Source organism: Faecalispora jeddahensis, assembly GCF_000577335.1.
Classification (GTDB): Bacteria; Bacillota; Clostridia; order Oscillospirales; family Acutalibacteraceae; genus Faecalispora; species Faecalispora jeddahensis.
Window position 1 is genome coordinate 1 of the sequence record NZ_CBYL010000020.1, and the last position, 57,671, is coordinate 57,671.

Sequence of the window (57,671 nt, forward strand, 5' to 3'; positions counted from 1 at the left end):
CGCAGCTTGCCCGCCGATGCAGACCGTGCTCCTCGTGTCGGGGCGGGCACTTGCTTTCGTAAAAGAGCGACGTTAGGCAAACAGCTTTCGAGGGCAGAGCCTTGCACATGCGAGACGAATCGAGTACGAAGCGAAAACCTTTCTCCCCGCTGTTCCGCGATGTACCCTCAAACTCAGTCTGCCCCAACCTGGAAAACAAGATACTCCCCCAGTTGAAATTCCCTCTATGGTGAAACCACAGAAAGACGATTATAAAATGAAAGCACCCAAAATCTTTCGCAAACACAGTAAAAGGACGGAGCAAATGCTCCGTCCTTTTACTGTGGAAAATAAATAAGGGAATGGGGAAATTCCTTGTAAGCTGAATTGATTTAGGCTGGCCTGCGCTTATTCGCGACTGCCTGTTCCTTTGGGATGCGCACCACATACTCAATAAATTCTTCTGTTTCGCGGTTCTGTTCTACCGCGTCGATCCCAGATTGACGCATGGTGTCTACCGCGTGCCGGATCGTATTGAGGAACAGCCGTACATCCTTAATCACAAACGTGCGTTTATTTTTTACGACCTGTGGCTGCGTGGCCCGTTCTATTTCTTCATTCACGAGTTCCTCTGTCTGACGAACATTCAGATTCTCATTGATTATTTTGTTTAATAGCCGAGTGCGAACTTCTTCGCTTTCGATTCTCAGCAGCGCACGCGCGTGGCGCTCGGTCAAACCCGCGTGAGAGATCATGGTGCGCTCAGTTTCTGAAAGACGGAGCAGCCGAAGCTTGTTCGCAATTGCGGATTGGCTCTTCCCCAGCCGGGAAGCTGCTTCCTCCTGCGTGACGCCCCACTCTTCGATCAACCGGCGGATTCCTTCGGCCTCTTCAAAGATTTGCAGATCCTGCCGTTGAAGATTCTCTAGGATTGCGTAAATCGCAGACTGCTGTTCATCACAGTCTACCAGAATGCACGGCGCGGTTTTCATCCCGGCCATAAAACAGGCGCGCAGCCGGCGTTCCCCGGCAATCAGCTCATACCCGCCCGCTACCCTGCGTACCGTCAGCGGCTGCAGCAGACCGTTGGCCCGGATGCTGTCGGAAAGCTCCTGCAGCTCTCGCGGCGCGAAGATGCGGCGCGGCTGTGACGGATTGGGCCGGATTTGATTGAGCGGGATATCATTCACCCGCTTCTTTTCCTGAAAGAATAACAAAGCGCCGCCCCCCTGCTTGTCTGTTTTTTTCAGAATAGCACAGGAGACGGCGAATGTTCTGTTGAATTATGACTTGTACAAATAATTTTTTGCTTAGATTTATGGCTGTTAAAGGGGAGATTTCGCAATTTTTGAGCCGTGGCGCGGATATTTGTCGGACATGGCCGCTGTTTTGCGACAGATGATCACATTCCGTTCGCTGCCGTCCGGTAGAGTAAAGGACTGCGTGCTTTCTGTGCGCGCACCCAAAATTGAAATCGCTTTCTTTGCAGCAACCGACTCTTCTGCCGCACCCGGACCCTTCATTGCCGCAAAGGCACCGCCGCGGCGCACAAACGGCAGACAGTATTCACACAGAATCGGCAGCGGCGCAACGGCGCGCGCACACGCTAAATCAAACTGTTCGCGCAGCTTCGGCTGACGGCCACCCTCTTCTGCTCTCGCATGGATCAGCTCAGCGGAAAGCCCCAGTGCATCACACACAGCCTGTAAGAAATTCAGTCGCTTCTGCAGGCTGTCGAGCAGGGTCAGACGGATATCCGTCCGGTACAATAATAAAGGGATTCCCGGAAAACCGGCGCCGGTTCCAACGTCGATCACTTTTGCATTCTCAGGAATCTCAACGGCCTTTAGGAGCAGCAGGCTGTCTAGAAAATGTTTTTCCACTACCTGCTGCGGTTCCGTGATGGCAGTCAGATTCATTTTTTCATTCCATTCCAGCAGCAGTTCCATATAGGTTTGAAAGGCCGCCGCCTGCTGTGCGCTAATAGAAAGGCCATACCGTGCAGAAAGCTCGATCAGCTGCTGTTCCATATTCATCACAGAGCAGCTTCCTCCTTCCCTTCCTGCCGGGCCAGCCAAATCAGAAGCACCGAAATATCTGCCGGACTCACCCCAGAAATACGGGAAGCCTGCCCGATACTCGCCGGGCGAATCTTCTGCAGTTTTTCCTGTGCTTCGAGCCGAAGGCCAGTGATCCCGGTATAGTCAAGGCCCTTCGGGAGCAGGCGCTGCTCCAGGCGGCGCATCTCTGCAATATCCGCTTTTTGGCGGCGAATATATCCTTCATACATGATTTCGATTTCTACATTTTCCAGCACGGCAGCCGGAAGCTGGGGTCGTCCAGAATCTACCGGGGCCAGTACCTCATAATTCAGTTCCGGGCGGCGCAGCAGGTCGATCAGGTGTACGCCGGTAGAAACCGGTGATGTTCCACGTGAAACAAGAATCTGATTCAGCTCCTCTGTGGGAGAAAGCACCGTCTGTTCGGCGCGTTTCCGCTCCTGCTCCTTTAGTGTCTGCTTTTCCTGAAAGCGCGCAAAGCGCTCATCGCTGATCAAACCGAGTTCATGTCCCAGCGGAGTCATACGCTCGTCCGCGTTGTCCTGCCGCAGTACCAGGCGATATTCCGAACGCGAGGTCATCATACGGTAAGGGTCGCTGACGCCCTTGGTGACAAGGTCATCTACCAACGTGCCGATATACGAGCCCGCACGGTCGAGAATGATCTGTTCTTTTTCCTGTGCACGCCGCGCGGCGTTGATTCCCGCCAAAAGCCCCTGTGCGGCAGCCTCTTCATAGCCGGAGCTGCCGTTGAACTGGCCTGCGCCATACAGGCCGGGTAAATCCTGAAATTCGAGTGTGGGATCAAGCTGCAAAGGGTCGACGCAATCATACTCAATGGCATAGGCGCAGCGCATGATTTCCACGTGCTCTAGGCCCGCAATCGTGCGGTAAAAAGCAAGCTGCACTTCCTCCGGCAAAGAGGATGACATCCCCTGCAAATACAGCTCTTCGGTATCCATGCCGCAGGGCTCAATGAACAGCTGGTGACGCTTCTTATCGGTAAAACGCATGATTTTATCTTCAAAACTGGGGCAGTAGCGCGGTCCCACGCCCTCGATCTTCCCCGCATACAGCGGCGAGCGGTGAATATTCTTCAGAATAATTTCTTTGGTGGCGTCGTTTGTCCAGGCAATATGACACACCGCCCGATTCTTTGGGAGTTCGGCGGTATCGTAAGAGAACGGCACAACCGGTTCGTCCCCCTCCTGCACCTCCAGGCCGGAAAGATCGATACTCGAGCGCAGCACGCGTGCGGGGGTTCCCGTTTTAAAGCGGCGCAGGCTCACCCCCAGCTTTCGCAGCGGCTCCGATAAAAACGATGCCGGGAACAGGCCGTCCGGCCCGCTCTCATAGGCAACATCGCCCACGTAGATTTTACCGCTGAGATAGGTTCCCGTGGCAAGCACAACGCATTTTGCGGTATAGCCCGCACCCATGCGCGTCACTGCCTGCCAGGAACCGTCTTCATTGAGGAACAAGTCCACAATCTCACCCTGCTTAAGCTGCAGGTTCGGCTGCAGCTCAAGCTTGTGTTTCATGATCTTCGAATATTCGCGCCGGTCGATCTGCGCACGCAGGGAATGCACCGCCGGACCCTTGCCCAGATTCAGCATTCGGCTTTGGATTGTGCAGGCGTCCGCCGTCCTGCCCATTTCACCGCCAAGCGCGTCGATCTCACGCACAAGATGGCCCTTTGCCGTTCCCCCAATGGAAGGATTGCAAGGACAGTTGCCTACCGCGTCGAGATTGATGGTAAAGACCACCGTACGGCAGCCCAGCCGCGCAGAGGCCAAGGCCGCTTCAATTCCGGCGTGGCCCGCGCCGATCACAATTACATCATATTGATCTGCCTGATACATCGTTATTTCGCACCTGATTCCTTTCCGCCCCACAGGCGGTTTCCTGAAAATTTCCACATCGTTTTTACGAGCCTGTTCTGCTCATGGCAGGTTCATTATCATAACATCTTTATTTACCGACACAGAAATGTGCAAACACCGTGTCAACAATCTCATTGGTCGCGCGCTCCCCTGTCAGCTCCAGCAGAGCAGAAACAGCGCTCTCTACAGAAACAGTCACCGCATCCAGCGTCATGCCCCCGATTAAAGCATCCATCGCTTCTTCCAGGCGTTCCTTGGCGCGGCGGGCAGTATCACGCTGGCGTTCGGTGAACAGGATCCCCTCGGAGGGATTCAAATCCGCCGTATGGAGAAGCTGTTCCACCGCCCGCTGCAGCTCAGCAAGACCGTCGCCGCTTCTTGCAGAAATATATACGTATTGTTGAAATTTATTTTGAATATACTCAATGTCAATTTTTTGTTCCAAATCACTTTTATTGATCACCGCAACCGCCGGCGTTCCAGATAAACGAGAGATCAGCTCCTGATCCTCCTCCGTCAGCGGTGAAGAGGAGTCAAACACCGCCAGCACCAGCTGCGCAGTACTTAGGCGATCTTTGGCGCGGTCAACCCCAATGCTCTCCACCGGGTCATCTGTTTCACGCAGGCCCGCCGTATCGGCCAGACGCAGAGGAACGCCGCCAAGCAGCACTGTTTCCTCCACAATATCGCGTGTGGTGCCGGCATACTCCGTCACGATGGAACGCTCACACCCCGCCAGCAGATTCATCAGAGTCGATTTGCCGACGTTGGGCCGGCCGACGATCACCGTATCGACCCCCTCCCGCAGCACTCTCCCGGCATCGAACTGGTCAAGCAGCCGGGTCAGGTCATCCTGTACGCTCTGCAGGGTAGCCTTGAGAGAGGACTCATCCAATTGGGGAATATCCTCCTCCGGGTAATCCGCCCACGCGGAAAGATGGGCTGCGACGGTGAGCAGCTGTTCCCGGCTTCCCTGAATCCGGCGATAAAGAGCGCCCTCCCGGCCCGCACGCGCGGTGCGAAGCGCCTGGCTGCCCTGTGCGCCGATCAGCTGCATCACCGATTCAGCCTGGGTCAGATCCATTTTTCCGTTCAGAAACGCGCGGCGGGTAAATTCACCCGGCCCGGCCGGGGAAGCGCCCGCAGCCAGAACGGAATCGAGCACACGGCGCAAAAGGTACAGCCCGCCGTGACACGAAAGCTCCACGACGTCTTCACCGGTGTAGCTGTGGGGCGCAACAAACACGGTGGCCACCGCTTCATCGATCCGCTCTTTCGACTGGCTGCCAAAGCGGCAAACCCATCCATATAAAGCGGTATAGCCGGGTATTTCTTCTATTTTCTGTCCCCTGGCCGAAACAAACACGCGGCCCGCGATCTGCCGCGCACCGGGGCCGGAAATCCGGATAACACCAATTCCGCCGGGAGCCTGCGCAGTCGAAATCGCCGCAATGGCGGAAGCTTTCTGTTCCATGATTCTCTCCTTTTGTACCACAAAAAGCGGCTCGTTTTACGAACCGCTTTTCTTTCGTTCTTATCCTTGCGAAAAAGTCAATTTTCCTTTTTCGTTTCAATCTTGCTGTACAGAGGGCTATTGCCCTTTTTCACCGGACGGCTGTCTGCAGACTGCGAATAAGAGTCTCTTTGATCATGCTGCGCAGGCCGTCTGTCTCTGGAATCGCGCGAAGGAGAACGTCCGCCAAAGTTCTTATTGCCGCCCTGCGGCCGTCCGCCGCGGTCTTTATGGAAGTCCCTGCCGCTGCGTGAAGAACGATCATTCGGCCGGCGGAATGCGGGGCGCTCGCCGCCTTCGGGGCCAATTACCACATGGCGCGCCAGGTCCTCTCCCTCACTCCAGGATTTGACACCCTCAACCTCCTGCACCGCCGTGTGAATGATGCGGCGCTCGTAAGGGTTCATGGGCTCAAGGGAGCAGTTGCGCTGAGTTTTGAGTGCTTTTGCAGCCATCTTCTTGCCGAGCGCTTCGAGCGTTTCTTTCCGCTTCTCGCGGTAATTTCCAATGTCGAGCGTGATTCTGTAATAAGAATCCTCCACATGATTTGCCACCAGGCCAGAAAGATACTGAAGAGAATCGAGCGTTTCTCCTCTGTGGCCGATGATAAAGCCGATGTCGTCGCCGGTGAGGGTCAAAAGGGCACCATTCTCCTGCTCGGCGATCGTAATCTCTACCGAGGGAATGCCCATCTGCCCCAGAACCTGTTTGAGGTAATCTGCGGCCGCCTCTGCGGGACCGGATTTGATGAATGCGCGTACTTTCGCGGGTGCGCCGCCAAAAAGGCCGAATTTCTTTTTCTCAGGGAGCTCCAAAATTTCAAATTCCGCTTCATGTGATTCTACTCCGAGCAGCTTGCAGGCCTCTTCAAACGCCTGCTCTACGGAATCTCCCGTTGCAATCGCTTCTTTAACCACCTTCGCACCTCCAAATATTGAATCAGAAAACCGCTATTTTTTCTTCCCAAGGTAGCTGTCTTGGCCACCTGTGGATTTTCCGCTCTTCTTTTTCTGGCCGGATTCTTTTTTCACCGCAGACTGCTCGTCCTTCTGATTCTCCTGAGGAACGAATTTTTCCGCGGGATACTGGCGAAGATGCGATGGCAGCGGCTCCAGTGCCGCTTCTTCCAGCTCCAGCAGCGCAACACGCTGTGCCTCCGCCTTTGCAGTCAGGGACGCCGGGCTGAAAAACGCATGAACCAAAAGCACCTGAATCAGGCTGGTGAGGGTAGAAATAATCCAGTAAAAACCTACCGCCGCGGGAACGGACATGGCAAATACGGCAGAAATCGCCGGCAGGCCATACAGCATCCACTTCATGCAGCCCTGCTGCTGCTGCTGCATTGCAGGCTGCAGACGAGTCGTAATTATCTGAGTAATGATAGAAGAAACAAGGCACAAAACGGGAATCAGCCACAGATTCGTCTGGAACATGGATACGAGCTTTCCAAAAAAGCTGGTAACCGAGGTGTCCGTGGGGGTACCCAAGAGGTTCAGCCCCAAGAAGTTAAAGCCGGAGCTGAGCGACTGTATTTTCGAAAGCTCGTCATCTGTGAACATCGTCAAATAAGGACGAAGTACAGAGAAATGACGAACAATTTCCATTTCATTGTAAAAACCGTTCTGGTAAGTAAACGAGCCGCTGATGCCGGGAACAGTCTGCAAAATCGAAACTGCCTGGGTTACGGCCTCTTTCCCAAGGTGCAATGCATTCGAAAGAGGATTGATCACGGTGTAGTACAAACCGATCATGATCGGGAAAGGGATCAGCATGGGCAGGCAGCCGCTGGCGGGGTTGTACCCCTCTTTTTCATACAGCTTCTGCATTTCGTCGTTCATCTTTACACGGTCGTTGCCGTATTTTTTCTGCAGCTCTTTTTGCTTTGCAGAAAGCTTCGAGTTGGCCGCCATCGATTTTTGCTGATTGATGGAGAACGGGAACATCACGATTTTAAGAACAATGGTAAATAAGATGATCGCTACGCCATAATTCTTAAAAAGCTGATAAAAAATCCACAGCAGATACCCCAGAAAGCTGCCGAAAAAATTGCCTATCCCAACCATATAAAAACCTCTCTGTATCAAATTTCAATCTGCACTCCCCGTGCGGGAGCGCCACGTGATGGAGCTATACGAAAGGCAAACAGCAAAATCGCACGAAGCACTATTGCAGTACGCCGTTATTTTCTTTTGCTGAAAAGTCTGCCGAGCAGACTTTCTCCCCGCTCCGGAACGGGATCGTATCCCCCGGGGTGAAACGGATTACAGCGAAGAATACGCCAAATGGCCAGCAGAGTTCCCCGAATCGCACCAAACCGTTCAATCGCCTGAATCGCGTAGGCGCTGCAGGTGGGAACAAAGCGACAGCTTGGCTGCCTTTTCATTGGGGAAATCCATTTCTGGTACCCCCGTATCATTGCAATAAAAATGCGCTTCATTTTAAAACACCGGACTGAGACAAATGCTTTCGCATATCACAGAGGATGTCCGTACTTTTGACAAACGGTGTTTTCGCCCGCGCCACAAAAATCAGATCATACCCACCCGAAAGCTCCGGCATCAGCTGCCGGGCTGCTTCGCGGATGATGCGGCGGGAACGGTTGCGTTTGACCGCGTTTCCCGTTTTTTTGCTGGTGGTAATGCCCACCCGAATACAGTGCGCGCGATTTTTCAGAACATAAGTGACCAGAATCGGCGACACAAAAGACTTGCCCTTCGCGTAAGCGCGGCGAAAGCTGCTGTTTTCACAAATCGGGACTATTTCGCTCATTGTGAAACCTCAACCTCCCCATATCCGGCCTTTCTGAAAAATAAAACAAAGAAAGGCCACACTGCGGTGGCCCTTTCAAAGCTTCAGTAAGACAAACGCGCTCTTCCCTTGGCCCTGCGGCGCGCCAAAACTTTGCGGCCGTTTCTATCGGACATTCTCTTTCTGAACCCATGCTCTTTTTTTCTGTGGAGCTTCTTAGGCTGATAAGTTCTCAGCATGAAAAACCCTCCTTTCGGGTACAAACCTTGCAATTTAGCATTATAGCCTAATCACAGGCAAACTGTCAATAAAAAAATACAAATCCGCCCGATTCCGCTTTTGCATCATCATACCATACAACAGCCCAAAAAGAAAGCGATTTTGCTATAAATTTTAATGGTATTTTTTTTCTAACCAATCCACTTCATCTATTATGGCTGCTGCCATCAAAGCATCAACAAAATTATAGGTCATCCTCGTAGCAGTATTGGGATCAGTTAATCAGGCAGATCTAAAGATCAATACAAGAAAATAGTAGAAAAAAAGAAAGAACATATTTCATTTAGCGGCTTTCCCCTTGATAGAAATCTTATCTTATCCATTCTGGATGAAATTTACTATGGTTTTAAAAAACAAAAATATCCACAGTACCCCAACATGTTGTGAAAAGTCAGAGTCAGCGCCAATATTTTCGCAAAGTTTTTCACAATCCTGTTGATAAGGTGTTTAAAATGATTTGAAAATTTTTGATCTTTATGCTATTATTATGTTAATTATCCGTGTATAACCGAGTTTGCATTTCGCACGTTGTGTTTGTCTGATCTGTTCAGGCGGCAGCTCGGTTTTTCTTTATTTTTTTATCTCACCGAAAGGTATGATTGTTTTTATGGAATCCTTTACCGAAGCCTGGGGCCTTGTCTGCGATTTCTGCAAAGCCCGCATCACAGAGGTGGCCTACACCACCTGGATCCACCGGATCCGCCCTGTCAGCCTGGATTTTAACAAGGGAATTGCCGTGCTGGAGGTTCCGAACGAATTTCACCTTCAAACTCTGACCCGGTGCTACACTTCTCTTCTTCAGGAAGCATTCAACGAAATCTTCGGCGAAGGCATTCAGATCCAGCTCTGCACCCCCGAACAGCTGGTGCAGAACAAAAAGCCGGACGCCGTACCGCTCTCGAAAGACGACTATGAATACACCTTCGATACCTTTATCGTAGGGCCGTCCAACAAATTCGCGCACGCGGCCTCGATGGCGGTGGCGACGAAGCCTGCGGTGTTGTACAACCCCCTGTTCATTTACGGAAACTCGGGCCTTGGCAAAACGCACCTTCTGTACGCCATCTGCAACGAAATTTCGAAGAATTACCCCCAGATGAACATTATCTATATTAAAGGGGACGAATTTACCAACGAGCTGATCGAAGCGATCCGCCGCGGTACCACCGTCGAGTTCCACCAACGCTACCGCAAAGCGGACATCCTCCTCGTGGATGATATTCAGTTCATCGCGGGCAAGGATTCAACGCAGGAGGAATTTTTCCATACCTTTAATACGCTGTATGAAGCGAAAAAACAGATCGTGCTGACGTCCGACCGGCCGCCGAAGGATATCGCAACGCTGGAGGAACGGCTGCTGACCCGTTTTGAGTGGGGCCTAACCGCCGATGTGCAGCCGCCGGATTTTGAAACGCGTATCGCGATCATTAAAAGAAAAGCAGAGCTGCTCGAAATTGATTTGCCCGACAACGTGGCCGAGTATATTGCGAACCGCCTGAAAAACAACATTCGTCAGCTTGAGGGCGCCGTCAAGAAGATGAAGGCGTACTATCTGCTGGCCGGCGAAGCGCTGAGCATCTCCACCGCGCAGGCGGCAATCAGCGATATCATCAACAATCACCAGCCCGCGCCGATGACGATCGAAAAAATCATCGAAGAGGTGGCCCGCACGTTCGGCACCTCCCCCGAGGACATTCGTTCACCGAAGCGTTCGGCCAACATCTCCTCCGCGCGGCAGATTGCCATGTATGTGGTGCGCGAGATCACCCAGCTGCCCATGACCTCTATCGGCGAGGCGTTCGGCGGCCGCGATCACTCCACTGTGGTCTACGCGATTCAGCAGGTCGAAAAGAATATCGGCCGCGATCCGAAAACGCGTGACACCGTTCAGGACATCATCAAAAACATCCGCGACCGATAACAGTGTGATTACTCACTGTATTATTACAAATAGTATAATCTAAAAAGTGGAGAACACCTCCACTTTTCCACAAATCAGGGGAAAACTCGATTTTTCTCTGTGAAATCTTTTAAACTTCTTTTCAACATTCCCCACAGAGTTTTCAACAGCCTGTTAAAACTCAAAAATTCTCTCAATACTCTCAACAAATACTCCACAATGGATTCTGGAAAACAAAATGGTCTTTACTCCTTGGTACTTCTGACTTCTCACAGCTTTTCCACTTTTCAGAATCCCCTACTACTACCGCTAAATCATATCTATCATTTCTACTCTAAATAACGTAAGGTGGTAAGAACGATGAAGATAATATGCGACCGCAAGGAATTGGTGGAAGCAGTGTTGAATATTCAGCGGGCTGTTTCCTCTAAATCCTCCATTCCAGCTCTGGAAGGAATCCTTTTGCAGACAAAAGGGTCCGATTTATTTCTGTGCGGTTATGATTTAGAGCTGGGCATGACGACAACCCTGCCGGCTCAGATTGAGCAGGCAGGCAGCGTAGTGCTTTCCGCCCGTCTGTTCGGCGACATTGTGCGTCGCTTACCGGGCGACGATGTTTCGCTTTCAGTCGATGAAAAGAACGTCGCCTCCATTATCAGCGGAGCCAGCGAATTCTCCATTGCGGGCATTCCGGCGGAAGAATACCCTGAGCTGCCCTCTGTTTCGAGTGAAACCTCGATCGAGGTGCCGAATGGAATTCTGAAAAGCATGATCCGCCAGACTTTGTTCGCTGTTTCTGAAAGCGATATGAAGCCGGTACATACCGGAACCCTGTTCGAGTTGAGTGAAAATCAAATCCGCCTGATTTCTGTAGACGGCTACCGTCTTGCGGTTCGCGAGGAGCCGATTGCGTGCGATCAGGACACCAGCTTCGTTGTTCCGGGAAAAACTCTTTCCGAGGTATTAAAGCTTCTTCCTGAAAATGAGGAAAATCTGGCGTTGTCGATCGGCCGCAGGCATATCCTGTTTCAGATTGGCAGCTATACGCTGATTTCCCGCCTGCTCGAGGGTGAATTCCTCGATTATCGGGCGGCGATCCCGGCTTCCCACACAACAGAGATCCTGGTGAAAACCAGAACCTTTATCGACAGCGTAGAGCGCGTCTCGCTCCTGATTACAGACCGCCTGAAAAGCCCGCTGCGCTGCGTGTTCGACGAAAGCCGGATCCAGCTCTCCTGCTCTACGGCGATCGGCCGCGCCAGTGATGAACTGGAAGCGCAGAGCACCGGCGGAACACTCGAAATGGGCTTTAACAACCGGTATCTTCTGGATGCGCTGCGCAATACCGAATGCGACGAGGTGAAAATTCAGCTCAGCGGAGCGCTCAGCCCCATGAAGGTCGTCCCGAAGGACGGCAACAGCTTTTTGTTCCTGGTTTTGCCGGTTCGATTGAAGAGCGGCGTTTGAGTGCTTAGGAGGAATTATGGAAATTATTTCAATTGATACGGAGTTTATCCGTCTGGATGCGCTGTTAAAGCTGGCGGGCGCGGTGGAAACCGGCGGCCATGCCAAGCTGGCTGTTCAGAACGGAGAGGTTCTGGTCAATGGCGAGGTTTGCACCATGCGCGGTAAAAAAATGCGCGGGGGCGACCGGGCGGAATATCAGGGAAATATCTACGAGGTGAAGACCCTGTGATCGTCAGCCGGCTTTCGTTTTTACACTACCGCAATCTGCGTGAGGGGGAGTTTCTCCCTGACCCGCGCATGAATGTGATTTTTGGGCAAAACGCACAGGGAAAAACCAATTTGCTCGAAGCGCTGTGGCTGTTTACGGGCGGCCGGTCGTTCCGCGGCTCGCGCGACAGCGAGCTGATTGCCTTTGGGCAGGACGCCGCGCGTCTGCAGATCGATTTTTTTAGTGAAGAGCGCGACCAGAGCGCGGTTCTGACGATTCAGAACAAAAAACGCTCCGCCGCCATCAACGGTGTACAATATGGCGGTGTCATGGAGCTGGTGGGAAAATTTCGGGCAGTGATTTTTTCGCCGGAGCATCTTTCGCTGGTAAAAGACGGCCCCGCTTTGCGCCGCTCTTTTCTGGACGGCGCGCTGTGCCAGCTTCGCCCGGTGTATGCAAAGCTTTTGTTCCAGTATAACCGGGTGCTTCAACAGAGAAACGCGCTGCTGAAAGATATTCCCCGCCACGCCGAGCTGCTCGATACGCTTGAAATCTGGGATGAAAAGCTTGCCCAGCGCGGCGCGCGGCTGATTATGGAGCGAAGCAAATATGTCTGCCTGCTTTCCGAACCGGCCCGGCGGGTTTATGAAGGGATTTCGGGCGCGCGAGAGCAATTTTCCATCTGTTACCGCACGGTTTCCGGCGAAGAGCCGCAGACAGAGGAGCAGTGGCGTCAGTATTTGTTCGACCTGCTTGGTCGCTCCCGCAGGGAAGATCTTTCCGCGGGCTTTACGACGGTTGGCCCGCACCGGGACGACCTGGAGATCCGGGTGGATGAACGGCAGGCAAGAAGTTTCGGCTCGCAGGGCCAGCAGCGCTCTTGTGTGCTGGCGTTAAAGCTGGCGGAGGCGGAGCTTCTGCAGACTCTTTCCGGGGAAGCGCCGGTGATCCTGCTTGACGATGTGATGAGCGAGCTTGATTCCGGCCGGCAGGATTTTCTTTTGCATCAGCTTGGGGAAAAGCAGGTGTTTTTAACGTGCTGCGACCCCGAAACGGCAGCCCGCTATTCCGGCGGCGGAAGATTTGAGATGGAGCAGGGACGGCTGACCGTCCGGCAGTAAGGATGTGTTTTATGTATCTCCACCTGGGGCAGGACACCGTCATTCAAACGAAAGACATCATCGGGATTTTCGATCTTGAAAATTCCACGATTTCAAAATATACCCGCGAGTACCTCGCAAAGGCGGAAAAGGAAGGCAAAGTGGTCAACGTCAGTATGGAAATGCCGAAATCCTTTGTGCTTTGCTGTGACAGAGCGGAACAAATAACGGTCTATATTTCGCAGATTTCTTCCACCACGCTGCTCAAGCGAAGCAGGTTTATGGAAAACCTTTCGAATGTGTAGCAAAATGCCGGAGGGCGGAAGAAAACAGGAAAGGAATGGCGAAGGCCTATGAAGCTGCAATTGCCGGTTTGCCCCCACTGCGGGCAGAAGGTCGGTTATGTCAGAGCTTGGTTTTTAAAGCAGGAGGGAGAATACCGCTGCCCGAACTGCGGCGGATTTTCCGGTGTGTTTTTGAGTACCGCGGCGCCGATGTTCGGCTCTATCGCAGTGGTCATCTCGGTTGTGGTATTTCTGGTGCTCCGCCTGGTCACCGGCGGTCTGCCGTTTTACGGGGTGCTGCTCATGGCGCTCCCCTATGCTCTGTTCTTTCTCGCCGCCCCGTTCCTTGTCCGGCTGAGAAAGCCGGGAATGCGCAAGCGGCCCCCGGCTCCGCCGCGGCCCGGTACACCGCCGTCGTATCCTCCGGGCAATCGTCCCGGTCAGGGTCCCGATGAAAATCATTCTTTCAGACGCTTTTAATTGATTACAATCTGTTGATATATAGGAGGGTTCTACTTGGAGTTTAGCGAAATCACTCAAACTGACCAAAATTACGACGAAAATCAAATACAGGTTCTCGAAGGCCTCGAAGCAGTCCGGAAACGCCCCGGTATGTACATTGGTTCCACCGGGCCGCGCGGTCTGCACCATTTGGTGTACGAAATTGTGGACAACGCCATCGATGAGGCGCTGGCCGGTTTCTGCGATCGCATCATCGTCAAGATTCTGCCGGGCAACATCATCAGCGTAGAGGACAACGGCCGCGGTATTCCTGTGGGAATCGAGCATAAAACGGGTATCTCTGCGGTTACGGTCGTATTTACCATCCTGCATGCCGGCGGCAAATTCGGCGGCGGCGGATACAAGGTATCCGGCGGTCTGCATGGCGTCGGCGCGTCGGTAGTCAATGCGCTTTCCCAATGGCTGGAGGTTGAAGTCTTCACTGAAGATGGCGTTTACAGCCAGCGTTTTGAGCGCGGCGTGGCCGTAACAGAGCTAGTGCGAACGGGCGACAGCGATCACACCGGCACGGTGGTGCGTTTTCAGCCGGATCCGGAAATTTTTCAGGAAAGTATCGAATTCGAATACGATATTCTGCAGAATCGTCTGCGTGAACAGGCCTTTTTGAATGCCGGCATTCACATTGAGCTGGACGACGACCGTAACCCGGAGCACCTGGTTCACAATGTGTACCAGTACGAAGGCGGTATCCGCAGCTTTGTCGAGTACCTGAATAAAAAGCGTTCTCTTGAGGTCATTCACGAGGACGTGATCTACTTTGACGCCGTCGCGGCCGACGACAATGCCACTGCCGAAGTGGCGATGCAGTACAACAACAGCTACAATGAGCTGATGCTGTCGTTCGCGAACAATATTCACACCACAGACGGCGGTACGCATGAGGACGGATTTAAGCGTGCTTTAACCAGAATCATGAACGACTACGCCCGCAAATATAATATCCTAAAGGAAAACGATAAAAACCTTTCCGGCGAGGATGTGCGCGAGGGCCTGACGGTCATCATCAGCGTCAAGCTGAAAGAAGCGCAGTTCGAAGGCCAGACGAAGGCGCGTCTTGGCAATACGGAAATTGCCGGTCTTGTTTCGCAGATGATGAGCGATAAGCTGACGACCTATCTTGAGGAGAACCCCTCCGTTGCGCGCGCGATTTTTGAGAAGGCGTTATCCGCCGCCAGAGCGCGTGAGGCTGCCAAAAAGGCAAGGGAGCTGGTTCGCCGCAAATCGGCGCTCGAATCCGCCGCACTCCCCGGTAAGCTTGCGGACTGTCAATCCCGCAACCCGGAAGAAACCGAAATCTACATCGTTGAGGGAGACTCCGCGGGCGGCTCCGCCAAGGGCGGACGCGACCGCAAATTCCAGGCGATTCTTCCCCTTTGGGGCAAGATGCTCAACGTAGAGAAGGCCCGCCTTGACAAGGTGTACGGCAACGAAAAGCTGATGCCCGTTGTCACCGCGCTCGGCTGCGGCCTCGGCGAGGAATTTGATCTGAGCAAGCTTCGGTACGGCAAGATCATCGTCATGGCCGATGCCGATGTCGACGGCTCGCATATCCGTACGCTGCTGCTCACCTTTTTCTTCCGCTTTATGCGGCCGCTGGTAGAGCAGGGCCACATCTATCTGGCACAGCCGCCGTTGTACCGTATTACCCGGGGAAAAAACCACCGGTATGCGTACTCCGATAAGCAGCGCGACGCCATTATGGCAGAGCTTGGCGGCACCAACTACGATATTCAGCGCTATAAAGGTCTTGGTGAAATGGACGCCCAGCAGCTGTGGGAGACCACCATGGACCCGGAAACCCGTACCATGCTCAAGGTAGAGATGGAGGATGCCGCGGCAGCGGACGAAACCTTCACCATTCTGATGGGCGACAAGGTGGAGCCCCGCAGACTGTTTATTGAGCAGAACGCCAGATTTGTTTCGAATCTGGATATTTAACCTGCTGGCGCCCGGCTTGGGTACCGGCCAAACAAAAATCGGGAGGAAAATCAGAGATGGACGACAATCATCGAACACAGCCAAATGAGATCGATCAGGCGGAACAGGAAGAAGCTCCGGAGTCTTCGCAGCCGGGCAATTCTCAAACGCTGAATCTGGTGGCGGATGAAGATGCCGCTGAGTATGAGGAGCAGCAGACAGGTGTACGCTTTTCATTTGTTCTTCGGCGCGAGGAATTTTACGAGGCGCTCAGACGACAGGAGAGTCATAGCCCTGCTTACAAAAAGAAGATCCGCTGGCTGATGCTGGTCGGCGCTGTGGTTGTGATTTGCCTGATTCTGGGAATCGCTATGCCGGAGGAAGGCGGACGGCTGCTCCGGGTTGCGCTTCTGGGCGCACTGGCAGGTTTTTTCGTCTGGATTTCGCCGCGTTTGCGCATGAACGGGATGGCAAAACAGCTGACAACGGGAGAAGAGGTCAATGTGGCTGTTTATCCGGATGAGGTTGCGATTGCGGTTGGAACCAACCACTGGAACATACCGCTGGACGATACGGCAAAGATGGATTTGACTCCGCAGCTGATCCTGCTGCACAGTGAAGGGCGCAGTCTGGTAATTCCCCAGCGCAGCATTGACCCGGCGATCCGTGCGGATGTGCTTGCGATCCTCACAGCCGGCACGCAGAAATATGAATGAACAAAATCATCTGGTTAAAGATTTGATTTTTGGAAAAGGAGGCGGCGAAAATGGCGGAGCTTTCACGCGAGGTCCCGGTTTTGGTTCTGGAGCAGCAGCTCAGTGCGGAAGATTACGCGCAGGCGGCTTTGCTGTATGAAAATACTCTGTTCCCTTTTCGCCGCTACTGGGTGCGGGCGGGCATCTGTATTTGCGTCGCCGTGCTGGTAGCGTCGGCGATCCCGTGGTATTTGTCACAGTTCGCCACGGCGGTTGTTCCGATTTGTGCGATTGTTTTCTTTTTAGCGCTCGCACTGTATTTCTGGCGGGAGCAGCCACGCCGACGCCTTCACGGTTCGGTGCTGCAGTTTTGCAGCAGCAGGCTGCTGCGCCTTCCCGGCAAGATTTCGGTTTATCAGAACGGAATTGTGCTGGAAAACGATGCGGAAACGCTGAGTGAATTCTGGACCGATTTTTCCGGCTGTGTGGAAGGACACGCGTATTATGTGCTTTGGGGCGGCATCTCCCGTCCGCTGCTGATTCTGAAAAAAAGTGTGCTTTCCCCCGAGCAGGCTGAGCGCTTGAGCGCACACCTGAGGAGTACGTTTGCCGGGCGCTGCCGCCTGGAAAACGGCGGGAGATTCCGATGACCCGGCGGGAGCAGGGCGGCCACCAGGTGGTGGTCAGCTTTCTGATGACCCGGGAGGATTATGTAAACAGCAAGCAGGCTGCGGCGCGTGCGGCCTGCCGTTCGGCAGAAATTCATTTTCTTCGCTGGGCCGGATTTCTGTTGGTGGTTACCGGCATTGTCCTGCGTGTCTTTTTCGCGGTGAACGGGTACAGCCGGATCCTTTCCACCCTGATGGTGCTGCTGGGCACGGCGATCGGCTTTGCCATCGACAGCTGGCAGCCCGCGCTGATTCGGCATCAGGCGCAGCGGTACTACGATACGCACGGGGAGCGCATGCTGGCCCAGACAATGATATTTGACGAAGAAACCATGTCCATCCAGACAGACCGGTACCGGGTTCAGCTGCCCTATTCGTACCTGTACCAGGTGTATGAGGATGGAAAGATGTTTTTACTATATACAGGACAAAACGAGCTTTGGGTTCTGCCCAAGCGGGCGCTGCCCCCCTGGGATCTGGTGAAGGTTCGGGAGCTTTTGAAACGGAACGAAAATTACAAGCGGGAAGGTGTCCGATAAATGGAGGAAATGCAAACAAACCGGGTGATTAACGTTGACCTGGAAAAAGAGATGAAACAATCCTTTCTGGATTATTCCATGTCGGTAATTATATCGCGTGCGCTGCCCGATGTGCGCGACGGCCTCAAGCCGGTGCACAGAAGAATTCTGTACACCATGTTTGAAAACGGCCTGATGCCGGAAAAGGGCTACCGCAAATGCGCGGATACGGTCGGCGCCGTGCTGGCTAGGTATCATCCGCACGGTGATGCGTCGGTTTACGACGCTCTGGTGCGTCTGGCACAGGATTTCTCGATGCGCTACATGCTGGTAGACGGTCACGGAAACTTCGGTTCTGTGGACGGTGACCCGCCTGCTGCCTACCGTTATACCGAGGCGCGTCTCGGCAAACCCGCCGTGCGTATGCTCACCGATATTGAAAAAGACACGGTCGATTTCCGTCCGAACTACGACGACCGTTTGAAAGAGCCTGTCGTTTTGCCGGTTCGGTTCCCGAATATTCTGATCAACGGCTCTACCGGTATCGCCGTCGGCATGGCGACGAACATTCCACCCCATAACATGTGCGAGGTGATCGACGGCCTGTGTGCGCTGATCGATAATCCCAACGCGACGATGGAAGAGCTCATGGAGCACATCAAGGGGCCGGACTTCCCCACCGGCGGCATCATCATGGGCCGCAGCGGAATCCGCGCGGCATATGGTACCGGCCGCGGCCGCATCATCGTGCGCGCCCGCGCCGAGATCGAAGAGGAAAAGAACGGCCGCTTCAAGATCGTTATTTCCGAGCTGCCGTATCAGGTCAATAAGGCCCGGCTGATTGAAACCATCGCCGATCTGGTGAAGGACAAGCGGATCGAGGGCATCTCAAATATTGAAGACCACTCCGACCGCAACGGCATGCACGTCGTGATCGACGTTAAGCGCGACGCGTCGCCGCAGATCGTGCTGAACCACCTGTATACCTACACCCAGATGCAGACTACCTTCGGCGTCATCATGCTCGCGATCGTGGACGGCGAGCCCAAAACCCTGACGCTCAAGGAAATCCTGCAGGAATATGTCCGTTTTCAGGAGAGCGTCATCGTCCGCCGCACGCAGTTCGAGCTGCGCAAGGCGCAGGAGCGGGCCCATATTCTGCGCGGTCTGCAGATTGCCATCGATAATATTGATGAGGTCATTTCCATCATCCGCAGCTCCAAGTCCATCCCGATGGCGAAAGAGCGCCTGACGGAACGCTTTGAGCTGGACGACATCCAGACCCAGGCCATCGTACAGATGCCGCTGGGCCGCCTGACCGGCCTCGAGCGCCAGAAGCTGGAGGACGAGCTTGCCGCGCTGATGGTCAAGATTGCCGATCTGGAGGATATTCTGGCAAATGTACCGCGTCAGCTCGCCATCATCAAGGAAGAGGCTTTGGCAGTCAAAGCCGAATTCGGCGACGAACGCCGCACCGAAATTGCGACGATCAGCGGCGAGGTCGATATTGAAGACCTGATTCCGCAGGAAGAGTGCGTTCTGACTATGACCAACTTCGGCTACGTCAAGCGCCAGAAGGTGGATACGTATCACATTCAGCGCCGCGGCGGCCGCGGTGTTTCGGGCATGACCCGCCGCGAGGAGGATGTGGCGACCGAAATGTTCATCATCAACAGCCACGACTACGTGCTGTTCTTCTCGAATCTGGGCCGTGTGTACCGCCTGAAGTGCTACGAGGTTCCGGAGGGTTCCCGCACCAGCAAGGGAATCAATATTGCGAACCTGCTGCCGCTTTCCTCCGGTGAAAGCGTCACCTCGATGGTTCGTGTGCCGGAGTTTGACGAGGAAAGCTACCTTGTCATGGTCACGAAAAACGGCATCATCAAGCGCACTGTGCTCAGTGCTTACAATACAGCCCGCAAGGGCGGCGTGATCGCCATCGATCTCGACGAGGGCGATTCGCTGAGCTGGGTTCGCCGTACCGACGGCAACCGCGAAATGCTTGTTGCAACGAAAAAGGGCATGTCCATCCGCTTCCGCGAAACGGATGTCCGCGCTATGGGCCGTACAGCCCGCGGCGTGAAGGCCATTACGCTGAAGGAAGGCGACTGCGTTACCGGGCTTTCCACCATCCGCGAGGGTGGATTGGTGCTCACTGTTTCCGAAACCGGCTATGGGCGTCTTTCCCCCATCACCGATTACCGCACGCAGTCCCGAGGCGGTAAAGGTCTGCTGAACTATCACGTGGAGAAATACGGCGACGTGGCTTCCATCAAGGTAGTTGACCCCGACGATGATGTGATCATCATTTCTTCCGACGGCGTCATCATCCGCATCCATGCGGCGTCGATCCGCGTCTGTGCCCGCCCGAGCAAGGGTGTGCGTGTCATGCGTGTGAACGGCGTGGAGAACCGTGTGGTCACTCTGGCCAGAGCACCCCACGACGATGAGGAAGAAACCGACGATTCCCTGATTGAGGACGACGGTTCCGCCGAAAGCGCTGAAGACCTGGTGGAAGAAGAGGTTCTCGACGAGGCGGCTCCCGAGGACGAGGATGCTCCTGAGGAAGAAAAAGTAAAAAGCGCCCCCAAATAAAAACCGGGGCGCACAAAAAGAAGCGCCTGTTCCAACTTTTCTGCTGGAACAGGCGCTTTATGCTTTTCCCTCCCGAAGAAGAGAGAAAAAGCTGTACTGTGATGGAAGCTAACAAAAACGATCATGAAATACCAGCGATAGATAAAGCACTTGAAATTGGATAAAATAGGAGCTGTGCAAAGGAAATCTGAAATTGTAAGAGCAAAATTTTTTATAATATGATCAAAATGTTTGCTTATGGCTGCAAGGCCCGGCAAACATTGAGGAAGGAAAGAAAAATGATTGGGAAAATAAAGAGAGGCAAAAAAATACCTGTCGTAGGGGGATTTTTCACGATTGCTGCGGCTGGCCTAGGTGTGAGCAGATATTTTCACAATAATCTTCATTATGATGAAGGGCTTATGAAAAAAGTATGGCAAGCGGGCTTTGAAGAAAAGCAGGTTACGCTCCCGGATGGCTCTGCAATCAATTACGGCGAAGGCCCTAAAAACGGCCCGGCACTGCTTTTGATTCACGGGCAATCGGTTGCGTGGGAAAATTATGATACCGTACTGCCGGAGCTTTCAAAATCGTTTCATGTTTTTGCAGCGGATTGTTACGGCCATGGGCAGTCGAGCCACAACGCGAATTTGTATTCCTGCCGGGTAAACGCAGAAGCGCTCCTTTGGTTTATAGAGAATGTCGTGAAAGAGAGCTGTTATCTTTCCGGCCACTCTTCCGGCGGGATTCTTGCGGCCTGGATTGCGGCAAACGCGCCTGAATGGGTCAAAGGGCTTATACTGGAAGATCCTCCGTTTTTCCATGTTACGCCGGAGGAGATACAGGAGGGAAAGGGCGCATTTGCCTGGCATGACGGATATGTTATCACGCACAGCTTTTTACGTCAGGATGACATCACGGATTATCCCCTCTATTATCTGAAAAACAGCTATCTTCTTTCCCTGTTTGGGGGTCTGCAGGGGAAAATCGTTCGATCTGCAGTAAAATACAGGCAGCAGAATCCCGACCAGCCGATTAAAATTTCCTGGGTTCCGCACACATGGCTGCGTATGCTGCTGTATATGGACAACTATGATCCGAAATTTGGCGATACGTTTTATAATGGCTCATGGTTGGAGGGAATCGATCAGGAAAGCATTCTCAGGAGCATCAAGTGCCCTGTGATCTATCTCAAGGCGAATACACAGTACGGAAAGGATGGCGTCTTATATGCGGCCAACACCGATGAGGATGCCAACCAGATCCAGAGCATGCTAGCAAATTGCAAGAGAATCAATAGAAAGTCCGGGCACGATATTCACTATGAACATCCGGATGTATTTCTGTCTGCATGCAAATCTCTTTCAGCGGGCTGAATCCACAGAGAGCCCTGCTCGCTTCTTTTCGTTTTCCAGCTTCCAGTTGAGCACTTTATTGTTCGCGTCCCGCAGAATCGTAATCACCGCGCGGTTGGAATCCTCCCAGTACTGGTCCTGAATCCGCCGAATCATCTCCTCCAGCTCTGTGTAAAAGCTCAGGCCCAGAATCAGGTGCGATAAAAATTCAGAGGTTTTGGGACAGATGGTGTTGAACTGCACATCCAGAATCTCACCGGTTGTCGTTTTGATCAGGAATGAGCCGATCAGAAGCTGGTTGCCGATGACAATGGGGTTCTTATTGACTGCTTTGGAAAAACCCACCACGCAGATCGTGTCTTCTCTGTGCTGCACAACGATTCCCTTCTTTCCTTCGTTCCCTTTTAAAAGATCCTCACGGCCCATCTGCCGCAGCCGGTCGGTCACTTTTGCCAGCGCGTCCTTCATGCATACGATCAGCGCGCGGCGGGAAAGGCCCCAGTACCGGCTTTGAATATTTTCCATGATCTGCGGAATGTCTGAATACAAACAGTAGCCGACGAGCAGGCTTTTTATAAAATTGCGGGTGGTACTGCAGATCATGTTTACCTCTGCGTCTACGATCTCGCCGGTTTCCGGTTCAAAGATCAAAATCACCAGAAGCCGGTCGTAATTAACGGCAATCGGATTTTCCGGCGTAGGTCTTGCCACCCCGGTTACGTATACCAGGCCGTTGGTTTTTTTCATCCTGTTCCCTGCCTTTCAAATGGCCGCCTGTGAACGCTTTACGGGCCTAAACTGCTTTTAGGGTAGCATATGAAAGGGGCAAAGTCAATCGCCGCACAGGGCATTCTGAACAGCGCTGTCAGCACGCGAAATGAAAGTTACAGAAATGTAAAATTCATTCATAGATTAGTCATAAAGTTAGTTGTGATTAATAATATTGATTTTTTTAGATAAAATGCGTTATATTTTGAAGCTTAACAATAATTTATTGATACTTCATACGAAATGATTGATTAAGTATTGACGGCGTGATTCAACTGTGGTATTAATATATGCAAGACTTCTATTGAAAAATTTTTTCCACGCTCCTGCCGCCCATTCGGAATGAGGAGTCCGAAACAACCTTTTCGGTTTGAGTTTTTTCGGATGGACGGCAAACCACACACAACTAAATCATGACTGAAAAAGGCAAATGATTTGATTTACAGAGACCGGGTTTCCCCCGGTTTCAAAGTAAAAAGGATCCTAATGCGTTGCAATTTATTTTGTAACTGTTAGGGTCCTTTTGCGTTCTTATTTGGAATATCCTGGCATGCTGCCATGATAATAACCCCACGGCAGAAAGCAAGACAAAATTTTCGATGCCTGAGGGAACATTGGACCATCCAACCCGGCAAGGAATAGAGCTTAGCCTTTTTTAATAAGCTTGCTTGTGCGGGATCAGGCGTGCGGTGCGAAAGCCCGGCGCCAAACAATTGACAGGAGGTGTTTTGGTTTTGTATGATCTGGTGATCAAGAACGGGATACTGGCAGACGGTACGCGTGCCAAACCGAAGCGGGCGGATATCTGCATGGAGGACGGGATGATCGTAGCTGTCTGCGAGCGATTCGAGGGCGAAGCGAAGCAAGTGCTGGATGTGCAGGGTCAAATTGTCGCGCCCGGGTTTATCGATATTCACACGCACTCCGACGCAAGCCCGCTGATTCAGGATTTTGAGCCGCAGGCAAAGCTGTTTCAGGGGGTGACGCTCGAAATTACCGGCAACTGCGGGATTTCCACCATCCCGAGCAACGACCGGTACCGCGAAGAAATCAATCGCTATTATCAGGGGGCTCTGGCAGTCCCGATGGGAGCCCTTGAGCTGCGCGAGGATTCTGTTTCGGATGTGGCCAAACGGGCCGAACAGGCGCCGCCGTCGATCAACTACGGCATGCTCATTGGCCACGGTACGCTGCGCGGCAGCGTAATGGGCTTTGGACTGCGTGATCCCGAACCGGCGGAGCTGGAACAGATGGAGCAGGTGCTCGACCGCGAGATGGAGCGAGGTGCATTCGGTATGTCGCTGGGGCTGATTTACCCGCCGAGCAGCTTCGGCAAGCTAGATGAAATAGCGGCCCTGGCCAAGGTTGTAAAACGTCACAACGGTATTGTTTCGGTACATATGCGCAGTGAGGGCCCGCGGATCTTTGAGGCCGTGGACGAAATGCTCGAGATGACCCGCCGCTCCGGCGTACACCTGCAGATTTCACATTTGAAGCTAATGGGAAAACCGCAGTGGGGGCGCGCGGAAGAGCTGCTCCAAAAACTCGAGGATGCCCGCGCAGAGGGCCTTACCATCACCTGCGACCAGTACCCGTACACCGCCACATCCACCAGTTTAACGGCGCTTTGCCCCAAGTGGGCGTTCGACGGCGGCGTGCAAAGGCTGGTGGAGCGACTTGTGGAGCCGACTCCCCAGCTTCTTTCCGAAATCCGCGCCGAAATGGAGAATCGCGGTGGAGCCGAGGCGGTGATGATCGTTTCTACCATGGACCGTATGCCCGAAGCCAACGGCAGAAATCTGGCAGAGCTTTCAAAGCTTCTGGGTTGCCCGCCAGAGGAAGCAGCGGCCCGCTGCCTGGTAAAGAGCCAGGGCACCGTGGCCTGCAACTATTTCTGTCTGAACCAGGAGGATATGCTCCGTATTATGAAGGATATGCGCATCGCGGTGGGCAGCGACGGCGTCAACTATCCGTTCGACAGCTCTGTAATGGATGTGAAGGTACACCCACGCAGCTACGGCACCTTCCCCCGGTTCCTCCAGACGGTGCGAGAGCATCGGCTGATGCCGCTGGAGGACGCGGTATACAAGATGACCGGACTGTCTGCAGAAATCCTCGGCCTGACCGACCGCGGCGTGATCGCGCCGGGCAAGGCGGCGGATATTACCGTTTTTGACGAAAACGCCGTAGAGGATCGCTGTACCTATCTCGATTCCATTCAAAAGCCGGCAGGGATTACCCATGTGATTGTCGGCGGCGTTCCGGCCCTGAAAAATGGTGAACGCACCGCTTCCAAATCCGGAAAAATTCTTCTGCACACAACATAAATATGGTATTGCGGTAAAGAAGCGCTCTGTTCGTTTCAGAACCCTATCCATTGTTAACATGGTTTGAAAGCGACCATCCTGCTTTTTCTCATTCCATCCATTGCCGATATGGCATCAGAATAGAAGGAGGTATATTTTATGGAAATGGGTAGCTGGGCACTGTTTTCCGCCCCATCCCTGCTGGCACTGATTCCCCTGGTCATTTACATCGTAATGGTGTTCATGGGGAAAGACAACACCTCTGGTATCATCGTGGGTATTGCCATCGCGGCAATCATGATGGGCCAGGACCTGAAAATGCTGGCCGCAGCCTTTGCGCAAAGCCTTGGCTCGACCACGGCGCTGATCGGTGTCATCATCATGACCGGCGCCGGACTTGGTGTGCTGATGACGGAAACCAGAGTCACCCACACGCTGGTGTACTGGATCGTCAAGGGCATCGGCGTGAACACGCAGACGAAGGCAAAAATCGCACTGATCATCTGTTCCATTCTCATCTGCGGCCTGCTGGGAACACTCGGCGGCGGTAATGCGGTCATCGCCCCCATCATGATCCCGGTTATGGCGTCGCTCGGCATCACCCCTACCGTGGTGGCAGCTCTGTTTAAGGTATCCGGTGAAATCGGCCTGATGTTAGGGCCGCTGACCGGCGTGACCCTCATCACGATGGAAGTAACAAACCTTTCTTACGGCCAGCTGATGATCGGCGCGGCGATTCCATTCTCCCTTTTCTGGCTGGGCGGCATGTGGTTTGCGGTAAAGCGTACCCAGAAGCGCACCGAGGGCAAAGAGAAATATGAGCTTGGCGACGGCATCACGAATCTGGACGATATCGTGATCACCCCCAAAGAGCGCCTGACCACCATCGCGTTTTTGGCTTCCTTTGTGCTGCTGGTCGCGTACGGAATCATGACCAAGCAGGGCACCAACTACGCTCTGATCGTGATGATCCTGCTGGCGGTTGTCATCAGCTTGTTCGCGCGCATCGACATCGACCATGCCGTTGGCTCATTGTGTAAGGGCATCGCGAGCCAGGCGCATATGTTTGTTGTGTTCGTCACCATCGATGTTTTACTGAACCTGGTAACCCTTGGCGGCGGCTTTGACGCGCTTTCGAATCTGCTGGGCAACGTCGCGGGCGACAGCCCTACTGCGGTCATGCTGATCGCGTCCGTTGTCGGCGGCTTCGGGATTGAAGCGGCAGCCGTGGCGGAAATCAAGATCATCGCCGAGATGTTCGGCGCGGCGGCAATCTCTGCGGGCCTGCCGATGAGCATGTTCGCAATCTCGATTCTGGCGGCAACCCGCCTGACCGGCTCCGTGTACCCCACCACCAATATGATCGGCCAGCTTGGCATCGCGCACTCCAACAACACCAAAGAGATGCTCCAGGCTTCGTGGATCGCTTCGGGGACCGTTGTGGTGTTCATCCTGATCTGGGCGTTTATCGGGCCGATGATTCTAACATAAGCCGATTCCTTTTCTGGCTCAAAACAGCCATTCTAAAAATTTCTCCTACAGGAAGAGCCGCGGGATCATTCCCGCGGCTCTTTCGTCTGCCGCTGCGCGATGGGCGTATAGGCTCAGCCCATCGCAAAATTCCTTTTTCACAATACTTGACTTAGAGTACACTCTATATAGTATACTGAGGTTACAATCACAAAAATAGGCGGAAGATAGGCACGGTGTTCCGGTGCGCCTTCGGCCTTGGAATCAGAAAATCAACAGGGGGTTGTTCGTATGGCTACAAAAAAACTGGGCTTTGGATTAATGCGCTTACCTCTGAAGGATCAAAACGATCCGGCCAGCATCGACCTGGACGCTGTGAATCAGATGGTGGACGCTTTTCTGGAGAGAGGCTTTACTTATTTCGATACAGCTTATATGTATCACGGCGGGCAAAGTGAAAAGGCGATCCGCGAAGCGCTGGTGAAACGGCACGACAGAAGCAAATTTACTCTTGCGACAAAGCTGCCGTCCATGTTCCTGAAAAACGAGGGCGATCAGGAGCGGATTTTTGAGGAACAGCTGGAAAACTGCGGCGTGGAGTATTTTGATTATTATCTGCTGCACAATTTGAACGTATCCTATTATGAGGCGGTCAAACGATTCGACAGCTTTGCGTTTGTCCAAAAGAAAAAGGAAGAAGGGAAAATCCGTCATATGGGATTTTCCTTCCACGATACGCCGGAGCTGCTGGATGAAATTTTGACCGCGCACCCAGAGACTGAGTTTGTTCAGCTGCAGATCAACTATATGGACTGGGAAAGCCAGAGCGTCCAGTCACGCCGGTGCTGGGAGGTAGCGCGAAAGCACGGCAAGCCGGTCATCGTCATGGAGCCTGTGAAGGGTGGAATGCTTGCCGCGCTGCCGGAAAAGGCGGAGCAGCTTTTAAAGGAGCATCAACCGGAGCAGTCGCTGCCGTCGTGGGCCATTCGTTTTGCCGCCGGCCTGGAGAGTGTAATGATGGTGCTGAGCGGAATGTCCAACATGGAGCAGCTGCTCGACAACACGGGCTATATGCAGAATTTCGAGCCGCTGAGCGAGGACGAGCAGGCGCTTTTGCGACAGGTGGTCAAATCCATTCAGGAAACGATCGCGATCCCCTGTACGGCCTGCGAATACTGTGTCAAAGGGTGTCCCAAGAACATTGCGATTCCCAAATACTTTTCCATGTATAATATGGATAACCGTGAGAAACTCCGTACCGGTGATCCCAACCGGTGGACGATCAACGAGCTGTACTATACCAACATGATCAAAACCTTCGGCAAAGCCTCGGATTGCATCGGGTGCAAGAAGTGTGAGCAGAGCTGTCCCCAGCATATCGAGATCACAAAATGGCTGCGGAAGGTAGCAAATGTGTTTGAGACACAATCTGCTTAAATACGGCAAGCGAAACGCAGACGCAGCAATTCCTTGCAGTTTTTTCTGCGACAGAAGCGAAACAGAATAAAGAAAAGAAAAAGTTTTCCACGAATTACCCGGGTTTCGTGGGAAACTTTTTTGTTTGATAAAGATCTCTAGATCAAAGCATGAAATCGTGAATCGCTTGTTCCCCCGCCGAAGGAGGGAAAAACAAGCCTGTCATTTCAGCTTTCGAATTTAGATTGGTATGATAGTTTTCCAGCGCGCAGCAGCGCATCGATCTTTAAAATAATGGTCTGGGTTTTCGCGTCGGGCAGCTTATTTTCCAGCACCATTTGCACGGCCTGCTCCAGCGGAATGCGCTCCGCCTCCAGAAATTCACCCTCATCCGGACGGCTCTGCCCGATGGTATCCACACGGCAGAAATAAAGCCGGATAATTTCATCGCAGTAGCCCGGCGACGGGTATAAATCACCCAGAAACTGGTAATCCTTTCCAATGACTCCCGTTTCCTCCAGAAGCTCCCGTTTCCCGGCTTCTAAAGGGTCTTCTCCGCGTTCCAGCTTCCCGGCGGGGAGCTCCGTTACCACCTCTCCGTAAGGATAGCGGAACTGCCGTACAAACAGCAGCTCGTTTTTCTCCGTCAACGCGCCGACGCATACGCCGCCCGGATGCTCCACTACCTCGCGCAGCGCGGTGGCGCCATTTTCGAGCAGAGCCTGGTCAACCCGCAGATTGACGATTTTCCCCCGGTAGCGATATTCCTGCTGTAAGGTCTTTTCTGAAAGCTTCATTGATGAATCCCTCCATAGCCTGTTTGGCGCCTGTACTTTTTATTGATGATAGCATGATAATGGCTGCGAAGATCCTTTTTAAAAAACACTTGATACATGTGCTTATCATGCTCTCTCAGCCGCGAAAAACTTTCTTTTTATTATAGCGGATCTTTTCCATAGAATCAAATCCGATCGGCCTGCCTGCGACAAAGTTTTTGGCGGAGCGTCGCTTATACTGGAATTACCAGAAAAAAGGGGGTCATACGATGGAGCAGCAGCTCATGCCGCCGGATTATTGTATTTTAAAGCAGCAAATGCAGGAGCTGGGAAGATTTCCGTTTGCGAGGGTCGGCTCAATTGGATGCAGCGTGTGCAGCCGGCAGATTTTTTCGTTTTCGGTCGGCACCTCTGCGGAAAGGGTACTGTTTGCGGGCGCGTTTCACGGAATGGAATGGATCACCACGATGATCTTGCTGCGGTTTGCCCGCAGATTATGTGAGGCGCTGCGTGACCACGCACCGCTGGCCGGCGAAGATGTGACGGCACTGCTGCAGAAACGAGGGCTTTGCATCATTCCCTGCGTGAATCCCGACGGAGTGACGATTCAGCTGTGCAATCCGGAAAAGCGGTGGCAGGCCAACGCCCGCGGCGTAGACATCAACCACAATTTTGATGCCGGATGGTGTGAACTGCGCGAGCTGGAGATTGAATCCGGCATCACTGGGCCCGGTCCTACGCGCTATGGCGGACCCTGCCCGGAAAGCGAACCGGAAACCGCCGCGATGACCCATCTGTGCCGACGGCATTGCTTTTGCCAGGCGCTGGCGTTTCACAGCCAGGGCGAAGTGATTTATTATGATTTTGGAGAACATACCCCACCCTGCTCGCTGGAGATGGCGCAAAGGATGGCCGACGCGGCGGGATACCAGGTGGAACAGCCGGAGGGTCTGGCAGTGGGCGGCGGCTTTAAGGACTGGTTTATCGACTGCCTGCGGCGCCCCGCGTTCACGGTGGAGGTTGGCATGGGCGAAAATCCGCTGCCGATTGAACAATTTGAGCCGATCTATCAACAGCTGGAACCAATGCTGGTTTTGGCGCTCCATTTGTAGCTTAAGATTCTAGTAAGATTTTTTTCAGGTTTGTGTGATTGCAAGATAGAGGATGTTATGGTAAAGTAAATTTGCCACCAAAACGAGAAGCGTTTGGAAATTTACTTTGGAAAGGATGTCATGGTGATGAAGAAAATGAAAACAGCATCATTGCTGATCGCTTCGATAATGGTTTTTTCGGTATTTTTTGGGTGTAATAAGACTCCGGAGGACACATCGTCCCTCGCGTCGGAACCGACGCTGTCTGCGCCGGAATCTCAGGCGCCGTCAAAAGCGTCGTCCAGTTCCCCGTCTTCGGCAGCATCGTCGTCGTCCGGCACATCGTCTGCGGCGTCGTCCGGCCCGGATGATAAGGCGACCTCTTTGAAGAATATCGTTACGAGCAACAAAGAGTTCAACAAGCTGTTCGTAAACAACCCGATCGACAAGGCGTATCTGGCCGAGATGGAAAAGGCTACCTCTACCGCCGACATGATCAAGGTCAATGAAAAGTACACAAAGCTCTGGCAGACGGAAATCGATTCCGGCTACAAGAAGCTGCTGGCAAAGGCTCCCGATAGTAAAAAGAAGAGCTACCAGAACCGCCAGGAAAAATGGGTAAAGGGCACGCCTGATGATTTGAAAAAAATCACTGAAAAGGCACAGAGCGCGGGAGCGATGGCACAACTGGAGGCTTCCGGCGAGACCATGGAATTCTACAGGGAACGCGCCGCCGCGATCTACAAGAACCTGTATACACATGACGCAAAATTCACTTATGCCTATTCCGCGAAAAAGTAATTTCTTTCCTTATATAAAAAACCAGCCTGCGGTGAAGAGAACAAACCGCAGGCTGGTTTTTTTGTGGGTCTCAGCCAATCTGCATCAGCAGAATGTTTTTACGAGCAGCAGAAAAATAATTTTTGTATTATAAAACGAACTCGTAAAGGTCGAAGATATTGACGTCTTTGATTCCGAGCTGCCGATAAATGCTGTCTCCGATATCTACCGTATCAACAAAAGCAAAATCATTTTTTTCATACAGGCGCCTTGCCGGATCATTGCCCCGAAATACCTCCAGCCGAATGGATTGATACCCGTCCTGCTTCGCGTATTCCTTGATCGCCCCGATCATTTTGCTGCCCACGCCTTTGCCGGAAAAATGGGGATGGATAGCAAACGTGTGAATATTCAGAACCTGTTCCGGCGCAAGCTCCCGCTGCCATGTGATGGTAGGGTATTCGCCGGTAGGGAAACAATTTAAAATGACGGAGCCGATCACGTCTTCCCTGTCGGTCAGTAAAAACAGCCAACCTTTTTCGATTGCCCCAATGAAAAGGGGTTCGGAGGGATACAGCCCGTTTACCCACTTTGGGTAATTGATGGTTCTGTCAAGCTCATTGATAACCTCTGTGTACAGATTTTTTACGCTGGGAAAATCCCCTGCCCGCGCTTTTCTAAACTCCATAGCGGCAGCTCCCTTCCTTATTAGGAATGTTGCGGAAAGAAGGCAATTTGTCTGATTCCTTTTTAAAAATGGGCACCAAACAAACATTTCAGCATCAAATTGCTTTCCAAGTGAAGGAACGATCCGTTTTCTGCGCTTACAGCCCTGCCTGCACCACGCCGTTTTCGGCAACGGTGGCGGTGTCTGCGATCAGGCCGGTGACGTTTGTCTCGGTTACAAGCCCCAGGGGAACGTTATCTACAACCGCCAGGTAACGCCGGTCGCCGACGATATAATACTGTACCGTGACCGGCTTTTTGGCAGCATCGTAAAAGCGGAAGCGCACCGTGTAGGCCGGCTGGCCGTTCATGGCGTTTGCCACGCCGTCGGAATCCGCATTTGCCTCCTCCAGAAGCTGCACCGCCACAACGTTCTGGTAATACTTCTGGAAGTTCGGCTCATACGTGACCGCCTTGCCGTTGCAGGTGACGGTATAATCGTAGACCTCGCTGTCTTCGGTGGATTTTGAGGTATTTTTCGTACGGGCCTTTTCAAACGTATACGTCTTGCTGTCCGCTGTTACGTCCAGTCCGCTGACATCGATAATGTTGGGGATCTGAACAAATTTACTGCGCAGACTGAATAGCGTCGCCGTAGCCCAGATGGAAGCGGTCTCCTCCTTGATGCCGAAGATGGCGTCGATGTTGTCGGCCATGATATACCGCATCCCGTTTTCCGTGTTGCCGGCCTTCAGCGTATGCGAGTGTTTGTCGGCTGTAAACGACAGCGTCATGGAGGGCGTATCCAATCCGTACTGCTTGATCTGCTCTGCTGTGGGGTGAATTGCCGTTACCTCATCCGCCGTTACGGTCGAGATGGCAGTGGCCAGGGTAGAATACTGGGTATCGTCCACCGATACGCTCTGTTTCCCGTCCGAAACGGTGACCGAGCTGTTTTTGCTGGTAATGTTCAGCTGTTCGCCCAGATGGGTACTGTTGAGTGAAATAAAGTCAATGGCGGGGGTTTCCTGCCCGCTGCTGGCGTCCGTGAGGGAGTACAGCTCTTTCTGCACAAAATCCTTGACGCCGTTGAACATGCCGCCGTCAACGGATACGACATAGACGTTGTCGGAGTCTTTCCCGGCCATGTAGTAGCCATCGGAACCGGCTGCTTCATTGCCCAGCAGATAATCGAAGCTCGTGCCGTCCTTAAAATTTACCTGTACCTCAGCGGTGGGGTTATCCAGGCCATAGTCCTTAAGGCTGCTTACAGAACCCACGTTTTTGGACGCGACCAGGCTGAAACCGTCCTTTACCACGTTTTCTGCCGCGGTTTCATACAGGGGAAGGCCCTCCAGCCCCTGCACCGTATAGGTGGTGTGGGTGGAGGAGGTGCCGGAGGCGGCGCTTTCGGTCGTCGTTTTGGGTACGATCACAAAGCCGCCGTTTTTATTTTTGACCTGCATCGACTGCACGTCCTCAATTTGTTTGGAGAGCAGGCTGATCGCGGTATCGTCGGCTGCGGAAGAAGCCGTTTCCGGCTCCTTCTCGGTCAGCTTCAAAGCGGCGAAGGCGCCGCCCAGCACGACGAGCACCGCCGCCGTCACCAGTAGATTTCTAGTAGTGTGTTTCATATTTACAGGTGCCTCCTCTTCAGGAAAACGACGAAGCCCGCCGCCAGAACGCAGAGGGGGATCAGAATGGTAAACACGCCGAAGCCGAGAATCACGCTTGCGGCCTGTGAAAGGTTGATATCCACCTGATTCGTCTGCACCGGCGTGACGAGAATCCCGGTGTTGGAATCGGTTTCTCCCGTGGCGTAGCGAGCCAGATCGGTGACATATTTGCCGTTGCCGTAGGCCGAAGCGTTGATGACTCCCTCGGCAAACATAGGCGAGCTGCCCGCAACGATCACGTTCTGCTTATAGATCGTTCCGTCCAGCGACAAATTCTTCTGTGCCAGCGCCACCGTGGTATAAGCCTGCTGCTTTGCGTTTTTCACGGTTTCCTCGGTCGAACTGGAATCCACCAGATACGAGGTGTCATACGACTGTGCCAGCGTATGGGTGGTAACGCCGTCGCGCGAGGTGAACAGCAGATTGATCGGGCTGGATTGCGGCATCACGACGTTGTCGTATTGCGTAGACTGGGAATTCAGGGTGATGGTAGAATCCACATTGGTCTGTGTCAGGATGAAGGAAACATCGGACTGCGCAACGTGGCTCTGGTCGCGTTCGACGACCATTGCGCGGGGAACCTCAATCCCCCATTCCTTTAAGAAGGAGGAAAGATTCGGCAGGGCCTCCTGGCTGGGGTAGAAGGTGATCAGCAGGGAGCGGTCGGCGGCCAGCTTGTTGTTCTCAAGGAACGTATCCAACTTTTTCAGCTCCTGCGGCGTGTAGTCGGTCGCGGGTGACGCCAGCATCACCATCTGGGCATTCGCGGGGATCTCGTCTGTCAGCATATTGAAGCTCACGGTTTCAAAGCTGGCGTTTTTCAGCACGCTCTGCAGAGCCGTGGTGTCGTAAATTTCATCGTGGCCCGTCGCAAAGGCGATGACCGGAAGCTTCTCGCTGTTCACCTGGCTGATTGCCGAGGCGAGCGCGGTGCCCACCATGGAATAGGTGCTGGCAGCCCCGGTGGTGTAATCGGTCTGCTGGCTGAACAGATCGGTGATCTGCAGCACGCGGTGGCGTTTTTCGGTGCTGACGACAACACAGCCAGCTGTCAGGTTCGTTTCGCCAAGCTCCGAAGCGTAGGTCGGGTTCTTGTCGAGGTCAATGTATTTGACTGTAATATTGGAGTTGCGCTCCTTGATCTTATCGGACAGCACGGCGACCTGGCTGTAATTGAAGCCGTAGCCGGAATACAGCACGTTGTCGCGCACATCGGCCTCCGGCCCCAGAATTGTGATGGTGGTAGGCAGTTTGACCGCGTCGACCACTTTCAGCGCGTCTTCCGTCAAAGAGTTGGTTTTCTGTGCGGAGAGATCGAGGTTGATGGAGGGGAACCGCGTGCTCAGCATGGATACGATCACGTTGAGCAGGATGATCACCGCAAGGAACACAGCGGTAAACACGGTGGAAATACCGCGGCGGCGTATTTTCTGCGACGAAAGCACGTTGCCGAAGGTATGCCGCGGGGGTTCGTTCTGCTCCTCTTCTGTGGAAAGGGCATCTTCTTCCGGTTCTGCTTCGTCTTCGGCCGCATCCTCTGTCATCACGGCCTCTTCTGCGGTTTGCTCTTCCGGCTGCTGCTCCGCTTCTGGAGCGGATTCGGCCTCCTGTGCAGGAATCTGTGTCTCCTCTGCCGGGGTGCCCTGCTCTATGGTTTCCTCCGCGTCCTGCGGAGTCTTTTTTTCTTCACTCATTCCGATCGGCCTCCCTTCAGTTCCAGCGGCGGCTTTCGAGGCGCCGTGCGGTAAAGAACAAAAATACCGCTGCAACGCTCAGGAAAAACACAATGCTGGATACATTGAATACCCCTGTGGTGAAGGGGGTGTATCTGCTGTTAAACGAAATCCAGCCAATCAGTTTGGCGATGACCGCATTCGAAACGGAACCGGAAAGCTGGTCGACGATCAGCAGGAACATCGAAGCGGCAAACGTGCCGATTGCGGAGATGATCTGGCTTTGGGTCAAACTCGAGATGAACACGCCGATCGAAATCATGGCGCCGCCGTACAGCAGCGCACCGAATACCGTGCCGAGCACCGTGACCCAGTTGAGCGACGACACAAACGAAATGACGAGAGCGGGCAGCAGGCTGCCGAGCAGCGCAATGCCGAACACGCTCACGCAGGCCAGGAATTTGCCCATCACGATGCCTGTCACGCCCACGGGGGCGGTCAGCAATGCCTGGTCGGTTTTGTTGCGGCGGTCCTCACTCATGGAGCGCATCGTCAGAATCGGGACGATCATCATGCACCAGATGAACATGGTGCCGTAAACGCTGGTAATATAAGAGCTGGAACGGGAATTCATCACCATCGCGTAATAAAATCCGAACAACGCGAGAAGCACCGCCACACACACATAGCCGATGGGAGAAGAAAAGTACGATCTCAGCTCCCGCTTGAAAATTGCTCTCATGCGCTTTCTCCCTCCTTCTGTGCGGCCGCGGCCTGTCCGTCGGTCAGGCGCAGGAAGACCTCCTCAAGGGTCAGGTCGTTCGTGCGCAGCGAAAGGATCGGCCAGCCTTTGCGAGAAGCCAGCGCGAACAGGTCACGGCGCAGGTCGGCCCCGGGCTCGCCCTCTACGGTAAATTCAAACACACCGGGTTCTTTTTCGCCCAGCGGCTGAACCTCTTTGACCTTGTGCAGCGTTTTCAGCCCTTGTTTCAGCTCGGTTTCGCGGCCCTCCAGGCGAACCAGCAGCTTATGGTTGCCGGTCATCTGGTGCGAAAGCGTGTCGGGTGAGCCGTCTGCCACAATGCGGCCCTGGTTAATGACCAGAATGCGTTCGCACACTGCCTGCACCTCAGAAAGAATATGCGAGCTTAAAATGACGGTGTGATTGTCCCCCAGCTTCTTGATCAGATTGCGAATCTCGATGATCTGCTTGGGGTCAAGCCCGACGGTGGGTTCGTCCAGAATCAGTACGGGCGGGTTCCCCAGAAGTGCCTGCGCAATGCCGACTCTTTGACGGTAACCTTTAGAAAGGTTGCCGATCAGCCGGGAATACACATCCTCAATCTTCACGAGCGCACAGATTTCTTTGATGTGTTTTTCGCGCGGCAGCGAAACTTTTTTCAGCTCATACATAAAATTCAGGTATTCTTTGACGGTCATATCCAGATACAGCGGGGGCAGCTCCGGCAGGTACCCGATTTTTTTCTTTACCTCATTGGGGTAATCGAGAATATTCTGCCCGTCTACGGTCACCTCGCCGCCGCTGGCGGAAAGATAGCCGGTAATAATATTCATGGTGGTAGATTTTCCGGCGCCGTTCGGCCCCAGAAAGCCCAGAATCGTGCCTTCCTCCACGGTAAAGCTGACGTGGCTGAGCACCGTTTTGGAACCATACCGTTTTGTGAGGTCTTTTACCTCTATCATAACAAACGTCCCTCCTTCAGACCGTAATGAAAAACAAAAGCAGCACCCGGCCGCCTTGTTTTTTCAGAAGTCATTAAACCTATCATATCAATGCGGCACCCCTAAAATGTAAACAAAGTTTTAAGATTTTTCCGGTTTCCCATGAAAATCAAAATTCGTCACAATTCGGCAGTTGCTTTGATTTGCTTGACGAAGCTGTGCAAAAGCCCTACAATAAAAACAATTCCCAGGAGGATGCTCTGCCCCTCCAATGGTGGAGCGGAACAAGGGCGATTTAAAAGATCATTTCAAGGCAGATTTTCATCTAACAGTAAATTGAAAACAGGAGTGGTATTTGTGGCAGAAATCAAAGCATTCCGCGCGCTGCGCTTTTGTACCGAACAGGCCGGCAATATCTCTGAGCTTACTTGCCCGCCCTACGACATCATCAGCGAGGAGGAGCGGCTCGCTTTTCTCGAGAAAAATCCGCACAACATCATCCGCTTAGAGCTGCCCCGCGGTGAGGAGCCCTATGCCAAAGCGGGCGAAACGCTTTCTCAGTGGCTTTCGGAAAGCATTCTGCGCCGCGATACCGACCCTGGCCTTTATCTGTATGAGGAGGAGTTTGAGGCCTACGGCGAAACGCACCGCCTGAAAGGCTTTATCTCGCTGGTACGCCTCGTGGAATTTTCCGCCGGTGTGGTTCTGCCGCATGAGGAAACCCTCAGCAAGGCCAAGGCCGACCGCTTTGAGCTGATGAAGGCGACCAACTGCAATTTCAGCCAGATCTACTGCCTGTACATGGATGAGGAGCACCAGACGCTTGCGCGTATCGACGCTCTGTCGAAAGACACGCCCCGCTATGAATTCAGCGACGGCGCCGTTACGCACCGCCTGTGGCTTGTGAATGATCCCGTGGCGATCCGCGCCATCTGCGAGGATTTTGCGGACCGCAAGCTGTATATTGCCGACGGTCACCACCGCTACGAAACGGCGCTCAATTACCGCAACGCCTGCCGCGAAAACGGCACGGCGAACCCCGCGCAGGATTATGTGATGATGATGCTGGTCGATATGCAGCATCCGGGGCTGGTGGTATTCCCGACGCACCGGCTGATTCGCGGCCTTGCGGATTTTGATTCCGCCGCGCTGCTGGAGCGCTGCCGCGAGCAGTTCGATGTACAGGCCATGGAGCGCAAGGAAGATATCGAGGCCGTCCTTTCGGAGCAGTATGCCCAAGGCAAAAAGGCGTTCGCCTTTTACGACGGCGGTGAGGGCTGGCACCTTCTGGTGCTGCGCGAACTTTCCGTCATGGCGCAGCTGCTGCCCGATAAGAGCGCCGCTTCCCAGGGGCTGGACGTCACCGTGCTGCACAGCCTGATTCTGGAGAGGATGCTCGGCATCGATAAAGAGAATATGGCGCAGCAGATCAATCTGACGTATACCCGCTCCCTGCCGGAGGCTCTGGCCTCGGTGCAGTCGGGGGAGTCCCAGTGCGCTTTTCTGCTGAACCCCACCCGCGTGGAGGAAATCCGCGATGTTGCCGCCGCCGGTGAGAAAATGCCGCAGAAATCCACGTATTTTTATCCCAAGCTGATCACCGGTCTGGTGATGAACCAGCTCGAAGACTGATTTTTAAAGCGCCGAGGGAGAGAGCCGCGGATCTGTTTTCAGCGGTCCGCGCGTTTTTTAAGAGCCGCGAGTTCGTTTTCGCGGCTCTTGTTTTGCGCCTGCAGACAGGAAGACAGCGCCGATTTTTCTTGAACTCGCCTGTCATCTGTGCTACACTCGGTAGTGATGAGAGCCGCAAAGGAAGGGATCCCCGTGAAGAAGGAAAAAGAAAAAAAGAAGAAACGCACGCGTACGGCGGAGGAGCCGGAACGCGCGGAGCTGGCCGGTCTGCCGCAGGCTCCGGAGCGTGACGGCACAAAGGATTCCCTTGAGCTGCTTCACCGGAAGCTGGGCGGAAAATGGAAACCCCGCATCCTGTGGGTACTGCGGGGCGGCGAGAGCTTGCGCTACCGCGAGATCAAGGCCGGGGTCGCCGGGATTACGGACATGATGCTCAGCCAGAGTCTGCGCGAGCTCAGTGAAGAAGGCATGGTGGAACGCCGCCAGTTTCAAGAGATTCCGCCGCGGGTGGAATATCAGATCACTCCGGTCGGCGCGGGCGCGCTGCCGGGGCTGGAGCTTTTGGCCAAATGGATCAAAAATAATTTTGAGTGAGGGAAAACACAATGCACAGCTATTGGTTTCTGATGGAGCAGGGTCTGGACAAGCTGGAGGACGCCAGAGCGGTTCGCCAGACCGTTTTCGTGGAGGAGCAGGGCTTCCGCGACGAATTTGATGAAATCGACCCCATCGCGCACCATCTGGTGGTGTATGTCGAAAACACTCCGGTTGCGACAGGACGTGTATTTCCCGGCACAGGAGGGGAATATATCATTGGCCGCATTGCGGTCATCCGCCCCTACCGCGGCGAAGGCTTCGGCCGCATTGTGATGGAAAATCTGGAGAATCAGGCCCGTGCGCTCGGTGCGCAGGCGGTCATCCTTGCGGCGCAGACGCAGGCCCGCGGATTCTATGAATCGCTGGGCTATCAGACTGACGGCGAGGTTTTTCTGGAGGAGCACTGCCCCCATATCTGGATGAAAAAGTCTTGGCTTTCCACAGAATCCGGGACAGATTCCCTTGACAACACACAGCATACGGTGTAGAATTGAATTCGTAATTCTATATATAGTGATTTTCGAAAAACCGAAAGATGAGAGGGAACGAAAAATGGCTGTGTCGAAAAAATCGAAAAAGGTGATTGATCCCGGAACTTTTTCTTCCATTATCAAACGCAACGGAGTCACTGCGCCGTTTGACGCGGAAAAAATCCGCAATGCGATCTTTAAGGCAAATATTCAGATTGCAGATGAACGAATCAGCGACGATGCGCTGAACAAACTGACAAACTCCGTGATTGCTTCCATGCCTGCCGGAGAAATCCCCACGGTGGAGCAGATTCAGGATAAGGTGGAGGAAAAGCTGATTGCCGCGGGCTATGCCAAAACGGCGAAGGCTTATATCATCTACCGCGCGGAGCACACCAAAATCCGCGAGATGGATCAGAACCTGATGAAGATTTATGAGGATCTGACCTTTAAACCGTCCGCGGAAGCGGATTTAAAGCGTGAGAACGCAAATATTGACGCCGATACCGCGATGGGCACGATGCTGAAATACGGCTCTGAGGGTGCGAAGTGCTTCTACAATACATATGTACTGCCCCCTGACATTGCGCAGGCGCACCGCAGCGGCGACATCCACATCCACGACATGGACTTCTACGCGCTGACGGAAACCTGCTGCCAGATTGATTTGATCAAGCTGTTCCACGGCGGTTTTTCCACCGGCCACGGTTTTTTGCGTGAGCCCAACGATATCCGCAGCTACGCGGCGCTGGCCTGTATCGCGATTCAGGCCAACCAGAACGAAATGCACGGCGGCCAGAGTGTGCCGAACTTCGATTACGCAATGGCCATGGGCGTAGCGAAAACATTCCGCAAGGCGTATTTTCGCGCGATGATCCAGTACCTGCACATCAAAATGGAACTTTCTCTGGAGGACGCCGCCCTGCTGGTGGATGAAATCAAGCATTCGCTCACAGAGCCGGTCACGCTTGGCAACATGGACAATTATCGTGAGGTTTTCAGCAGCTGGCTGCCGGAGCATCAGAGGATCCATGGGTACCAGGAGATCAGCTGGGTGGCTGCCGCGGCAGCGCATGATTATGCCCGCGAGGTAGCGACCCGCGAGACAAACGACGCCACCTACCAGGCCATGGAGGCGCTGATCCACAACCTCAACACCATGAATTCCCGCGCGGGCGCGCAGGTACCGTTCTCCTCCATCAACTACGGAACCGATACCTCCCCCGAGGGCCGCATGGCGATGCGCAATATGCTGCTGGCCACCGACTGCGGTCTTGGCGAGGGCGAAACCGCCATCTTCCCCATTCAGATTTTCAAGGTCAAGGAGGGCGTCAACTACAACGAGGGCGACCCCAACTACGATCTGTTCCAGCTGGCCTGCCGTGTTTCGGCCAAGCGGCTGTTCCCGAACTTCAGCTTTATCGATGCGCCGTACAATCTGCAGTACTATAAGCCCGGCCATCCCGAAACGGAGATCGCCTATATGGGCTGCCGTACCCGCGTGATCGGCAACGTGCATGACGAGGAGCGCCAGGTGGTAAACGGGCGCGGAAACCTCAGCTTTACTTCGATCAACCTGCCCCGCCTTGGAATTCTGGCGGAAGGCAATCTCGATAAATTCTATGAACTGCTCGACGACCGCATCGATCTGGTCATGCGCCAGCTGCTGCACCGCTTTAAGATTCAGTGCGGCAAAAAGGTGTATAACTACCCCTTCCTGATGGGTCAGGGCGTCTGGATCGATTCCGATAAGCTCGACATAACCGACAGCATTGCAGAGGTGCTCAAGCATGGTACCCTTTCCATCGGCTTCATCGGTCTTGCCGAAACGCTTGTCGCGCTGATCGGCAAGCATCACGGTGAAAGTGAAGAGGCTCAGAAGCTGGGTCTTGAGATCATCGGCTATATGCGCAAGCGCATGGAGGATGAATCTGCCCGCACCGGCCTGAACTGGAGCCTGCTGGCTACTCCTGCGGAGGGGCTTTCCGGCCGCTTTGTCAAGATCGACCAGAAGCGCTTCGGCAAGCTGCCCGGCATCACCGACCGCGCTTATTATACCAACAGCTTCCACGTACCGGTGTACTACCCCATCTCGGCCTACAAGAAGATTCAGCTGGAGGCCCCTTATCACGCGCTGACGAATGCGGGACATATCAGCTATGTAGAGATGGACGGAGATACCTGCAAGAATCTGGAAGCCTTCGAGTCCGTCATTCGCTGCATGAAAGAAGCGGGCATCGGCTACGGCTCGATCAATCACCCGGTAGACCGCGACCCTGTGTGCGGCTTCAACGGCATTATCGACAACGAGTGCCCCAAGTGCCATCGGCATGAGGAGGAAGGCGTACAGTTTGAGCGCATCCGCCGCATTACCGGGTACCTGGTAGGCACCACAGACCGCTGGAACAACGCCAAGCGTGCTGAAGAGCACGACCGCGTAAAGCACAGCTGCGGCTGTACTGAGGGACACTGAACAAAAGGGAGCGACAGAATATGCTGATGCTGTCCGGCATTGAACCGGAGTCGATTGTGGATGGAGCGGGTATTCGCTACGTGATTTTCACGCAGGGTTGCCCTCACAACTGCCCCGGCTGCCACAATCCGCAGACTCACCCGTTTTCGGGCGGCGCGCCGGCAGACATTCCGGCGATTCTGGCGGAGTTGAAGGAAGACCCGCTGCTCAAGGGCGTCACATTCAGCGGGGGCGAACCGTTCTGTCAGGCTGTCGAGTTGGCGGAGCTGGCAAAGCAGATTCACAGAGAATTGCCCCGGCTGGATATAACCGTATACAGCGGCTACACTCTGGAGCAATTGCAGCAGATGCAGGCCCCCGGTGTGCAGGAGCTGCTGAAAGAGGCCGACTGGCTGATCGATGGAAAGTTTCTGCTCGAGCAGCGCGATTTGACCTTGCGTTTTCGCGGCAGCCGCAACCAGCGGATTATCGATCTGCGCGGGCCGGAGCCCAAGATCGTAGAATAAAGCAAAGCGGCTATGATCAACCGCTCTGCTCCAATAATGGATATAAAAAGCGTCCTGATCGGGCTTTCAAAGCCGTTTCGGGACGCTTTTTTCTGTCTATGGGGGATTTCTATGCGATGCGTGGCCGCAAATTGATTTTACAGCAGCCTCACTAACAATGTTATTTTACTTTCTTGTTAAAAAGGGGAACCACCTGAATGCTTGCATCATCGGCCCAATCGAGAAGCTGATTGACGGCGCCGCGAGTGACTTTCGTATCCTCTTTCAGAATTTCAACGTCTTCCTGCAGCTGATTCAGTCTGCTCTCCATAGAATCCAGTCTTCTATCCATAGAGTCGAGCCTGCCGTCCATTGAATCCAGTCTGCCGTCTACGGAATCCAGCCGGCTATCCATTGAATCCAGTCTGTTATGTATGGGCTTTAACGATTCCGTTATCAATCCCGCGATGGCTTGCAGATCGTCTTTGTCTAGCACCTCAACACCCCCTATGCAGTTCAGTATAGCATGGAAAAGCACCGGTTTCAAGACACACTTTTTCGTTGTATCGGCCAAGATTGTGGTATCTCATCCAACTAATTTCAGCCGATTTAGAGCGTGGGCGGGATAGCGGCCGGCCTTTTTATTATGATGCATGGAATATTGTTTGGGCATATCGTCAAATTCAAAGGAAAGAAGATTTTCAACAGACTGTTAACTCATAGTTGAAAACTTAATTGATTCAACGATAAGTTGTAAGGTGGTTTTTCCACAGGGATTCTGCTGGCCTTTTCGCGATGTGCGTGCAGGTACGCTTTGCCTGCTGGCACAGGCTGGTTTCTTGTACCGGAGGCTTTTTCTTTTTTGTCTTAGTTATGAAAGAGCAGTTTTTTCTGTGAGTTGCCTCATAGGAAGTTTCTGCTGGCACAGGGCTTGGACCTTATGCCATAATGAAATTTTTCTTTGTTACCTTGATAGGGAAGCGTGATTTTCAGCGGGTGCTCCCGCATTTCATTTCTGCTGGCGCGGGCTTGCCCCTCAGGCCGGGGCAGGCCCTTCCTTTCTTTTCGAACTCCCTCTCAACGACCAAAGGCGCTGCCTTTGGAAACAGTGAGAAGCTCCCGCTCTGGTTCTGTTCCACGCACAGGTACAGCCTGCGCGTGAAGCTTCTTCTACAGAAGGGCTTTCTTTGCTCATAAAGGATACCAATGAAGTACCGCGCTGGGAAGCGCCCCCCTCTGCGAGCCAACGAGAGCGCTCTGAAAATGCCCGCCGACAGACGGGATTGCTAAGCTTGCTTTTAGATGAAACTTGGAGAGTGGGCATTTTCATTGGAGCGCCTTTTCAGTAGTTATCGTTTGCACTTACAGGCGTCGTTCCCCAAACGGATTCCAAAGGTGTCCTTTGGCGAGCCTTTGCTTACTTTCGCCTCGTAGCGAAAGTAAGTGCCCGCCCCGGCACAAGGGGCAGGCCCTGCGCCAGCAGAAACTTACAAAAAAGCATCCGCAGGCAAGCTGCGCAAGTAAAAACATGCGGCGAAGCCGCACGAAGAAAGGCTTTAAATAAACGAACGAGACCGTTTATTTTTCCAGCTTGTCCCCCTGCCCCTTTTGCGCAGTAAAGGGAACGATGATAAGCTTTGGTTCACAAGAAGAGAGATAACTTTCTTCACACTCCAACTGTGCCTTGATCAGTATGCCTATAGCCTGTTCCGAGGCGCGCGCCATTTTCAAATACAGCTCTTTATAGTCCGGCATCCCAATTCCCCCAATAACGAATTACTATTATTAATTATAAGGTGTTGTCACTTTGTTGTCAACATCGCCGCAGGCGGTTTTTGTGTGTTACTTTAATAAAAGTGACATCAAAAGGGGGTCAAAATGATGCCGTCAGATTTACCGCAGTTTACAATTCGGATCGATCCGAGTTTATTGGCAAAATTGCGTTATGTAGCAGAATATCATGCACGTTCAGCCAATCGTGAGGTGGAGATGCTGATCAAAAAGCATGTTGAAAAATTTGAACAGACGCACGGAGAAATTGAGCTTTAAATAATCGGGCATTAGAATGAATTTATATTGAATATATTCTATATCCGTTTTTCACATTGTGCCATAAGGAAGCCTTAAAATAGATGATATCATCTATAACTGAAAGAGGTGTTATGTATGGCGGTGAAAAGATATTCGATCCGGATAGAGGAAGAATTGCTGAACAAGCTGCATTTTGTGACAGATTATGAAGGACGTTCCTTAAATCATCAGATATTGATTTTAATCCGGCACTGTGTAGAGCAATATGAGAAGCAGCATGGTAAAATTGAGTAAAAGAAAGCCCCGCCCTTTTCAAAAGGGCGGGGCTGCTTTTCGCTGTACCGGAATCTTAAGCCTTTTTATCCCGGGAAGAAGCTATTTGCGAAGAGGCTCCCGATTTATCAGAGGAACCGGTTTTCTGAGAGGAATTACCGGACGCGGAAGAAGAAGAATGGCTGGAAGACGGCTTTTCAGAAGAACTCGGGGCGCTGCTTTCCACTGTGGACGAAGAGGAACTGCTGCCCGAAGAAGCGGCCTGTGAACTCTCACCGCCGGGGTTCTTACTGGAAGAACTCTGGCTGCTGCTTTCTACGGCAGAAGAAACATCGTCGAACGGGTAAGACGGCACACCGTCGGGATCTTCCATATCGTCGTCAATATCCGGCGGGGTGTAAATCGGATCGTCGCTGGATACCGAGCTTCCATCCTGTCCGCCAGAGGTTGCACCGTTCTCGGAAGAAGTGTGCGAGTGTGGCCTCGAAGACGAAGGATTTCTGGAGGTCGTTCCCGACCCGAAGGGATCTTCTGTCTGCGAACCGCCCGCGCTGCCTTCCGGTGCGGAGCTTTCCTTGCCGGAGGAAGAGGAAACAGGATCGTTGCCAGGCTGGCCGGAGGAAACAGAAGGGTCGCCCTCCTCGCCGATCACCAGGCCGCTGACTTCAAGTTTTTTGCTTTCCATCAGTTTGTTCAGATCCTTCAGCGACATTTTACAAAGCGCCGACGCGTCAAGAGAAGAATCCTGTTCCGTCAGCTTGCGGACCAGATCCGCCTTGCCAAGGGAAACCTTGTTTTCGCTGGCGAATTTCTGAAGATCGTCCGACAAAGTATCCGTCTGGCGCAGCACCGTAGCGCTGGCATTATTCTCTTTCAGGACGTTTTCAATACCGTCCGCCATTTTTTCCTGCAGCTGTGTTGGGTTTTGCCCATTCCGGCTGGCTACGGAGATCAGGATCGCGTTGTCTGTGCTGTTTTTAGCCAGGTAGCCATGCTCCAGCAGACGATTGACAATCGTGCCGGTGGCTTCGCTGATATCCTTATCCCGCAGATTCATATTCTTCAAAATTGCGGCCGCGTCATCGTTGGATGCCTTTGACTTGATGACTCGGTCATTCTGATCAATAGTTAGCTCTATACTGGGGTTCACGTCAATACTGACGATGGAATCTACCTTCGGCTGTGCCAGGTAAAAGACGCTCAAAAACACAATGCAAACGGCTGCCATGACGCATGCAATCTGAAATCGGGGCCTTTTTCTTGGCACAACCACTTGGTTGATTCCGCAAAGGGCTTCCTCCGCCGTAGGACACGGCAAAGGGATTTCTTCTGCCGAATAGCCCGGCAGAAGGGTGGGCAATAAGTCCGGTGTGGATTGCAGAACAGCGAATTTGAGCGATTGTTTCAGCTCAGACCGTTTCATTGAACTGCCCCCTCTCGGACGGATTTCTGGAGCTTGCGCATCGCACGGTGATAAGAGGATAATACCGTACCCAGCGGCGTCTCCGTCAGGGATGCGATCTCAACGAACTTCATCCCGGCGGCTACGTGCAGCAGCACAATTTTGCGTTCCCGCTCCTCCAAAATCGTCAGGGCGCTTCTTAAAACGATGTTATCAATAGCCTGCGAAATATTATCTTCGCCGGAGGCATCCTCATGATCATCGAAATTTTCAGTCCCCTGCTTATTGGCGCGGCGCAGCTCCTGGTAGGCAAGGTTTTTGGCGATCGTAAAGATCCACGCCATCGGCTTGCCCTGAGGGATGTAAGTTCCCACAGACTGTCGGATGCTCAGATACGTATCCTGCATCAGGTCCTCTGCGGTTGCGGGATTTTTGACCAGAGAGAGCAGCAACGCGTAAACCGCATGCTGTGTACTCAGGTAGAGCTGAGCGAAGGCCCAGTCCTCTCCCGCGGCCACCTGCCGCATGAGTTGGTCTGTGGGGGCTTGATATGATTGATGGTTCCCGTTTCCGTTTCCAGTCACCATATAGAAACTCCCTCTGTTAGAATAATGAAATTCCGTGCCGTTTTATTGCACAGTTCAAGAAAAATTAGGAAAAAATTTTAAATCCCGTAAAAAAACGCCGCTCTGACACAGAACGGCGTTGAAAAGGTTTCTTTGCCGGCTGGTGAAAATGTGGGATTCCGGCTCTGCTGTACCGGTTTGTACACACAGAGCGGCCCGCCATACGGATGGCCCGAAGCTGCTGGAGCCCGGGCCTGCACCGGGCGCAGAAATCAGTTGTTTTACTCCGCCTGCGGAACGATTGAAAGGCCAAGCTCCGCCAGTTGTTTGGGGTCTACCACGTCCGGCGCGCTGCTCATCAGCTCGCTGGAGTTGGCAACCTTCGGGAACGCGATCACGTCGCGGATGCTGTCGCAGCCAAGCATCAGCATCACCAGACGGTCGAGCCCGAACGCCATGCCGCCGTGGGGCGGGGCGCCGTAGCGGAACGCGTCGATCAAAAAGCCAAAGCGCTGCTGGGCCTGCTCGGGCGTAAAGCCCAAGGCCTGGAACATCTGGCGCTGTACCTCGGGGGTGTTGATGCGGATGGAACCGCCGCCGATTTCATTTCCGTTGAGCACCATGTCGTATGCTTTGGCGCATACGCTGCCGGGGTCAGAGGTCAGCTTGTCAAGGTCTTCCTCACGCGGTGCGGTGAAGGGGTGGTGCATCGCCACATAGCGGTTTTCCTCCTCGTCGTACTCAAACAGCGGGAAGTCGGTAACCCACAGCAGGCACGGCTTGGAATCATCGATGAGGCCAAAGCGCTTTGCCAGCTCGCAGCGCAGCGCGCCCAGAGAGGCGAATACCACGCTGTTTTTGGGGCTGGCCACCAGCAGCAGAACGTCGCCGGTTTCGGCGCCGAGCGCGGTTCTCACCGCCGCGGCCTCCTGCTCCGACAGGAATTTTTCATAGCTGGAGCTTTCGCCGTTCGAGGTCAGGCGTGTCCACGCCAGACCCTGCGCGCCGTAAGCCTTCAGGGTTTCAGTCAGCTTGTCGATTTCCTTGCGGCTGAGCTCGTCCGCCTTGCCCTTCAGGTTAATGCCGCGCACCGATCCGCCCGCCGACAAGGCGCCGGCGAACACACGGAACTCGGTATCCTTCAGTACATCGCTCAGGTTGACAAGCTCCAGGCCAAAGCGCAGGTCGGGCTTGTCAGAGCCAAAGCGCTCCATCGCCTCATGCCACGTGATGCGGCGGAACGGCGTGGGAATATCGATATTCTGCAAACGCTTGTATACGTCACGGATAAAACCTTCGCCGATCGCCATGACGTCTTCCGGCTCAATAAAGGACATTTCAAGATCGATCTGGGTGAATTCCGGCTGACGGTCCGCGCGCAGGTCCTCGTCGCGGAAGCAGCGGGCTACCTGCATGTAGCGGTCGAAGCCCGAGAGCATCAACAGCTGCTTGTACTGCTGGGGCGACTGCGGCAGCGCGAAGAAATTTCCCGGAAACACGCGCGACGGCACAAGATAATCGCGCGCGCCTTCGGGCGTGGATTTGATGAGGATCGGGGTCTCGATCTCCAGAAAACCGTTATCGTCAAAGTAATCGCGGGCAATTTTTACGATCTTGTGGCGCTGGATGATCTTGTCCTGCATGTCAGGGCGGCGAAGATCCAGGTAGCGGTATTTCAGCCGCAGTTCTTCCTTTACATTGGAATGCTCCACAATTTCAAAGGGCGGGGTTTCGGCCTTTGCGAGAACCCTCAGCTCCTGAACCTCAATTTCCACGTCGCCGGTGGGCAGTTCGGGGTTTTTGGCGGAGCGCTCGCGCACTACGCCGCGCACCGCGAGGACATATTCCGCGCGAACGCCGGCAGCTTTTTCAAAAATCTGCCGGTCGGTCGTATCGCCGAAGGCCAGCTGCAAAAGGCCGGTGCGGTCGCGCAGGTCAACAAAGATCAGCTGTCCTAAATCGCGCTGACGCTGTACCCAGCCGCATACGACCACTTCTGTTCCAACGTGTTCCTGCCGCAGGGTGCCGCAGTAATGGGTTCTTTTTAGTCCGCTCATAAATTCTGCCATTGTATCGTTCCTCTATCCTCAGGCTGAGCCTGCCAGTTTCTTTTCCTGAAATTGCCGCAGAAACAGCAAGTGTTTCCTTTCTTCCCCGCCTTTGGCGGGGAAGAAAGGATCGTTTTCCGTGCTTTGTCTGCAACTGTATTTATTATAGTAAAAAAGCGCGGCTCCGTCAAATGGAAGAGTCTGCACCGGCCGGGCCTGCCGTCACTGTGGCCGCCAGAAACTGTGACGCAAAGGTCTCCTCGTCCAGAGCAATTTCTGTCAGCTCGCCCGTTTTCATGTTTTTCAGCTTGCCGCGTCCGCTCTGCAGCTCGTCGTCGCCCAGCACCAGCGTGTAATCTGCGCCGATCTTGTCGGCGTACTTCATCTGGGCCTTCAGGCTGCGCCCGCAGGAATCGAACTGCGCGAACACAGAGCATTCCCGCATGCGGCGAACCAGAGCAAACGCGCGCTTCTGCGCGGCCTCACCAATGGCTGCAACGAACAGTTCGCACTGAGACTGCACCGGCAGCTCTATTCCCTGCGCCTGCAGAATCATCAGCACGCGCTCAAGACCGATCGCGTAGCCCAGCGCGGGCAGGGGCTTGCCGCCCATTTCGGCCACCAGACCGTCGTAGCGTCCGCCGCCGCAGAAGGTACTCTGCGAGCCTAGGTCGTTCGACACGAATTCAAACACCGTGCGGGTGTAGTAATCCAGCCCGCGCACGATGGTGGGGTTTACCTCATATTTCACTCCGGCGTCGTCCAGATAGCTCTTCACGCCGTCAAAGTGCTCGCGGCAGTCGTCGCACAGGTAGTCGAGCATGATGGGCGCGTCCTTTGCCACCTCTGCACAGGGCGGATTTTTGCAGTCCAGAATGCGCATGGGGTTGCGGTCAAGACGGTCCTTGCAGGTATCGCACAGCTGGTCGATGGACGCCGCGAAATATTCCTTCAGTGCCTGGTGGTATTTGGCGCGGCATTCAGGGCAGCCGATGGAGTTGATCTCGATGGAGTAGCCGCGCATACCGAGGCGGTCAAAGATCGACTTGCCCAGCATGATGGTCTCCGCGTCGGCGATCGGGTCGGCAGAGCCGAAAGCCTCCACGCCGAACTGGTGAAACTCGCGCAGGCGGCCGGCCTGCGGCTTCTCATACCGATAACAGGAGGTGAAATAATACAGCTTTACCGGCAGGCCTTCGTTGTAAAGGGCGTGCTCCAGCAGGGCGCGGACCGCGCCCGCGGTACCTTCGGGGCGCAGGGTAATGGAGCGCCCGCCTTTATCGTTAAACGTATACATCTCTTTTTGAACCACGTCGGTGGTTTCGCCTACCGAACGCTGAAACAGCTCCGTATGCTCAAAAACAGGGGTGCGGATTTCGCCATAGCCATACAGTGACGCCTCTTCACGCATCACCTGCTCTACCACCTGCCAGCGCGCGGTCTGTTCGGGCAGAAGATCCTGTGTACCCTTGGGGCCCTGAACCAATAATGCCATAAAAAACACTCCTTATTTTCTGTTCCCGCCTTGCGGCGGGCGAGTTAAAACAAAACCCCCCGCTCCGCTGAGAGCGAGGGATCCTACCTGAATAGAGATAAATCCCAAGATCAGTACTTCGGATTTAAGATGTTGCGCCAGTCCAGGTCACCGCGCTCCAGACCGTGGATGAGAACCTCCGCGGTGGCGATGTTGGTAGCCACAGGAATATTGTGCATATCGCACAGGCTCAGCAGATTCATATCGTTGGGCTCGTGCGGCTTCGGATTCAGGGGATCACGGAAAAACAGAAGAAGATCAACTTCATTATACGAAATCCGCGCCGCGATCTGCTGGTCGCCGCCCTGCGCTCCGCTTAAAAAGCGCTGAATACTCAGCCCCGTGGCCTCCGATACCAGCTTGCCGGTGGTACCTGTCGCGCACAAGCTGTGTCGGCTCAGCACCCCGCAGTATGCGATGCAGAACTGAACCATCAGTTCCTTTTTGGCGTCGTGGGCAATCAATGCAATATTCAATGCTTAATCCTCCTTCATCTGAAATTGAGTTAAAGTAATTGCTGCGATGAATTTACAGCTTTTCCAGCCTTGCAAGGGGAACTGATTCTCCCTCCAGCCGGGCGGCCAGACGGTGAAACGCCTGCATCGCTGAAAAGTATGGTGAAACTGGCTTGCCGCCGGTAAACGCGGCGGCGGTTTCCGGATCCTCTGGGACAATCCCGATCAGCCGGATTCCCGCGGCGTCGATCACATTGTCCAGATCGTGGAACAAGCCGGATTTGACAAAATTTTTGTAATGAAACCGATTCACGACCAGCCTCTGCGACGAAATGCCGGCCTGTGTGAGCAGCAGCCGCACCTTGTCGCTGCCGCGCAGGCAGAGCGGGTCGGGTGTTGCCACGATAAGGGCTCTTTGCGCCGCGGCCGCGGCTGACTCAAAGCCCGCGCCAAGCCCGGCGGGGCAATCGATCAGAACATGGTCGTAGTAGCGCGAAAGAATCGGTACCAGCTGCCGCATCAAATGGGGCGAAACGACTTTTTCCTCACGGTACGGCGCGGGCATCAGGTACAGCCCGGGCACACCGCATTCATAGATGGCGCGGATCGGCTCGCAGGAGCCGGAGACCACGTCGGAAATATCGAACATCACCTGGTCATCCAGAGCGAGCATGCGGTCCAGGCTGCGCAGCCCGGCGTCGCCGTCGATCAGCAGAACCCTGCGCCGGCGTTCGGCCAGGGCTCGTCCCAATCCGGCGCAGACGGTGGACTTTCCCACGCCTCCCTTGCCGGATGTAATGACTGTTACCGCTCCCATAAGTCACTTCCTCGCTTATCAGAACCTCACGCCGTAAGCGGCAGCAAGCTGCCGGCGGCTGAGAGAGCCTTGAAACTCGCAGCGAGATATTCTTCCCACTTGGAATGAAGTTCTTGATTTGTTCTCATTCTCGTTATCATACTAACACAATTGTGAATCTCCGTCAAAGATTTTTTTCGAAATTTGAACGACGATAGTCACAATCCATAAATTGACCGAAAAAATAGAACACAGTGTCAAAGTCAGAGCAAACCGCTCAGCCCGCGGTGGAAGAGACTCCCGAAGAAGTGCCGGAAGACGTCGTCGTGCCGGAGGCGGTTCCGGATGAGGTTCCAGAGGAAGTGGACTCCTCTTTGGCGGGGAATACCAGATTGCCGGAAGCGTCCACGGTTTTGCCGAAGAAATACGCGTCGAACAGATCGCGTGCGACCACGGTGGAGTATTTGCTGTAAGCGCCGTATTCCAGTACGACCGCCACGGCGATTTCGGGCTTGTCGTACGGGGCAAAGCCCACGAACACCACGTTGTCGGAATGCGGCGGCACCTGTGCGGTACCGGTTTTACCGGCCACGGCAATGCCGTAGTTCGCGAACGAAGAAGCGGTGCCCCCAACGCTGGTGACAGCGCGCATGCCCTTTTTCACCGTTTCAAGATTTTCCTTGGAAACGCCCACGTGATCGACGACCGTGGGGGAATTCGGGTCGTTCTGCATAATAACCTTGTCGCGGTTGTAATCGGTAATTTTGCCGATGAGATGCGTTTTCAGCCGGGTGCCGTCGTTGACGAGCGTCGAGACATAGGTGGCCAGCTGCAATGGCGTAAAGGAGTTGTCGGCCTGGCCGATCGCGGCCTGTACCACGTCGCCGCCGTTCCACACGCCGCCGGCCGCAACGCGCACCTGCGGGCTGGAGAGAACGCCCGCGCCCTCGTTGATCTCGATGCCGGTTTTCTGCCCGAGGCCAAAGCGCTTGGCATACAGGTCAAGCGTGTCGATGCCGAGGCGGCGGCCGGTGTCGTAAAAGAAGATATTGCAGGATTTCTGCAGCGCGGTGACGACATTAATTGTTCCGTGATAGCCCATGCAGGTGGGCTGATAGTCATTCCAGAAGGTATACACGCGGTGACAGGTGACGGTGGAGGAAGAATTGATGACCCCCTCCTGTAAAGCCGCCGAGGCGACTACCGGCTTAAACGACGAGCCGGGCATGAAGGAGCCGACCAGCGCGCGGTCATACATCGGCTTTGTTTTATCCTGGAACAGACCCGATACATAGGAAGGATTGCTGTTGTACTGGTTTAAATCATAGCTGGGGAACGTTGCCGCCGCCAGCACGGAAAAATCCTTGACATTCAGTACTACAGCGCCGCCCGCGACGCAGTCCGCCCCGCCCTTGCTGCCGCCGCTTTTTCCCTCGTTCTGGGCGCCTTTTACGTTGTTTGCAAGAGAAACCTGCGCCACCCTCTGAAGGTTCTTGTCGATGGTGAGATAAATCGAATCGCCCGCCACGGGCGCCTGCGTTACCGTGCTGGAGGCAACGGCCCCGGTGCGCGTGGTTTCGATCACCTTCAGGCCGTTCGTGCCGCGCAGGTATTTTTCAAAATAGGATTCCACGCCGCTTTTGCCGATAGAATCATTATAGGCATAGCCGCCCAGATTATCCAGGCTGTAGGTATTTCCCTGCTTTTTTTCTTCGGCATATTCCTCCTGCGAGATCGCGCCCAGCGTTCCCAGCACGTGCGGTGCGACGGTGCCGTCGGGGTAATCGCGCACGGTGGTCACCTCAACGGTGGCGCCGGGAAGATTCTGCGCGTTTTCGCTGATGATTCCGACGGTGTCGGAGGACACGCCTGTTGCAAAGGTGTACGGAGTGGAAACGGAAAATCCCGAAATATCCATATTGTAGCGCACAGAGAGAATCGCGCGCGTCTGATTCGGGGAGTAGCCATCGCATTCGTAGTTCTTTTTCATCTGGAGCACGCATTGCTCGGCGGTGGCGTAGGTATTCAGGCGCAGATGCTTGATCAGCGCTGCCACGTCAGAATCGCGGCCGGGAATAAACTCGTACGCCCCGGTGGCAGTCACCTGAATCGGCAGCTCGTCCACCCACGTTTCGCCGCGCTTCTGGAGCAGCGAAACAAGCTGAAGAATCGTTTTGTTCTGCGTGTCCTTTGTCATGGCGGACTTATCGAACACAATGGCGTATACGGTTTTGTTTACCGCCAGCGCGTTGCCGTTGCGGTCCAGAATTTCGCCGCGGGCGGCCGTCATTTTCACCGACGAGGTGTTGGTGCGGGTGGAAACATTCAGCCAGTAAGCGCCGTTGATGATCTGCCAGTCGATCAGGCGAAGGCCGTACACGGCGAACGCCGCCATGATGACCACGATACAGAAAATATAACGGGACAAGCCCTTGAAGCGATTCATGGAAAACCTCCTGTCAGCCGGCGCTTTCCCGGATATTCAGTGCGAAGGCCCGGTTAAAGGCATAAATCAAAGGCACCGGAAGCAGCGTGTAAACAAAGCGGGGAAGAAAATGGCTGACCAGCGCAAAGCCGGGGTACTCGTACCCCGAAAACACATAATAGAACAGCCACTGTAACAGCAGAATCAGGCCGACGACCGCGGTGGAGAGCAGCAGGTCCGTCAGCAGGTTGGCCCGCAGCAGATGTACGGCCATTAGTCCGGCGCAAAAGCACAGAACGGAGAGCAGCAGCGTGTGGAATCCCAGCGCCGCACCGCCGCTCATGCCGAAATCGAGCAGAACGCCGCAGAAAAGGCCAAAACCCATGGCCGCGGTTTCGCTCTCGAACACAGCGATGGAAACGGCCACGGGCAGCAGCAGAACGGGGCGCGCGCCAAAAACCGGCGGGATCAGCCCCGGCGTTTCATTCAGCAGGTAGATCACAATGATTTCTATAGTATAGGCAAAGTAGCGCAGCAGCTTTTTCTTGTCCGTCATTTGGCAGCCCCCGAACCGGAAGCCGTGCCGCTGGAGGTGGTTCCGCTGCTCGAAGACGTATTGCCGCCGGAGGGGGTGCCGGAGGGCTCGGGCAGCGAGCTGAGCGCTTCTCCCTTACCGAGGAAGCTAGTGATGATGAATACGTCGCGCACGGTTTTCGGGTCAACAAACGGTTTGATGACCGCCATGTAAGAAACGCTGTACTCCTCCGGCCCGACAGAAACCACCTTGCCCACCGGCAGGTTTTTCGGGTAGATGCCGCCAAGGCCGCTGGTGACGATGATGTCGTCCTTCTGCACCTTGGTTTCGGAGGAAAGGTAGCCGAGCTTCGCGTAGCCCTGCTCGTACAGCTTGATATTGCTGCTGACCACACCGCTTTCGCGGTTCACGCGGTCGAGCGCAGCCATGTTCGTATCGGGAGAGAAAAGAGTGGTTACCTGGCAGAACGTTGAGCTGACGCTCGATACCCAGCCCACCACGCCGCTTTCGGTAATCACGGGGCTGCCCGCGGTCACGCCTGCCAAAGAGCCTTTATCCACGGTAAAGCTGCCGAACACGTCGTTCGGGTCACGCCCCACCACAGAGCCGGAAACAAACGTGAAATCCTTGTTCTCGTTTTTCAGCTCCAGGAAGGTACGGTATTGGTCGTTTTCCTGCTTGACCTGATAGTAGTCGATCAGCTTGGCGCGCAGGGCGTCCACTTCTTTTTTTAGCTCCTGGTTCTCGCTCTCCAGATCACCGGCGGAGCGGCCCACGCTGACCGCCGCATTGTTGGAAATGACAGTCGAAACCTTCTGCATGGGGGTGAATACGTGCCCCAGAAGAGAAGAAAACACAGAACCGCCCTCGGCCCCAGCGGAATAGATCATAATGCCCAGAACAACAAATACAATGCCCAGCAGAGCCTTAAAGCCCCGGCTGTGAAAGACATCTCTCAAAACGTCACCTCCATCGGCATAGACGGCGGGGATGCCGCATGGACCAATCCCCCGTTTTCAGCGGAAAAAAGCGGAGAGCCACCAAAGAACCCTCCGCGAAAGTTATATTGCAGGCAAGGCTTATCTCTTCCGCGCCTTGTAGTATTCCGACGGCATAGTTACCTCCAGCCGCTTTCCGGTTCCGTCCACCACGCAGTCAAGCGGACTGTCCGCCACATGTACCGGCATGTTCGTCTCCTGAGAGATCAGCATGTCCAGGCCGCGCAGCAAAGCGCCGCCGCCGGTGAGCATGATGCCGTGGTCAATGATATCCGCAGAAAGCTCAGGCGGGGTTTTTTCCAGCGTGCTCTTTACCGCATCCACGATCAGTGCAAGCGGATCGCTCAGGGCCTCGCGCACCTCGTCGGCATGGATCGTCACGTTCTTCGGCAGGCCGTCGAGCAGGTTGCGGCCCTTGATGACAACGGAAGCATCCTTGGTTTCTTCGGTGGGGAACGCCGAGCCGATGGAAATCTTGATTTCCTCAGCGGTGCGCTCACCGATGAGAAGATTGTACTTTTTCTTGACGTAGGAGATGATCGCCTCGTCGAATTTGTCGCCCGCCACGCGCACGGAACAGGAGGTGACGATGTCGCCGAGCGAAATCACGGCCACCTCAGTGGTGCCGCCGCCCAGATCGACCACCATGCTGCCGGTGGGTTCCGCTACGGGCAGGCCCGCGCCGATCGCTGCGGCCATGGGCTCTTCAATCAGATCCACCTGGCTCGCGCCGGCCTGACGCGCGGCATCCTCCACGGCGCGGCGCTCCACCTCGGTAACACCGGAGGGGATGCACACCACGATGTGGGGTTTGCTGAACATATTTGATTTGGTTGCTTTCTTGATGAAATGCTTAAGCATTGTCGCGGTGATGTCGAAGTCGGCAATCACACCGTCTTTCAGCGGACGAACCGCCACAATGGAACCCGGGGTGCGGCCGATCATTTCCTTGGCCTGCGTACCGACAGCCAAAACCGTGTCGGAGCGGATGTCCACCGCCACAACCGACGGCTCGCGCATCACGATTCCTTTTCCTTTCATGAACACCAAAGTATTGGCTGTCCCTAAATCGATTCCAATATCCTTTGCAAACATGGATGTTCCCCTTTCATTCCCGCCCGTTTTATGTGAATCAAAAATCATTGATAGAGTTTTCCTGTCAATTCCTGAAAAAAGGCGCAAAAACCCAATTAGTCCGAATATCCCTATTATAACCGCTGAACCGTCATTTCTCAACAGGAATCCGAAATAATCACAAAAAATTCATTTTTTTGAAAGAAATCATTTGCAAGAAAGATCATAGATTTTTCTCTTCCTGTTTTGGCGGGCGCACGTAGGGCAGCATTTCTATGCAGCACGCTCCGAATTTTTGAAAATTGGCGCGCGCTTTGTTCAGGGTGATCCCGTGGTTTTCGTCGCTCGCCTCGTCCGGGCCGCCAAGAAACACGTCGTTTTCCCAATAGCAGACGGGACAAATATAGGCGATGGCCTCTTCCTGCGCAACGGGGAAAGTCAGGCAGCCGCAGCAGGGGCATGGATGATTCATGGGAATTCCTCCATTCAGGTCTTTGCCGAAATGTGGATTGCCGCAATTGCCTGCCGTAAAACGCCGGTCAGTGCAGGCTCTGCCTGAGCCATGCGGAAAAGGCGGCGAGATGCTCCGGCGTGTGAAAAAAGTGCTCTCCTCCGTTTACAACCTCCAGCTTGCAGGGAAAGCGCCGGGTGAAGGCATCGATGGTGTCCCGCTCGCACAGGGTGTCGTTTTCGCCGTACAGAACTGCGGTTTCGCTGTCCCAGTGCTCGATGGGATGTTCCCTGACATAACTGTAGTAATCCCAGTACAAAGTCTGGCCGATGGGCGTTTGAATTTCGCCGAGCTTCTGCAGCCGCTCTTCGGTGACCTCAAACCAGGTCATCATATTCTCAATGATGCGGCGCATATCCACTACGGGGGAAAGGAACAGCGCCTGATGGAGCGGTTCCGCATGATATTCGAGCAGGCTGAAATAGGCTCCCATACTGCAGGCGAACAGGCTGATCTGCTGCCAGCGGCTTTTCGCGTAGTCCATTACCTTCCGCAGATCGCGCACGCAAAACTGCACCTTGCAGGGCGGCTGTGTGCCGACGCGTTCCCCGTGCTCCGGCAGGTCGAAGCTGATCACCTGAATGCCGCGGAGCGCGGCCTCCTCGGCCAGCAGCCGGATGACGGTGTCTTCCTTGTTTGAGAGATTGCCGTGCACGGCAAGAAAAACCCGGTCGGAGGGTTCGCCCCAAACAACGGCAGGAATTTGGTCTATGAGAAGCTTTTGTGTTTTCATCATGGTTGTTTCCTTTATCTAAGTATCAGTTTGGCCGTTTCGTAAGCGGCTTAGACATGCTCAAACGGTTCGGATTTGATAGCAGGCGGTCAAGCCTGATTTTATGCTATCTTACTTTGTGTATTCTATAATATCTTCCACTTCGCATTCAAGTACAAAACAAATCCTGGCCAGGATATCAATATCAATTTTTTCTACCCGATTCTTGTACCACTTATCCACCACTTCAAATCGGGAATCGATTTTACGGGCAAGATAATTTCTGGTCATCCCCCGAGAGTCTAGCAACTCCTTTAACTTGAAGTTTATTTGTCCATATTTCTTTCGCTGTAATACAGAATTTGTTTTGCTCATTTTAATATCACCTCAAATAGATACTACATTTAAAGTTACTTGTTGACGATTCGCATATTGATAGTTACTATATAAATAGTAACGTAATATAGGAGGATTAAAATGGAGCAAAAAGGAATCGCAAGAAAACTGGATAAGCACGGTCGGATTGTAATACCGATTGAAACAAGGCAGTTATTGGGCTGGACAGCGCATACTCCCATTGAAATCGGCCAATTGGGACGCTATATTCTTCTGTATACACAGGGAGAAAGCGACGCAAAACCAGCTCCGGCACGGGAAAATCCGGTTCTGAGGGAAACAG

At 53.8% G+C, this 57,671-nt stretch carries 56 protein-coding genes (1 of these 56 running past the window's edge); 25 read left to right on the forward strand and 31 right to left on the reverse strand.

Annotation, left to right across the window (positions count from 1 at the left end):
* Nucleotides 1-371: 371 nt before the first annotated feature.
* From TY09_RS09035 to rpmH, 9 genes are all read right to left on the reverse strand, one after another.
* Nucleotides 372-1,196 carry a ParB/RepB/Spo0J family partition protein gene (locus tag TY09_RS09035; RefSeq protein ID WP_042433374.1) on the reverse strand — a complete coding sequence of 275 codons (825 nt, stop codon included), beginning with the start codon at nt 1,194-1,196 and terminating at the stop codon, nt 372-374.
* Nucleotides 1,197-1,304: 108 nt separating this feature from the next.
* Nucleotides 1,305-2,018: a 16S rRNA (guanine(527)-N(7))-methyltransferase RsmG gene (gene rsmG, locus TY09_RS09040; RefSeq protein WP_009064954.1), complete on the reverse strand. Its 714-nt coding sequence runs from the start codon at nt 2,016-2,018 to the stop codon at nt 1,305-1,307.
* On the reverse strand, nt 2,015-3,901 hold the full coding sequence (gene mnmG, locus TY09_RS09045; RefSeq protein ID WP_042433377.1) for a tRNA uridine-5-carboxymethylaminomethyl(34) synthesis enzyme MnmG: 1,887 nt from the start codon (nt 3,899-3,901) through the stop codon (nt 2,015-2,017). Before mnmG ends, rsmG begins: the two co-directional genes overlap by 4 nt.
* Nucleotides 3,902-4,010: 109 nt before the next feature.
* Nucleotides 4,011-5,396: a tRNA uridine-5-carboxymethylaminomethyl(34) synthesis GTPase MnmE gene (mnmE, locus tag TY09_RS09050; protein ID WP_042433380.1), complete on the reverse strand. Its 1,386-nt coding sequence runs from the start codon at nt 5,394-5,396 to the stop codon at nt 4,011-4,013.
* A 77-nt stretch (nt 5,397-5,473) separates the two neighbouring features.
* Complete coding sequence (gene jag, locus TY09_RS09055; protein WP_042433383.1) at nt 5,474-6,352, reverse strand: RNA-binding cell elongation regulator Jag/EloR; 879 nt, start codon at nt 6,350-6,352, stop codon at nt 5,474-5,476.
* A 33-nt stretch (nt 6,353-6,385) separates the two neighbouring features.
* The gene (locus TY09_RS09060; RefSeq protein WP_042433387.1) at nt 6,386-7,498 is read right to left on the reverse strand and encodes a YidC/Oxa1 family membrane protein insertase; all 1,113 of its coding nucleotides are present in this window, start codon (nt 7,496-7,498) and stop codon (nt 6,386-6,388) included.
* Between the two features lie 116 nt (nt 7,499-7,614).
* The gene (gene yidD / locus TY09_RS09065; RefSeq protein WP_042433390.1) at nt 7,615-7,872 is read right to left on the reverse strand and encodes a membrane protein insertion efficiency factor YidD; all 258 of its coding nucleotides are present in this window, start codon (nt 7,870-7,872) and stop codon (nt 7,615-7,617) included.
* Entirely contained in the window at nt 7,869-8,204 is a 336-nt protein-coding gene (rnpA, locus tag TY09_RS09070; protein WP_009064964.1) for a ribonuclease P protein component, read from the reverse strand. The genes yidD and rnpA overlap by 4 nt, the downstream gene beginning before the upstream one ends.
* A gap of 83 nt (nt 8,205-8,287) precedes the next feature.
* The gene (rpmH, locus tag TY09_RS09075) at nt 8,288-8,422 is read right to left on the reverse strand and encodes a 50S ribosomal protein L34 (RefSeq protein ID WP_009064849.1); all 135 of its coding nucleotides are present in this window, start codon (nt 8,420-8,422) and stop codon (nt 8,288-8,290) included.
* Between the two features lie 647 nt (nt 8,423-9,069).
* Here rpmH and dnaA point away from each other — a divergent pair.
* From dnaA to TY09_RS09135, 12 genes are all read left to right on the forward strand, one after another.
* Nucleotides 9,070-10,383, forward strand: coding sequence for a chromosomal replication initiator protein DnaA (gene dnaA, locus TY09_RS09080; protein ID WP_407650470.1), 1,314 nt, complete (start codon nt 9,070-9,072; stop codon nt 10,381-10,383).
* Nucleotides 10,384-10,722: 339 nt separating this feature from the next.
* The gene (gene dnaN, locus TY09_RS09085) at nt 10,723-11,829 is read left to right on the forward strand and encodes a DNA polymerase III subunit beta (protein WP_042433394.1); all 1,107 of its coding nucleotides are present in this window, start codon (nt 10,723-10,725) and stop codon (nt 11,827-11,829) included.
* A gap of 16 nt (nt 11,830-11,845) precedes the next feature.
* Complete coding sequence (locus tag TY09_RS09090; RefSeq protein ID WP_009064943.1) at nt 11,846-12,058, forward strand: RNA-binding S4 domain-containing protein; 213 nt, start codon at nt 11,846-11,848, stop codon at nt 12,056-12,058.
* Nucleotides 12,055-13,158: a DNA replication/repair protein RecF gene (recF, locus tag TY09_RS09095; RefSeq protein WP_042433397.1), complete on the forward strand. Its 1,104-nt coding sequence runs from the start codon at nt 12,055-12,057 to the stop codon at nt 13,156-13,158. The genes TY09_RS09090 and recF overlap by 4 nt, the downstream gene beginning before the upstream one ends.
* Before the next feature lie 11 nt (nt 13,159-13,169).
* Nucleotides 13,170-13,442 carry an extracellular matrix regulator RemB gene (gene remB / locus TY09_RS09100; RefSeq protein ID WP_009064926.1) on the forward strand — a complete coding sequence of 91 codons (273 nt, stop codon included), beginning with the start codon at nt 13,170-13,172 and terminating at the stop codon, nt 13,440-13,442.
* A gap of 48 nt (nt 13,443-13,490) precedes the next feature.
* Complete coding sequence (locus tag TY09_RS09105; RefSeq protein WP_042433400.1) at nt 13,491-13,901, forward strand: hypothetical protein; 411 nt, start codon at nt 13,491-13,493, stop codon at nt 13,899-13,901.
* Nucleotides 13,902-13,937: 36 nt separating this feature from the next.
* Nucleotides 13,938-15,881 carry a DNA topoisomerase (ATP-hydrolyzing) subunit B gene (gene gyrB / locus TY09_RS09110; RefSeq protein WP_042433403.1) on the forward strand — a complete coding sequence of 648 codons (1,944 nt, stop codon included), beginning with the start codon at nt 13,938-13,940 and terminating at the stop codon, nt 15,879-15,881.
* A 56-nt stretch (nt 15,882-15,937) separates the two neighbouring features.
* A complete protein-coding gene (locus TY09_RS09115; RefSeq protein ID WP_042433407.1) occupies nt 15,938-16,576 on the forward strand; it encodes a hypothetical protein in 639 nt (212 codons plus the stop codon).
* Between the two features lie 50 nt (nt 16,577-16,626).
* A complete protein-coding gene (locus tag TY09_RS09120) occupies nt 16,627-17,205 on the forward strand; it encodes a YcxB family protein (RefSeq protein ID WP_042433410.1) in 579 nt (192 codons plus the stop codon).
* A complete protein-coding gene (locus TY09_RS09125) occupies nt 17,202-17,762 on the forward strand; it encodes a YcxB family protein (RefSeq protein WP_042433413.1) in 561 nt (186 codons plus the stop codon). The genes TY09_RS09120 and TY09_RS09125 overlap by 4 nt, the downstream gene beginning before the upstream one ends.
* Nucleotides 17,763-20,336: a DNA gyrase subunit A gene (gyrA, locus tag TY09_RS09130; RefSeq protein ID WP_042433414.1), complete on the forward strand. Its 2,574-nt coding sequence runs from the start codon at nt 17,763-17,765 to the stop codon at nt 20,334-20,336.
* Nucleotides 20,337-20,737: 401 nt separating this feature from the next.
* Complete coding sequence (locus TY09_RS09135; protein WP_242841468.1) at nt 20,738-21,691, forward strand: alpha/beta hydrolase; 954 nt, start codon at nt 20,738-20,740, stop codon at nt 21,689-21,691.
* Here the strand turns inward: TY09_RS09135 and TY09_RS09140 are convergent.
* Complete coding sequence (locus TY09_RS09140) at nt 21,680-22,417, reverse strand: DUF3870 domain-containing protein (RefSeq protein WP_042433416.1); 738 nt, start codon at nt 22,415-22,417, stop codon at nt 21,680-21,682. The two genes, TY09_RS09135 and TY09_RS09140, sit on opposite strands and share 12 nt — an antisense overlap.
* A gap of 755 nt (nt 22,418-23,172) precedes the next feature.
* On the opposite strand from TY09_RS09140, the gene TY09_RS09145 reads away from it, so the two are divergent.
* From TY09_RS09145 to TY09_RS09155, 3 genes are all read left to right on the forward strand, one after another.
* A complete protein-coding gene (locus TY09_RS09145) occupies nt 23,173-24,765 on the forward strand; it encodes an N-acyl-D-amino-acid deacylase family protein (protein WP_042433419.1) in 1,593 nt (530 codons plus the stop codon).
* 138 nt (nt 24,766-24,903) lie between these two features.
* Nucleotides 24,904-26,235, forward strand: a complete 1,332-nt coding sequence (locus TY09_RS09150) for a TRAP transporter large permease subunit (RefSeq protein ID WP_009064968.1) — start codon at nt 24,904-24,906, stop codon at nt 26,233-26,235.
* Nucleotides 26,236-26,505: 270 nt separating this feature from the next.
* Complete coding sequence (locus TY09_RS09155; protein ID WP_042433423.1) at nt 26,506-27,651, forward strand: aldo/keto reductase; 1,146 nt, start codon at nt 26,506-26,508, stop codon at nt 27,649-27,651.
* Between the two features lie 206 nt (nt 27,652-27,857).
* Here TY09_RS09155 and TY09_RS09160 read toward each other — a convergent pair whose 3' ends face one another.
* Nucleotides 27,858-28,427 carry an NUDIX hydrolase gene (locus TY09_RS09160; RefSeq protein ID WP_042433427.1) on the reverse strand — a complete coding sequence of 190 codons (570 nt, stop codon included), beginning with the start codon at nt 28,425-28,427 and terminating at the stop codon, nt 27,858-27,860.
* 248 nt (nt 28,428-28,675) lie between these two features.
* Here TY09_RS09160 and TY09_RS09165 point away from each other — a divergent pair, with 248 nt between their 5' ends.
* Entirely contained in the window at nt 28,676-29,518 is an 843-nt protein-coding gene (locus TY09_RS09165; RefSeq protein WP_042433430.1) for a M14 family metallopeptidase, read from the forward strand.
* Between the two features lie 126 nt (nt 29,519-29,644).
* A complete protein-coding gene (locus TY09_RS09170) occupies nt 29,645-30,298 on the forward strand; it encodes a lysozyme inhibitor LprI family protein (RefSeq protein ID WP_035317102.1) in 654 nt (217 codons plus the stop codon).
* Between the two features lie 127 nt (nt 30,299-30,425).
* Here TY09_RS09170 and TY09_RS09175 read toward each other — a convergent pair whose 3' ends face one another.
* The 5 genes from TY09_RS09175 to TY09_RS09195 form a co-directional block, all read right to left on the reverse strand.
* Nucleotides 30,426-30,965: a GNAT family N-acetyltransferase gene (locus tag TY09_RS09175; RefSeq protein WP_009064912.1), complete on the reverse strand. Its 540-nt coding sequence runs from the start codon at nt 30,963-30,965 to the stop codon at nt 30,426-30,428.
* A 136-nt stretch (nt 30,966-31,101) separates the two neighbouring features.
* Entirely contained in the window at nt 31,102-32,577 is a 1,476-nt protein-coding gene (locus tag TY09_RS09180) for a DUF4340 domain-containing protein (RefSeq protein WP_009064869.1), read from the reverse strand.
* 2 nt (nt 32,578-32,579) lie between these two features.
* Entirely contained in the window at nt 32,580-34,313 is a 1,734-nt protein-coding gene (locus tag TY09_RS09185) for a Gldg family protein (protein ID WP_009064858.1), read from the reverse strand.
* A gap of 16 nt (nt 34,314-34,329) precedes the next feature.
* Nucleotides 34,330-35,034, reverse strand: a complete 705-nt coding sequence (locus TY09_RS09190; protein ID WP_009064873.1) for an ABC transporter permease — start codon at nt 35,032-35,034, stop codon at nt 34,330-34,332.
* Entirely contained in the window at nt 35,031-35,996 is a 966-nt protein-coding gene (locus TY09_RS09195; RefSeq protein WP_042433434.1) for an ABC transporter ATP-binding protein, read from the reverse strand. Before TY09_RS09195 ends, TY09_RS09190 begins: the two co-directional genes overlap by 4 nt.
* Before the next feature lie 336 nt (nt 35,997-36,332).
* Here TY09_RS09195 and TY09_RS09200 point away from each other — a divergent pair, with 336 nt between their 5' ends.
* From TY09_RS09200 to nrdG, 5 genes are all read left to right on the forward strand, one after another.
* A complete protein-coding gene (locus tag TY09_RS09200; RefSeq protein WP_042433438.1) occupies nt 36,333-37,607 on the forward strand; it encodes a DUF1015 domain-containing protein in 1,275 nt (424 codons plus the stop codon).
* A gap of 192 nt (nt 37,608-37,799) precedes the next feature.
* Nucleotides 37,800-38,201, forward strand: a complete 402-nt coding sequence (locus TY09_RS09205) for a winged helix-turn-helix transcriptional regulator (RefSeq protein WP_242841469.1) — start codon at nt 37,800-37,802, stop codon at nt 38,199-38,201.
* Nucleotides 38,202-38,212: 11 nt separating this feature from the next.
* Nucleotides 38,213-38,692, forward strand: a complete 480-nt coding sequence (locus tag TY09_RS09210; protein ID WP_009064934.1) for a GNAT family N-acetyltransferase — start codon at nt 38,213-38,215, stop codon at nt 38,690-38,692.
* Between the two features lie 64 nt (nt 38,693-38,756).
* Entirely contained in the window at nt 38,757-41,147 is a 2,391-nt protein-coding gene (locus TY09_RS09215; RefSeq protein WP_042433441.1) for an anaerobic ribonucleoside triphosphate reductase, read from the forward strand.
* A 20-nt stretch (nt 41,148-41,167) separates the two neighbouring features.
* Nucleotides 41,168-41,653 (forward strand): anaerobic ribonucleoside-triphosphate reductase activating protein, encoded by a 486-nt coding sequence (gene nrdG / locus TY09_RS09220; protein ID WP_042433444.1) that lies wholly within the window; start codon nt 41,168-41,170, stop codon nt 41,651-41,653.
* 160 nt (nt 41,654-41,813) lie between these two features.
* On the opposite strand, the gene TY09_RS17610 is transcribed toward nrdG, so the two are convergent.
* The gene (locus TY09_RS17610) at nt 41,814-42,128 is read right to left on the reverse strand and encodes a hypothetical protein (RefSeq protein ID WP_009064957.1); all 315 of its coding nucleotides are present in this window, start codon (nt 42,126-42,128) and stop codon (nt 41,814-41,816) included.
* A gap of 1,082 nt (nt 42,129-43,210) precedes the next feature.
* Entirely contained in the window at nt 43,211-43,387 is a 177-nt protein-coding gene (locus TY09_RS18600; protein ID WP_187119599.1) for a hypothetical protein, read from the reverse strand.
* 123 nt (nt 43,388-43,510) lie between these two features.
* Between TY09_RS18600 and TY09_RS18325 the strand changes: the two genes are divergently transcribed.
* Nucleotides 43,511-43,681, forward strand: a complete 171-nt coding sequence (locus TY09_RS18325; protein WP_009061140.1) for a type II toxin-antitoxin system antitoxin — start codon at nt 43,511-43,513, stop codon at nt 43,679-43,681.
* Nucleotides 43,682-43,798: 117 nt separating this feature from the next.
* Nucleotides 43,799-43,957: a hypothetical protein gene (locus TY09_RS18605; RefSeq protein WP_042433447.1), complete on the forward strand. Its 159-nt coding sequence runs from the start codon at nt 43,799-43,801 to the stop codon at nt 43,955-43,957.
* Nucleotides 43,958-44,012: 55 nt separating this feature from the next.
* Here the strand turns inward: TY09_RS18605 and TY09_RS09235 are convergent, their stop codons facing one another.
* The 13 genes from TY09_RS09235 to TY09_RS09295 form a co-directional block, all read right to left on the reverse strand.
* Nucleotides 44,013-45,359: an anti-sigma-I factor RsgI family protein gene (locus TY09_RS09235; protein ID WP_009061165.1), complete on the reverse strand. Its 1,347-nt coding sequence runs from the start codon at nt 45,357-45,359 to the stop codon at nt 44,013-44,015.
* Nucleotides 45,356-45,925 (reverse strand): RNA polymerase sigma factor, encoded by a 570-nt coding sequence (locus tag TY09_RS09240; protein WP_009061155.1) that lies wholly within the window; start codon nt 45,923-45,925, stop codon nt 45,356-45,358. Before TY09_RS09240 ends, TY09_RS09235 begins: the two co-directional genes overlap by 4 nt.
* Before the next feature lie 260 nt (nt 45,926-46,185).
* Entirely contained in the window at nt 46,186-47,973 is a 1,788-nt protein-coding gene (gene aspS / locus TY09_RS09245) for an aspartate--tRNA ligase (protein WP_042433451.1), read from the reverse strand.
* 166 nt (nt 47,974-48,139) lie between these two features.
* Entirely contained in the window at nt 48,140-49,447 is a 1,308-nt protein-coding gene (hisS, locus tag TY09_RS09250; protein ID WP_042433454.1) for a histidine--tRNA ligase, read from the reverse strand.
* A gap of 110 nt (nt 49,448-49,557) precedes the next feature.
* Nucleotides 49,558-49,962 carry a methylglyoxal synthase gene (gene mgsA / locus TY09_RS09255; protein ID WP_020074554.1) on the reverse strand — a complete coding sequence of 135 codons (405 nt, stop codon included), beginning with the start codon at nt 49,960-49,962 and terminating at the stop codon, nt 49,558-49,560.
* A gap of 52 nt (nt 49,963-50,014) precedes the next feature.
* Nucleotides 50,015-50,758: a nucleotide-binding protein gene (locus tag TY09_RS09260; RefSeq protein WP_042433457.1), complete on the reverse strand. Its 744-nt coding sequence runs from the start codon at nt 50,756-50,758 to the stop codon at nt 50,015-50,017.
* Nucleotides 50,759-51,014: 256 nt separating this feature from the next.
* A complete protein-coding gene (locus TY09_RS09265; RefSeq protein ID WP_042433460.1) occupies nt 51,015-53,183 on the reverse strand; it encodes a peptidoglycan D,D-transpeptidase FtsI family protein in 2,169 nt (722 codons plus the stop codon).
* A gap of 13 nt (nt 53,184-53,196) precedes the next feature.
* Complete coding sequence (locus tag TY09_RS09270) at nt 53,197-53,718, reverse strand: rod shape-determining protein MreD (RefSeq protein ID WP_009061138.1); 522 nt, start codon at nt 53,716-53,718, stop codon at nt 53,197-53,199.
* Nucleotides 53,715-54,656 carry a rod shape-determining protein MreC gene (mreC, locus tag TY09_RS09275; RefSeq protein ID WP_042433463.1) on the reverse strand — a complete coding sequence of 314 codons (942 nt, stop codon included), beginning with the start codon at nt 54,654-54,656 and terminating at the stop codon, nt 53,715-53,717. Before mreC ends, TY09_RS09270 begins: the two co-directional genes overlap by 4 nt.
* A 120-nt stretch (nt 54,657-54,776) precedes the next feature.
* Complete coding sequence (locus tag TY09_RS09280) at nt 54,777-55,790, reverse strand: rod shape-determining protein (RefSeq protein ID WP_035316517.1); 1,014 nt, start codon at nt 55,788-55,790, stop codon at nt 54,777-54,779.
* A gap of 202 nt (nt 55,791-55,992) precedes the next feature.
* The gene (locus tag TY09_RS09285; RefSeq protein WP_042433466.1) at nt 55,993-56,241 is read right to left on the reverse strand and encodes a CPCC family cysteine-rich protein; all 249 of its coding nucleotides are present in this window, start codon (nt 56,239-56,241) and stop codon (nt 55,993-55,995) included.
* Between the two features lie 67 nt (nt 56,242-56,308).
* A complete protein-coding gene (locus TY09_RS09290) occupies nt 56,309-57,013 on the reverse strand; it encodes an alpha/beta hydrolase (protein ID WP_042433469.1) in 705 nt (234 codons plus the stop codon).
* Between the two features lie 111 nt (nt 57,014-57,124).
* Nucleotides 57,125-57,367: a helix-turn-helix domain-containing protein gene (locus TY09_RS09295; protein WP_074432624.1), complete on the reverse strand. Its 243-nt coding sequence runs from the start codon at nt 57,365-57,367 to the stop codon at nt 57,125-57,127.
* A 102-nt stretch (nt 57,368-57,469) separates the two neighbouring features.
* Here TY09_RS09295 and TY09_RS09300 point away from each other — a divergent pair, with 102 nt between their 5' ends.
* A protein-coding gene (locus TY09_RS09300) for an AbrB/MazE/SpoVT family DNA-binding domain-containing protein (RefSeq protein ID WP_009061175.1) crosses the window boundary here: on the forward strand, nt 57,470-57,671 show its 5' portion. 92 nt of this gene lie beyond the right edge of the window; the window shows 202 of its 294 coding nt (coding positions 1-202); the start codon lies at nt 57,470-57,472; its stop codon lies off the right edge, out of view.

Excerpts from the sequence above, each read along its gene's own strand:
- mnmG (WP_042433377.1), bottom strand. The coding sequence starts at position 3,901 with ATGTATCAGGCAGATCAATATGATGTAATTGTGATCGGCGCGGGCCAC.
- mnmE (WP_042433380.1), bottom strand. The coding sequence starts at position 5,396 with ATGGAACAGAAAGCTTCCGCCATTGCGGCGATTTCGACTGCGCAGGCT.
- TY09_RS09060 (WP_042433387.1), bottom strand. The coding sequence starts at position 7,498 with ATGGTTGGGATAGGCAATTTTTTCGGCAGCTTTCTGGGGTATCTGCTG.
- yidD (WP_042433390.1), bottom strand. The coding sequence starts at position 7,872 with ATGAAGCGCATTTTTATTGCAATGATACGGGGGTACCAGAAATGGATT.
- rnpA (WP_009064964.1), bottom strand. The coding sequence starts at position 8,204 with ATGAGCGAAATAGTCCCGATTTGTGAAAACAGCAGCTTTCGCCGCGCT.
- rpmH (WP_009064849.1), bottom strand. The coding sequence starts at position 8,422 with ATGCTGAGAACTTATCAGCCTAAGAAGCTCCACAGAAAAAAAGAGCAT.
- dnaA (WP_407650470.1), top strand. The coding sequence starts at position 9,070 with ATGGAATCCTTTACCGAAGCCTGGGGCCTTGTCTGCGATTTCTGCAAA.
- dnaN (WP_042433394.1), top strand. The coding sequence starts at position 10,723 with ATGAAGATAATATGCGACCGCAAGGAATTGGTGGAAGCAGTGTTGAAT.
- TY09_RS09090 (WP_009064943.1), top strand. The coding sequence starts at position 11,846 with ATGGAAATTATTTCAATTGATACGGAGTTTATCCGTCTGGATGCGCTG.
- remB (WP_009064926.1), top strand. The coding sequence starts at position 13,170 with ATGTATCTCCACCTGGGGCAGGACACCGTCATTCAAACGAAAGACATC.
- TY09_RS09105 (WP_042433400.1), top strand. The coding sequence starts at position 13,491 with ATGAAGCTGCAATTGCCGGTTTGCCCCCACTGCGGGCAGAAGGTCGGT.
- TY09_RS09115 (WP_042433407.1), top strand. The coding sequence starts at position 15,938 with ATGGACGACAATCATCGAACACAGCCAAATGAGATCGATCAGGCGGAA.
- TY09_RS09120 (WP_042433410.1), top strand. The coding sequence starts at position 16,627 with ATGGCGGAGCTTTCACGCGAGGTCCCGGTTTTGGTTCTGGAGCAGCAG.
- TY09_RS09125 (WP_042433413.1), top strand. The coding sequence starts at position 17,202 with ATGACCCGGCGGGAGCAGGGCGGCCACCAGGTGGTGGTCAGCTTTCTG.
- gyrA (WP_042433414.1), top strand. The coding sequence starts at position 17,763 with ATGGAGGAAATGCAAACAAACCGGGTGATTAACGTTGACCTGGAAAAA.
- TY09_RS09135 (WP_242841468.1), top strand. The coding sequence starts at position 20,738 with ATGAAAAAAGTATGGCAAGCGGGCTTTGAAGAAAAGCAGGTTACGCTC.
- TY09_RS09140 (WP_042433416.1), bottom strand. The coding sequence starts at position 22,417 with ATGAAAAAAACCAACGGCCTGGTATACGTAACCGGGGTGGCAAGACCT.
- TY09_RS09150 (WP_009064968.1), top strand. The coding sequence starts at position 24,904 with ATGGAAATGGGTAGCTGGGCACTGTTTTCCGCCCCATCCCTGCTGGCA.
- TY09_RS09155 (WP_042433423.1), top strand. The coding sequence starts at position 26,506 with ATGGCTACAAAAAAACTGGGCTTTGGATTAATGCGCTTACCTCTGAAG.
- TY09_RS09160 (WP_042433427.1), bottom strand. The coding sequence starts at position 28,427 with ATGAAGCTTTCAGAAAAGACCTTACAGCAGGAATATCGCTACCGGGGG.
- TY09_RS09165 (WP_042433430.1), top strand. The coding sequence starts at position 28,676 with ATGGAGCAGCAGCTCATGCCGCCGGATTATTGTATTTTAAAGCAGCAA.
- TY09_RS09170 (WP_035317102.1), top strand. The coding sequence starts at position 29,645 with ATGAAGAAAATGAAAACAGCATCATTGCTGATCGCTTCGATAATGGTT.
- TY09_RS09175 (WP_009064912.1), bottom strand. The coding sequence starts at position 30,965 with ATGGAGTTTAGAAAAGCGCGGGCAGGGGATTTTCCCAGCGTAAAAAAT.
- TY09_RS09180 (WP_009064869.1), bottom strand. The coding sequence starts at position 32,577 with ATGAAACACACTACTAGAAATCTACTGGTGACGGCGGCGGTGCTCGTC.
- TY09_RS09185 (WP_009064858.1), bottom strand. The coding sequence starts at position 34,313 with ATGAGTGAAGAAAAAAAGACTCCGCAGGACGCGGAGGAAACCATAGAG.
- TY09_RS09190 (WP_009064873.1), bottom strand. The coding sequence starts at position 35,034 with ATGAGAGCAATTTTCAAGCGGGAGCTGAGATCGTACTTTTCTTCTCCC.
- TY09_RS09195 (WP_042433434.1), bottom strand. The coding sequence starts at position 35,996 with ATGATAGAGGTAAAAGACCTCACAAAACGGTATGGTTCCAAAACGGTG.
- TY09_RS09210 (WP_009064934.1), top strand. The coding sequence starts at position 38,213 with ATGCACAGCTATTGGTTTCTGATGGAGCAGGGTCTGGACAAGCTGGAG.
- TY09_RS09215 (WP_042433441.1), top strand. The coding sequence starts at position 38,757 with ATGGCTGTGTCGAAAAAATCGAAAAAGGTGATTGATCCCGGAACTTTT.
- nrdG (WP_042433444.1), top strand. The coding sequence starts at position 41,168 with ATGCTGATGCTGTCCGGCATTGAACCGGAGTCGATTGTGGATGGAGCG.
- TY09_RS18600 (WP_187119599.1), bottom strand. The coding sequence starts at position 43,387 with ATGCCGGACTATAAAGAGCTGTATTTGAAAATGGCGCGCGCCTCGGAA.
- TY09_RS18325 (WP_009061140.1), top strand. The coding sequence starts at position 43,511 with ATGATGCCGTCAGATTTACCGCAGTTTACAATTCGGATCGATCCGAGT.
- TY09_RS18605 (WP_042433447.1), top strand. The coding sequence starts at position 43,799 with ATGGCGGTGAAAAGATATTCGATCCGGATAGAGGAAGAATTGCTGAAC.
- TY09_RS09235 (WP_009061165.1), bottom strand. The coding sequence starts at position 45,359 with ATGAAACGGTCTGAGCTGAAACAATCGCTCAAATTCGCTGTTCTGCAA.
- TY09_RS09240 (WP_009061155.1), bottom strand. The coding sequence starts at position 45,925 with ATGGTGACTGGAAACGGAAACGGGAACCATCAATCATATCAAGCCCCC.
- aspS (WP_042433451.1), bottom strand. The coding sequence starts at position 47,973 with ATGGCAGAATTTATGAGCGGACTAAAAAGAACCCATTACTGCGGCACC.
- hisS (WP_042433454.1), bottom strand. The coding sequence starts at position 49,447 with ATGGCATTATTGGTTCAGGGCCCCAAGGGTACACAGGATCTTCTGCCC.
- TY09_RS09260 (WP_042433457.1), bottom strand. The coding sequence starts at position 50,758 with ATGGGAGCGGTAACAGTCATTACATCCGGCAAGGGAGGCGTGGGAAAG.
- TY09_RS09265 (WP_042433460.1), bottom strand. The coding sequence starts at position 53,183 with ATGAATCGCTTCAAGGGCTTGTCCCGTTATATTTTCTGTATCGTGGTC.
- TY09_RS09270 (WP_009061138.1), bottom strand. The coding sequence starts at position 53,718 with ATGACGGACAAGAAAAAGCTGCTGCGCTACTTTGCCTATACTATAGAA.
- TY09_RS09280 (WP_035316517.1), bottom strand. The coding sequence starts at position 55,790 with ATGTTTGCAAAGGATATTGGAATCGATTTAGGGACAGCCAATACTTTG.
- TY09_RS09285 (WP_042433466.1), bottom strand. The coding sequence starts at position 56,241 with ATGAATCATCCATGCCCCTGCTGCGGCTGCCTGACTTTCCCCGTTGCG.
- TY09_RS09290 (WP_042433469.1), bottom strand. The coding sequence starts at position 57,013 with ATGAAAACACAAAAGCTTCTCATAGACCAAATTCCTGCCGTTGTTTGG.
- TY09_RS09295 (WP_074432624.1), bottom strand. The coding sequence starts at position 57,367 with ATGAGCAAAACAAATTCTGTATTACAGCGAAAGAAATATGGACAAATA.